Source organism: Bacillus sp. MUM 13 (assembly GCF_001866725.1).
GTDB lineage: Bacteria > Bacillota > Bacilli > Bacillales > DSM-1321 > Peribacillus.
In genome coordinates, this window is the sequence record NZ_MLYQ01000062.1 from 1 (window position 1) to 52,513 (window position 52,513).

Genomic DNA, 52,513 nt, shown 5'->3' on the forward strand with positions numbered 1-52,513 from the left:
TATTTATACTTATAGCTACCTTTAGAATCAACTGCATAAAACCTCTGTCACAAGTAGGTATCTATTAAACCTTTGGGTTGTCGAGAAGAGTGCATGTACTGCTATAGCCGGCATTCAATCCATTAGCCGGCTATGACACTGATATACGTAAAAGGGCTACGGTAAGAAATAAACATTCACAGCTTTCAATCGAAGCTTAAATTTACAGTACTGAATCATTGTTAATGCTTGCTGCTTCCCGGAGCCTTGGAAGATGGTAAGTCAAATTTACTCGTGTTATGTTTAACTTTTTTATCTCGTCCCTATTGAAATTATACAAAAAAATGGGAAGTTCATTATAACCAACTTCCCATTTAATTATACCTTATTTGATATAAGATTCGTACAACCTGTCTATACTATTTGCAGGAGGTGGCAAATAATATGGATAGCAATAAACAACCAAAAAAAGATGAATTAGAACAAAAAGAGTGGGTTGGCCGTTTTCTTAACTACCCACCTAAGTCTCAAATTGAATTCCTCTTACGTCATCAATTAGAAGAAAGCATACGTAAGAAAGTAGAAGACGAGATATTAGGTGATAACAAAAACGAACAACCCTAAGCTTAGTGGAGAAGAAGCTGGTACTTCTTCTCTTTTTATTATTGGATTCTTTTCACCTACTAATACTTCTCAGTGAAGTTGAACTTTAAATTAACACACCCTTAAATATGGTTCATTCCCTTTTATTTCAAATTTCCCTCAATTATTATTACAGAGCCAAAGAAAAAAAGAAGTTCCTCCTTTAAAGAGGAACCTCCCACGTTAATATTTTTATTTCTCCAATTTCATCAACTGTAAAAGTAAACTTCTCTTTTTTTAACCTTCTTTTTAGTCCTTTAAAGTCTTTCTCGTTTATCATCTGTCCATAGCTTTCATTAACCAGATCATTTTTGATTCTATATTTTTCTTTCTGCAATTCTGATTGGATTACTTGAGCATCTTCAATGGTTTTTAGAAATGTCTTTTTTGTAATCTTACCAAGCGCAAATTTAGATTCATTTTCCTTCAAGGAATTTTGGATTTGAATCTCTAATTGCGTATTTTTTATATCATCTTCAATATTTTCTTGGTCAGGATGTTTAAGGGATTCTAAGAAAGAAAGAAGCTTATTATCCACTTCATTTAATACAAACCTGCAACAAGCTTCCCTTCTTTCCTTCGGAACATAAGAAAAATACTGATTTTTATCTCCAGCGCTAGTAATGTTTTTACCGCAAGGACATTTCATCAAACCAGAACATAAATAAAAGGAATTTTTAATTCTTTTATGGCTTTTATCCCATTTTATTTTTGACTTATTAAATTCCTCTTCTGTTATTATTGCTTCATGAGGAACTTTTGATTTTTGAATATACTCAATATGGAATGAACCATCCTCGTGTTTTATTTCATTTTTGCTATAGATATAGCCTGTATAAGTCTTATTCTTTAAATAGTTCCATATTCGCTGCGGATACATTTCAGGCTGACCTTCATATAATGGATTTCGGTTTAACTCTGTTATAATGTGAGTTATTTTATAACCGCTATTATACATACTAAATATTTTTTGAATAACCTTTGCTTCTTCTTCAACAACTACCAGTTTTAAATCTTTATCTTTCTTGTATCCGTAAGTAGGAGTTGACGGGCATCTTCCAACTTCCACAGCTGCTTTCCTTCCATCCTTTAATCTCGTTGTCCGCTGTTCATTTTCTAGCTCTACTTTTATGGCTGTCATGGATAACTCCAAAGCACTGGTACATTCTTCAACTATTCCTTCATATAAAGCAATAAACTGCCGGCCATCCCTTACTAGCTCGCGAATAGATAAGATATACTCAAAGGAATCTCTTGCAAACCTATCCGCAAATGAAACGATTACCATATCAACATGTTCATTCTTTACAATCTTCTTCAATTTATTATATTGATCACGATTTTCTGTATACCTACCTGTTTCCGCTTCATCAATGAGAGTATATTTTAAAAAGATTTGATTCCTCTCACAGTACTTCTTGATGTCGCGAATCTGGTTTGGAATGCTGGTTTTAGGATTTACAATCCCGCTAGTACGTACATAACTAACAGCTATTTTCTTATATAGCAGAACATTATTTCCTATCAATATTGTTCTCCCCCTTTTGCTTCATATTGGCAAAATAGAAGATTGTATGTATTTGTTTCCAAATTAATTATCACTACATAGGGCAGCATGAGAAGATAAGGCTTCAAATCAGATATGATTGATTCTTGACCTAAACTTCTAATAAGTCGAATTCTAGCTTCTTCAAAGTAGAGTTGTTTCATTAGAGAGCAAGTCTCGTTTTGATTGATGCTTCTCATATTATCTAAACGCTTTTGGGGTATATATGATTCTAACTCATCGATTTCTTTGAGGATTACATTTAATCTTTCCATCTTCTGAACAATAAGATTCTTCCTCTCACTGTATCGATTTAATAAACCTTCCATTACTTCAGCTTTATTTGGATTAAAGTCGATGTTGTTTACAATATAAGTTTCTATTTCACATTGGATGTCATTTAATAAAGAAACAGAATCGCTCTGAATATTGCAGGTTAGGCACTTTACAACGTTTCCATCTAATTGGAGGATCGTTGCACAGTTTTCACACACTAAATAATGAGTTATTGATATATTTCTTTTCTTTCGTCTTCCCACTGTTCCATATTTAAGCTTTTGTTGAACTACCTCAAAAAGAAGGGGATCAACTAATACTTCGATATTGGCATCTTCAATAAAGTATTCTTTGTTACCTTCCTTAAAGTTTCCACTTAGCACACCACAATATGTTTGATTCTGCAGAACATACCGAACTGTTTTATGAGACCACTCTGCTTGATAGTATCGAGTAAGCCCAAAATGTTGATTTAATTGTTTCGCTATTTGTCTTAAACTCATACCAAACAAGTAAGCATAATAAATAAACTGAACAATTTCTAACCCCGTTCTCTCTTGTATATCCATTGTATTTTGTCTGGTAGCTGCAACTAAATGTTGTTTTGACCCTTTGGTATATCCAATTGCAAACTTTCCATTTACAAAGACACGTTCATTTATAGTTTTTGTTTGTTTACCCTTACTTGTTCGTTCTAGTAATTGCTTTTTGGTATCTTCTGCCACAGCAGTCCAAATCAAAAAATGCACCTTAAAAAACTGATTATTTGAGTCGATATTTTCGGAAAGAAAATAAATACGATCAACGTACTTTTCCATTGTTAAAAATGTATTAATATTACCTCCCAAATCCCTGCCCAGTCTATCAATGGAATAAAGGACCACTTCATCTATTGTGTTGGGATTTTCCTCAAGGTACTGTAGCATTTCTTTCAGCTCTGGCCGATTTGTATTAGAACCTGTATAGCCAACATCAGTAAATTCCTTTACAATAACGTGGTTATTTTTCTCAGCATAATTTTGAATTGAGGATGATTGATAACTTACACTTTCCTCATCACTCAACCCTTTTACAGTAATGGATTTCCTGTAATAAGGAATGATTCTACCCATACAAAATTCAACCTCCGGTTATCCTCATTATCCTTCTGATGACACTTGTCAGTTACTATACTTTCAGGCTTCAGCATTGGTTTAATTGCTAAATATCCTAGATTTGTTTTATGTCTGTTATACCTTTCTACTAGCTGTATCCTTGTTACTTATTTGTCTCAGCAACAGCAGTCCAAAGCAAAAAATACGTCTTAAAAAACTCCTGTTTTGAGTCGATATTTTCTGATAGAAAGTAGATCCGTTGAACGTTCTTTTCTACTTCTAAAAATGTCTTAATCTTACCTCCCAAATCCCTACCAAGTCTATCTATTGAATAGAAGACAACCTCATCTACTGAGTTAGGGTTATCCTGAAGGAATTTAAGCATTTCTATCAACTGCGGAACGTTTGAGTCAGAATCTGTAAAGACATCGGTAAATTGTTTTTCGATCACAAGATTATTTTGCTCAGCATAATTTTTAATTGAGGACAATTGATGACTAACACTTTCCTCACCATTAAAACTTTTCGCCTTACTAGACCCTCTTGAATAAGAAATAATTTTGCCCATACTTGATACCTCCAAATTAAAGATTGTTTTTCAAGAAACAATACTATCCAGTTGGATTCAGTTGTATACAAGTTCTATTTCTTTTTTGTTCTTCCCTTACTTTTGTTATTCCTATAACTTTTGAAATTACTTAGCCTTAAACCTTCATATCTAAATTCAATACCAACTTTTAAGATTCGAAGTCTGAAAATACAACTATGAACAACTTGTATACAACAAATTGCTACTGGACAATATTTAAGCATTGCTATTCAAATAAGGTGGTGTGATTGATTTTTATAAATTAATTCTCTACATACGCATTTTTATTTGTCTGCCTGTTGCACAGTTCTATTCAATCGCAGAGCTGATTTACAAGTAGCGTATTGAGACGTTTTCAATTGTAACTTTGGCATTTTGGTTATCCGTTTTCACGAATTAATCAGGAGAATATTTAACAAAAAAAGAAGGGTAAGTAGCAACTATGGCTATATGGAGGTGTTTTATATGGACAGAAACCATCAAATTAATAATAACTTTAAGAAGAAATATGAAGAGCTAAAAGAACTTATAGTAAAACAAGAGAGGATGCTTGAAGAATTAAAAAAAGTTTATCGTGACAAAGATCTCAATACTCTTTCTTTATACAATATAATTAGGCATCTTATTGAACATGGGATTTCAAAACAAGAAATACTTGATATAACTGGTATTTCTTCAGATCAATATGACAGCATTGTTAAAGAAAAAACAATGTTGCAGCTCCCTTACATTTATTTAATTGAAGAAGAGACGAAGGAATTTGATACACTCATGCAAAAGATACAAACTTCTAGTGATATTTATCAGCTTATTGATCCAATTAAAGAACAAGAGAGAATTGGCTTTATTCATAAGGTGTTGTTAAGACTTAAAACCGATTACGATAAAATAAAGAGAGTTGAGAATAACGATTCATATGAAGAACTTATCGATCAGTTCGTCGAGAAGGTAAACTTAAACCAACAAGCTAAAAGTGTTTATAAGGCTCTTGTCCGGATTTTTGGTAATGAACTAAAGAGGAAACGAGAAGAAGTATGGATTAAATTTTCCGACGATTAAACTAGAGCGGTTTATAAAAATTTAGAATACTCTGCGTAAAGATTGGTGAATAGAATAGAATCATTAACGGCTTTTATCAAGCAAATATTATGGAGTTACTTTAAACATGCCCAAAGGACTTAGAGGGAGGAAAAAGTTTGATGAAGTTTGTTTTTTTCCATGATACAGGGCGAATCGTTCGAATACATCCAGCCACTTTCGTTCACGGCTGTCAAGGCGAAAAGGCGGCTATTAATCCTCTAGAAGAGCGTTTGTTTCTTCTAACTCAAGGGACTTATGCTGCAATTAAGCTTTGGGATTATGGAGAAGACATTGGGTTACAATTGCTAGTATCCCCTCGTTTTGATTGAGTAAGGTGTGTAATAAGGAGCGGAAGTCATTCACCCGTTCCTTCTTCCTCCTATCCCCCTACTCTACATACATTCACATTTCTTCCGTAGGTTTTCAACAAGCCGGATGTCAACTTCAAGGACAGAAGCGATCTCTTGATCATCTCAGTCTGAATTTTTTGACCTTGTAAATAATTTCTTGCTGCATTGCCGCTTGAACATAAATAAAGGCGACTCTCTCATATAATTACCCCCGTTTATTTTCAAATTGTAACAGAAAGGCTTTTTATTTAATTTTCCTCTATCTCTATACGGCCATCTGCATACTCTCTAACGGTATTGCCTTTCTCATCCATATAAACAATATAGGTACCATGTAACCTTGCTTCTTCCCTTGCCTTTTCCCCGGTCTTTTTTATTATTTCCTTGAGGGTATCACGGTCTATATGCATCAATGTTTCCTCCACAATTGCTTTATCGTTTACTTATATTATTAAAGATAAGAAAGAAAAAGAAAAGCCCTGTAGATTTTTTGACTCTACAGAGCATTTCCTCTAAGCTATCAATCTTCGAAGTCTTCGGGGAATGACAGGCACCCATCCCTATTGACATCTTTACCTTGTCTTGAAAAATACTTAAACATATAATTTCTTGTTTTCTCTTTGCAGACAAAAGCTTTACAGTCTACTGGTTATCAATCAAATTTTAATTGCGCCGATATAATTTATGAGGTGATATGGAATGCAGATAGATTTTAGCCCTTTAAAGCCATTTATGGATGATTTATTTATTAACCTTTTATTAGTTCTTTTAGTTCCCTTTGTACTTTCAATGGTAATAGGACTCATACTTTTAAAATTCAAAATCCCTAGAACTATCGCATCTACAATTACAATATTTTTGTTCATCTATGGAGCATATAAAATTTTAATTATGATAACCGTTTAGATGCCATGTACAAGAGAATTGATAGTGCAACGTATTTGGATGGTTGACGCCATCCTTTTTAAATTTCAAGTTAGCTAATGTTATTCTTCTAATGTTCGTAACAATAGATTTTTCCTTTGAACTTTTGGTTTGATAAACAGAAATTTTTAACCTTCTTAGATACTATCTTTTCGCACATACAACACTTTTTACGTTCACTATCCTTCTCGTTTACTTGATTCTTCAGCTTAGAAAGGAAGGTGTTATGCGTTTGTCGTTCTGAAATTTCTTCTATATTTTCTCTAAACAGACTATGATATATCGTGTCGACATCTGTATCAGTCAATAGCGGTTCGGTCTGTTTTAATTTTATTACAGCAATCTTTCTATTGATGTACTCCAATAATTCGATAATTCGATATCATACATAACTAACTCATTGGAAGAAATGTGCCTTAACTCAGGATCCACCTTCAGGGTACATCTCTTTGTAAATGATACTAAAAAGATAAATAGTCCATGATACTGCTTATTGATAAGTGGCTTGATGCTTTCAATATGACCATAATTCTAAACTAGCGGATTCAACATCTTAAATTTTCCATTTATAAGCCAGCTCTTTTGTTCCTTCTTACCGTATATAGTTCCATGTTTAAAGCTTTTTGGAAACTGGGCTAGTTGAATATCCACTTTATACTCCCCAATAACTCCTTTTCTCTATGCGACTTTTTCACTTTTTTCACTTTGAGCTTTTTCCTTTTGATCCGTTTTTTTGCCTGTTGAAGCTTTATTAAAAATGTTGGTAATAAATTCCACTCGATTCTTCCCCTCATGTTTTATATCGATTAGAAGCGCCACTCTTTGATTACTTCTAATTAATAACAAAAAAACAGAGAGCTATGCAGCCCTCTGTTTTCTTTTACACCTCATAATTATGTGTATGCGTTATGAGTGTACATCAATTGTAAATTTTTATTATAGAACTAAAAAGGAAAAACTCCGCAGAGATTTCTCTCTACAGAGCTTTACTATAAATATTAACACCCCATAAGATTTTGCACGAAGGGAGTAGTGCAAATAACCGTAATAATTATGAGGTGTAAAAAATGGGAGATATCTCAACAAACGTTTACCATTTTCTACACCCCATAAGTTTTATATAGCCAGAAGCAATACACAACGCAACATTATGAAATGTACCAAATAAAACCTGATAATTATAAGAAAAAGTCTGCCTGTTATAGCAGACTTTTTCAATTTTACTTTAACACTTACTATTATTTAATTGTAACAGTGAATGTTTTAGCAGGTAGGTTGCCAACCTCAACTTTAACCTTAACAGTATCCCCAGCTTCTAGACCAGAAACAGCAGCTGAAGAAGTACCGTTATCAGAAATAGCAGCAGCATGAGTTGTATCAGCATCTACTAAGTTTGAGAATGTTAATACTACGTCACCACTTGGAGCTACGGTTTCATTTCCATATTGATCTACATAGTATAAGTTATTTTCTAATACAGATAGGTCTAATGTGTCAGTTGCTCCAGCAGCACCTGTAAGATCTACAATATTAGAATCATTTGTAGATGTTGAAGCTTCATAAGTTAACGCAGTTAGAGCAGTACCTGTAGATGCTCCATTAGAAGTAACACCTACGCTTGCATCAGCTTTGGCAGCAGCTGAAACTTTTACAACTTTAGTAAGAGTAGTAGCATTTGCATCAGCAACAACTACTTTGAAAGTAAAGTCTTTAGTTTGTGGAACATCAGTTGTAGTAGCATCATCATCAATATCTGTTAATGCATTAGTTAATGTTACAGTATTGTTGTTTGTGCCACCTTTTGTAAATCCAGTAGGTAAGACTAAGTTATAATCACTTGAATTTAATAGTGTTTTTGAGCCATTAGCTTTTACACCATATACTTTCAAGCTAAATGCACTAGCGTCTTTATTCTCAACTAGGCTAGGAGTGCTAACTTCGTAACTAGCAAATTCACTTACAGCAACTCTGCTGAATACTACATCCTTAGATGTAGAAGCAATAGTAGATGTACCTCCATTAGTAGAAAGTGCAAATGTTAATTTCTCTGTATTATTTAGGTCACCAGCTGTTTTTGCAGAAACATTGAAATTAGCAGTGCTTGCTGTAATTACTTGTGTTGCAGTATCCACAGAACCAGAAGCACTTGTAGTTACTTCAAATGGAGATTTATCTGATGAGTCTACTGAACTTTTTAGAACAATAGAGTTTCCAGCATTAGCATCTAACCATGCGTTTACATCAGCATCACTCATCACACGACCATATTGGTCTTCAATCACTAAATCAGAAGCTGTGATATCTTGAGATAGACCATTGCTAATCTCAGTTTGTACTCCCTTATCTAATCCAGTAATTACAGACGGTGCTGCTGCAGTTCTTACTGTATAGTTAGATGTTACAATTTTTTGTGTTGGTACAACAGTTACAACTGCTACGTTTGGTCCTACTGAAGGATTTGATACTTTAAGATAGACTTTTCCATCTACTTTAACTAATGTATTAACTCCAACATTTAAACCACGAGTAGGGCTATTTAGGACATCTAAATCAGTAATTTCATTGCCATTGTTGTCAAGAGCAGTAACAGGAATTAAAGCATCTTCACCAGCAGCTACAAGTTCTGGTTGACCAAGTGTTACAGTGTAAGCACGAACACCTTCTGCAACAGTAACATTAGTAGATGAAGATTTACCTGTATTTTTAGCAATTAGTGTTACAGTGGAAGAACCAGCCTTTAATCCAGCTACAGGAGTTGTAAGAGGAATCAACACTTTTCCATCAACAGTAGTTGTATCTAAAGCAGGTGTTTGAGTGGAATCATCTACATCAATAATAGTATTGTTTGATTCACTAACAAGTAAAGAGCTTGCATTTGGATTGCTAATTACTTTTCCGTATTGATCTTTAACTTCTACTTCTAAGAAGAACTTATCTTTAGAAAGGTCAGTTGTTTCATTAAGTGTTTTACCGTCCTTGTTATAAACACCCTTAATTTCAACTGAAGATTCTACAGATGAAGAAACAGCAGTAACCACAGCAGATGTGCTTACATTTGAATCTACATTGATTAATGTAAATGCTACTGTTTTATTAGTTGTAGTATTATAGCCATCTAAGAAGTTAATCACACCATGTGCCTGATCAACTGTACCAGAAGAAGTTACAACAGAAGCAGTTTTTGTGATATCTTCGCCATATTGGTTTGTAACTTTATATGGAACACTAACATCATCCGCAGTTGAACCTGCATTAAGATTTGTTAAAGGAATTTCATTTGATAGTACTTCAATTTTAGCAACCTTTTCATCTTCAGTTTTTACTGAACCAGTTAAAGTTTCATCAGTTACACCAGTAACAGAAACTGAATATTCACCTTTTGTAATTTTGCTTGTAAGTTCAATAGTAGCTGTCTTTTTATCAGCACTGAAAGAGATATTAGAAGAGTTTACTTTGAAACCATCTTTCTTCAATTCAAATGCAGCTTTTGTATCATCAACAGCTTTGCTGAATGTTACTTGTAAAGATTTTGAAGTAATCGCACTTACACTCAGTTTAACTACAGTAATGTTCATATACGGTTATTTATCGCAAAGAAAAGAAAATCATTTTGATAAATCGACTAATATTTCTTTAACAGTATTCTCTACTTACCATTCAGTTCTTATACATGTAATCATTTTCGCGAATTTCGTGAGAAAATTTCTCACAAAAAAAGCGTATTTCTTTATATAAATGTATATAATATAGTTAGGAATTTACGAAAGAAGGGATAATTTTGCTCATTACATTTAATGTAAAAAATTTCATGTCTTTTAGGGACGCTACTACATTAAGTTTAGAATCTGAACCCATTACGGAACATGAAGATACCCATACTTTTGAACATCAAGAAACCAAGCTACTTAAAACCGCAGTAATATATGGGGCTAATGCAAGTGGAAAGAGTAACTTATTAAAAGCAATGAAGGTAATGCGGGATTTAATACTTAATTCTTCAAAAGAATCAACCGCTACTGAAGGCATAAATGTAACACCCTTTCTTCTTAATACTCACTCAGCAAATGAACCAACAATATTTGAAATAGAATTTATACACAAAGACCTTATTTATCGATATGGGTTTAGTGTTGATAAGAAGAAAGTTCATGAAGAATGGTTATATTTAAAAGAATTGAAACTTTTTGACCGTAAAGGTAATAAATATGACTTACCTAAGTCATCCCCTTTTCATAATGAAGGTAAAGGATTACAGGCAAAAACTAGAGACAATGCTTTGTTTCTTTCAGTTGTAGCCAATTTTAATGGAAAAATTGCATTAGATATTCAGTCCTGGATAGAGGATTTTAAATTTATATCAGGGATGGATAATAGAAGCATGAACCAAATTGGAGATTTGCTCGATAAGCCTAGTTATAAAGAGAAGATATTAAAATTAATAAGGGCAGCAGACATTGGAATAGAGGACTTAAAAGTTGAAGAAATTGAATATACTTTCGGAGATTCTGTATTACCAAAGAATTTTAAGGGTCAAATTTTGTATAGTGTTAGAAAAACATTCAATGAGGAGGAACAAGAGGCAGGTCTACAAACTTTTGATGTAAGATTATCAGAATCTGAAGGCACTAAGAAATTTTTAGCATTAGTTGGACCAATAATTGAAATACTCGAAAACGGCGGTGTCTTGTTGGTTGATGAGTTAGATGCCAAGCTACACCCTCATTTAACCAGAAAAATTGTTGAAATGTTTAATTCTTATGATGTAAATAAGAGTAATGCACAGTTAATATACGCTACACATGATGTAACTAACCTAACTAACAAGCAATTTCGTAGAGACCAACTTTGGTTTGTAGAAAAAGATAGGATTGGTTCTTCAGAATTGTTCTCATTAGCTGATTTTCGTGATGTTGATGATAAGAAAATTCGAAAGGATGCTTCCTATGCAAAAGACTATATGTTAGGTAAGTATGGTGCTATCCCTAAATTTCACTCTTGGAAAAGGGCTTTGGAGGATAATAATGGGGAGTCATGACTTTTTTAAAAGAAAAAGGAGAACTGTTTCAAGAAAAGAACAAAGAGACACATTCCTAATTGTTTGTGAAGGAGAAAGAACGGAGCCCAACTATTTTAAAAAATTCCCTTTAAAAAAAGATGTCATTGAAGTTGACGTTGTAGGGGAAGGAAAAAATACCCATACTCTTGTTCAAGAAGCAATTAGACTACAAAGAGAAGCCGAAAAAGAAGGGACACCGTATAACCAAGTCTGGGTTGTATTTGATAGAGACAGTTTCCCAGTTGTTAACTTCCAAAAAGCAATTGAGCTATGTGACTCAAATGGAATAAAATTTGCAGTTACAAATGAGGCTTTTGAACTTTGGTATTTGTTGCATTATAACTACTACGACGCAGCAATGTCTCGTACTCAATATATTGACAAGTTAACAGAGCTAATGCAAAGAAAGTATGAAAAAAAACAACAAGACATATACGAGTTACTAAAAGACAAACAAGAACGTGCAATTAAATTTGCAAAAAAACTTCAAAAACATCACTATGATATGAAAGGTTATCACGATTTTTGCAATTCAAATCCTATTACAACAGTATATGAATTAGTCGAAGAACTAAACAATTATATTGGGGACTAGACACAACTTTCTTTTCTTTTAAAATTGTACTTTTCCAAATTATTATTTGTTTTTGTCCTGATAGTATTACTTTCTAATTAATTATCATACTCCCAAGACCCACTTGTCCGGCTCATAAAGCAGGGACATCAGTTACCAGCAGGATATTATTACCTTGTGTCAAATCTTTAGATAAAAGACGAATGATATCATGAATGATGATTGATGTTTTACAAAGCCTGTTTAATGGTAAACAACCTAACCATGAGGATTTTGAAGTAACAGAAGAAACTTGGAACGCCACAGCTTCATATCTAAAGAATGAAGGTTACATCAAAAACTAACTATCTCACGTAATACAAAGTATTTGTTTGCTGAGTTAACTGAAAAGGGCAGAAAATATGTTAAAAAAATAGCTCCACAATAAATCTGACGCTTTATTTTCCCCTTAATCTTTTTTACTTGAGTTTCTAGTTATCGGTAATAGCCCAAATTTAGCCTATTATTGATGGTAAAACCATGACACGAATGCATTAAAATGGATTTGAACAATATGAAATATATAAGTAGTTCTATCCCTAGAGACTCATTCAAGGATGTTTCCTTCCATATCCAAAGATTAATTTTTCTTCGGAATGTGGAACCAACAGCATTCTGAAAGCATTCGCGTAAAGACAACAGACGAAGGAATTGAACTACAAAACATGCCGATTATGATAAAAGGGAGCATCCATTTGGAGCTCCCTTTTAATATTTAGAAAGATATTTTATCAATCATGAACATTAAACCAGAAGTAGCAAGGTTTACTCCAGCTCCCTCAAGCATAGTCCTAATTGATTGCAACGAATTTTTTACAACTGATGGTCTAGGTTGTGCAGTAACCAATTCGGCTTGAATAGTTTCAACTTCAGTCTCAACAACGTTTTGCTGTGGTTCTGTAAGTCCAGCCTGATTAATGTTTTCTTTAATCTTTGAGATTAAATCCGTTAATTGTCCAATATCCATTGAATTGGTCATTGTTTGTGTTGAGTTTAGGGTGTTTTGTTGAAACTGCACTCCAGAAGTAGGAGCATAGAAATTTGTAATATTATAATTGTGCTTACTGGCTTCTTTCTTTTCATTATCACTGAAACTTAATCCTTCTCCCATTATACCGTCCTCCTCTAATTTCAAAGCCCATTCTAAGATTATATTCCTAACAGTCTCTATTATTTGTTGTGCTTGCGATTTACCAAAGCTCAAGTGAAATTGTGCTGGCTCCCCAAAGTAATCAGACAACATGTTTTGTACCCCTTGTGGTAATAGAATGGCTAAATCATTGCTGTCACTTTTCACTAAATTTTCTATTTCCGAAACAGGTTGAATAATCTCGTTCTTTTGAAGGATTTCCAAGATTTTTTCGTCTTGAATAATTACGGGAGACCAACCACGATAAGGGTTAAACCATTGTATTACTCCAACTACTTCACGATAATCTGGAACCTCATTTCTGTTTACTTTATATCCATTCATTTCTTGTGAAATCCATGCCTCAAATTCTCCAATTTTGAGCTTTCTAGCAACTATTAATGATTTTCTTAACAAGTCGGATATGTTTGTAGTTGAATTCATTGCTTCCCTTTGAAGCTCCAAAACGATAGACTCCAACATTGTCCCTCCCCAATTTACTATAAACCTATTATATACAAAAGTTTCCATAGTGAACCAAGAATATGGTCTAATAAACATGGTGAATTTTTTGTTTATTCTTCTATGTTACTACACAAACCGGAAAGCCCATTTGACAAAGAAATATATAAGAAATTACTAGGCAATGTGTGACGATAAAGGTCAGAAACTGGAGGAATTCTTCACTAAACTCTTTCATACCTTCCCCCGATATATGCAAATAATTTTTATTTGAACCTTCCTTACAGCTCAATAAAATAAAATTACTTTTAATTTACATTTCATATCTTTTATTCTATTTTTTAAAAATTAATAAGGCTAGTTTATATATAAGTAACGATGTGGGTATATTTTTTTCTCAAGAAGGTAAAAATGACATGATAAAGGAGGAAAGGATGTGGAAGATAAAATGAACAATCTGGTAAGCGAATGCAAAAATGTTGCTGAATTGTTTACTAGAATTCAGTCTGAACTAGCAAAAACAGATACAGAATTGGGAGATATCCTTGGAATTAGCCCAAAGTATTTACCCCAAATAAGGAAAGAAGGGGGGAAAATCCCGTCTGACACTGTCATGTTAGCATTCGCAAAACATTTCAATGTAAGATTTGAGGACTGTGTTGAATTAAGGATTAGGTCGTTACGAGAGAGGAAAGAAAAGGAGGAGCAACATCATATATCAAACACAAATGAAGAAAACGAAGCAAATTCAACTGAAAGCAGCTTAGCTCCGATTAAAACTACATCGGTGGACACCCCTTTTAACTATGATGTGCAGCAAGCAAATGTGATTCAGAAATTAAATCCTGGTTATCCAGAACAAATGGGAGAAATCAATGATGTTAACAATAAAGAAACCAACAAAAGGAAACTGCTAGAGTGTTATATAAAACATTTAGAAAGCTTTTCGTTTGAGATTTTGGAGGAGTACGTTCCAGTTGCCTATCAGAATTTAGATATCTTGATTGGTAGTAAACAAAAGCGGGTTACCCACTCAGAATTCAATAAGATGATAATCAACATAAAACACAAGTGGGATGAACTATGCAAAAAGCCCAAATATAACACTGACCCCCACGGTGAGTTTAAGGTTGATTTTAGTGGTGTTCTTGAGTTGAGTAATGAAAAAGTTCCTTTAACCTTAACAGCTGACAAACGACATATTTGTATTACAACAAGAGCTCAAGATAAGAATCATATCCAAGAATTTATCAGAACTGTACCAGGGATGTTAACAAAAGAAGATGGTTATGGGAATCTTGGTTCTATTTTTCACAACACTCCTGTATACCATGTAAGAATATTCAATGCTGGTCCATTAAAACTGGAGATTGAAGCCCAGCTCACTGCATTAAATGTTCCAATGACTAAGCTTGTTTTTGAGTCTAATCAAATTGAAAGTTTATTCAACTAATATTAAAAGGAGGACAGTGATATGTATTTTAGCCAGAACTTTAATCTGCCTTTTTACGTCACTAAATTTATTAAGTTTCTTAAACGGACCAATAAGTCAGAAGAGACCATTAAAGGGTATTCGACTGATTTAAAATTATTTAACACGTTCATCTATCAAGAGTATGAAGGAAATATTCTTTTAGAACAACTAACAAGGAATGACCTCTTGGACTATCTTGACCACTTACAGCGAGAAAGAGGATATAAATTAAACTCTGTTTCCAGGCATCTGTCTACTTTGAAATCTCTGTATAAGTTTCTAGTGGATGAAATGAACTTCAAGGACAATGTAGCTGCCCGAATCAAACACACAAAAGCCTACGTTCCACTTCCAACCATCTTAGAGCCACATGAGGTCAGCCATTTGCTTTCAGTAGCGAAGAAACACAACTATTACTATTTCATTCTGTTTTCGCTTATTTACTTTACTGGCAGTAGGATTACTCCTATTACTCAACTCGAAAAAAGCAATGTTTTTATTAATGAAAAGAAACTGTACTTCCCAGTTATAAAAGGAGGAGAGGACTTGCATTTACCTATTCACGATGAGTTGGTTCCTACCTTAAAGCAGTTCCTTTTAAATCATCCTGCTCCGTTGTCAAAGTACGTCTTCCACTCTCCAAGAAGTTACATAAAGCCGATTGACCCACAGACTGTACGTGGTCAACTAAAGGAAATCGTAAAAAAAGCTAAGATTGAAAAGAGAGTTACCCCCCACATCCTAAGACATTGTACAGCAACTCATTTAACAATATTAGGCGTAGACCAAAAGTATATTGCGAGTATACTGGGTCATAAAGACCTTCGTTCTACCGCCAGGTATCAGCAGTTGCATGTAGACAATTTACGAAGTTCCATTAACAGACTTTCTTGAGGTTAGGTGTATACCTAGCCTTTTTCTTCTTGATAATAGTATAGGTGTTTTTGGTTTTTTTTATTCAAATGTTCGATACTTTTTTTGGTTTTTGTTATTTTTTTGTTTTTTACCTTTAAGTCCATCTCCTCCCCCATTATCCCACTATTCTCAGGTATAACTCAGTTTTTTTGGTTTTTGTTTTTAATATCTAATATCGTTTAAAAACCAAATAAAAAGAAGCTTCATAGTATCTAAATTTCAGGGGAAAATATCTAAGAATATCCCAAAGGAGGTGAAACAGGAATGATATACAACCTTTTACGTTTTATATCCTTATTTATGCTGTCATCTGAAATAGACCACAATAATTATACGGATATACTCTTACTTGAGGAATATGCTATTGATTGGGAGAATCGTACGGTAACTCTAGGTTCACAAACATATACAGTATCTGAAGAAACCTTACGGTTTCTAAGGAGTTTAGCCAAGTATAAACCGAAGGAACAGTTGCATTTATTTATATATTAAGGAACTGGAGTTACTTTATTAAGAAGTCTAGTATACTAGACTTCTCAATCTTTAGGTTTTTTACATAAGTTTCTTCCTTTAAACCATACTATGAGTAAAGGAGTGAAACGCACATTGAAAAACCAAAAAGGTAACTGGAGTATTAACTTTCTAAATACTCCTCCCCAGGAACAGTTAGACTTTATATATATGCTAGCTCTTAATGATGCTTTGAGAGCTAAGTTTAAATTCGAAAATCCCTCTAGTTCTATTCAAGTACAAAAAAACCAGCAACCGTAATTTCGGCTGATGGTTTTTTGTTTGCTTATTTATCATATCGGTGTGTTATAAATATTTCGTCATCATCATTGAATGTAAAGCAAAGTTTTAATTTTTCTTCTTGCATAACTTGATTTAAATGGTCCCAGTTTTCATCTTTGATGAGCCGCTCATACGACGGATTCTTAAATAAGTAATCCTTTAACCCTTCCTGAACCTTTTTAACTTGCTGTTCAACTTGAAACCTCTTTTCTAAAAAACGGGACTTTGATATTTGACCGATTGCAAATTGCTCTTCAATCTTTTCTTCTTTTTCTCTTAGTTTCTCAATTTCTTTAGCTGCTTCTTCCTTGACAGCTTCAGGGTCAATCGTTGATTCATCTAACTGTTTGAGATAGGAGAGAAGTTTAGACTCGACTTTATCCTTCCTATGTCTGAATTTACAACTCCTATTTGAGCAATGGTAGTATGTCTTATTTCCTGATAGTGTCTTCCCACAGTTAGGGCAAGAGAGCACCTTTCTAAACATATGAAATAACTTATTCTTTCTTTTCTTTCTATTTGGGTTGATTTCTCGCAAAAGTTGATTAACTTCTTCAAATTGCTGTTCGCTTACGATGGGTTCGAAATTTACTTCTGAGATTAATGTATAAGTAAAATTACCTTCGTCGTCCCTCTCCTTTTTGTAATTTTTTCCTGTGTACTTTTTGTTCGTCAAATATTGATAGATTGTGGAAGCAGTCCAGTTTTCCTTTCCACCCATGCTTTCCTCATTAAATAATTTTGCAATCTTAGAGGTCGATTTTAAAGCCCGAAAAAGTTCAAACATTTTTTGAATTATTATTGCTTCTTCTTTAACTATTTTTAGTCTTCTATTAGTATCTTTTTTATACCCAAACGGTTCATTAAAGATATAATGCCCTTCTTTAAGAGAAGCTTTTTTCTTTTGCATAATTCTATTTGTGCGATTTAGGTTCTCTTCATATGCTGCATTTGCTTCCTTTATGATATCACTTTCATCCATTAAGGAGAGCCTTTTACCCTGAGCTATACTAATACACTCAATACCTTTCTCTTTTAGTTTTAATAAAAAGAGAGCAAGTTCGAAATTCTCTCTACCTAAACGGTCAAAATAAGGGACTAAAACACAATCGGTTAAGCCACTAAGAACTAGGTAATCTAACCTTTGAAATGCCTGTCGGTTCTGATTTAATCCAGTTTTCTTTTCATCTGCTAAAAAATCCTGTATTTCCAAAGAATGCTCTTCAGCAAATTCTCGAACCTGCATTTCCTGAACAAAAATACTATCCTTTGGATTAATATCGCCCGAGGTTCTTAAGTAAGCGTAAATCAACTTATAATTTAAAAGCTCATAGTAAGTAGTCATGAATATCTCCCTTTTCAAAGATTTTCTCGTGATATTTAACATGAACAATAAATTCTTTAAAATTGACTATTACTAAATAAGGTAGAGTTAGAAAATAATCTTGTTCTATAGGAGCTGTGTTTACTTCGTCACTAAGCAAGCTTTCCCCAAAAAGAAAACGATAATAAGACTTCTCTAAAAGCAGTTCTTCTTTCCATTTCTTTTGTTTTTCCTCATTCATAGCTAAACTTTTTTCTCTTCGTTCTGAATAATTAGGAAAATACTGCTTTATTTCTTCATGACGCTTTTCTAACTTATAAATCTCATTCTTTATCATATTAATTTTGGACTCAGCTTTATCCTTATTTTCGTCTAGAGCTTTTATGGTTCTCTTACCAAAGTCTGAAACATGAACAAGGTTCTTAAATTCATTCTTTAACAAGGATATGTAAATATCAAAGCCAATTTCAGAATTACAGTTCAGACAATAATACACCTTTCCACTTAGTCTTAATGGTTCCAAACAATAGCTACAAATAGCTAAATCAGGAATATATTTACTTAACTTAAATTTATTCCCTTTCCTCTCATTGGAATACTTCTTTTGAATATACTCAAACATTTCTAGACTTAATACAGGCTCAATAGTTTCAACAGGAGAAGAGTTAACATTCGTAGAAAATATACTTTTCAAAATCCCTGCATACACTGGATTTTGCAATATGCCCTTTATTGTATTGGGGCTCCAATTGCTTCCTCTTTTTGTTGGACCAAACTCTCTGTATATAAGCCTGCTTATCGCACCTAGACTCATATTTGATAAATAGCATAATACAATCAGTTCATATACCCTCAATTCGTTTACAGCATCTAAATTACGAGTGTTCTCTTTTGTTGACGGCACTAATTTTTCTTTATTAGGTTGAACTAAACCTAATGGTTTAAAGGTTCCACGAAAGTAGTTATAATACACCACTTTAGCTCTTCTTGCGTCCCGTAACCTTTTCTTTAACTTCTTTCTGTCTACAGCTGCTTTAGCCGCATTTTCTAGAAATTCCGTTTTAAACCTATTAGAATCCGAGGATATTCCTTCTACAATGAATTCTATCTTGTCTACATAGGAAAGAATTTCAACAACTAAAAGGATACTCGTAGCCAAATCTCTCGAAAAACGCTCTTGGTTATAGCAAACTAAAATATTAACTCTTTTTCTTTGAAGCATCTCCTTCATTTGGTTCAACTCTGGTCTTTCAGCCAAAACTCCAGAGTACCCGATATCCGAATAAATTTTAACGAGATTATACCCATGTTCTTCACAGTATTCCTTTATTGCTACCTCTTGGTGAAGAACAGCATCCCGTTCACTCATATTTTTTATTTTGATTGATTTTCTTGCATATCCTACTACGTTCACCTGAGAATTTTCCTCCCTTGGGTCGGTTAACCGAAGAAGTTTGTCCATCAATTTGTTATTCACCTAGGCTAACAGAGCCTAGACAATCAAATAGCATCTAGCCACTTAACAAAAATATTTTCACAAATAGAACTTACCTAGCCTGTTCCTCCAAACATCGCTCAGGAGTTTCTTCTCTTAGTTAACATCCACCTTTAAATTTTGTTCAAGATTTTTTCTTTAGTATTGCGTCTATTATAGTTAAACGCCCCATCTCATTTGGTATGATTTCTACAGTTGGTTAAAGAAAAAGAGGGAAACTCGAGATGATTTTTAAATTTCTAGTTTCCAAACGTTGCTGGTTGCTATTTAATATCAGTTTCTTCTAGCAAAATCACTGTAAGGTTCTTAGGTAGACTAAAGTCTTGGGTTGTTCCAGACATATATCAATGTAACCTGGAGTAACTTAGGAAAATTAAGCATCAATAGACATCTCTTTTATTTACAAGTAGCTAACCATTTCCTTTGCTCCCTGATTTGGCGGGACTAGTTCCGTTTCTGCGTCAAAGAAGCACCTAAACAAATTGATATTGTTTCTCTCACTATTTTCTTTTAGGATAACCTCTGATGTTTCTCGTTTTTTAATCGAATACTAATTGCAACCATTACTTCAACACTCCAATTTAAAGTTTCTACTTTAGTTTCTTTTTACTCGTTAACTGAGGAGAATTAACTGATAAGAAAAAACTCCAGTTTAGATACTCTAGTTTCCTTTTAAACTCAATCATTAAGGAAACTATATTTGCATTTTAGGTAAAAAGTACTTCAAAAAGGAATCCAAAGTAGGTTAATGCCTTTGATATATATCACCTCCATATAAAAAAAATGCACACCTCATTCCCACTTGACGGGAATGCGGTATGCATTTGTTGTGTCCTATTCAAATTTAACTTATTCATTTGCACACAAAGTGTATAAACTATAATTATTTGCATATATTATTATATTTGCTGAATTTTAATTATACAAAAAAACAGAGAGCTCTATACTCTCTGCTTTTTTTTACACCCCACAATTATGTGTATGCGTGAAGGGAGCACCACATATCGTTGCAATTATGGGGTGTATTTTATTCCCTAATATTTTGAAAGAGAAAGGCTTTGTAGAAAACTTTCTACAAAGCCTCTCATTTTCTATCCTTCACTATAAATCATACTGCATATCATACAGTATCTAATCAGAATTACTTAGAAACAGTTACTGTTGTAGCACCTTTTAGTTCATTTGCAAGGTTTGAAGCATCAACAATGTCATTTCCAGTTACATCTACAGTAGTTAGAGAAAGTGATTTTGCTGTATCAAGAGTCACTCCAGTTACAGAAACTTTAACTTGCTTAGCATAACCTGCTACAGAAGAAGCAGTTGCCGCAGTTACTGCTACATTTGAGTTGTTGTTCTTGATTACTAACTCATCATCTACAATTGCCGCAGTTAATGGAGCAAGAGCTTCACTGAAAGTTAAAGTTAATTCAGCTGTGTGAGCAGTTGCATCATATGAAGTCAATGCAGCTGTTTGAAGAACAGGAGCTGTATTGTCATCAATTGCAAGTGTAGTAGTGTAAGCTTTGTTAATTTTGTTAGTTAATGTTACTACGCCATTTACTGTGAAGATTGCATCAGAATCATCAGCAGTGATAGTTCCTTCAGGAAGAGTGATTGTAGCAACGTTTTGAGTTCCATCTAATACAATCCTAGTTCCTGCTGGTAGAGAACGACCATTTAGTGCGTATCTAGAAGCATCAGTTGCAGAACCTTCAACAGCTCCACCTTTTACTGCTTGACCAAAGTCAACTTTGATAACATTATTTTGACCAGCTGGAACTGTAGCATCAGTTAAGTCAAAAGTAGTAGTTGGATTTTGAGCAGCACCAAAGTCAACTGTTTGAGAGAATGCTTTGCTGTTATTTGGTGTAGCAGCCAAGTCAGTAGCTAGACCGCTAGCAACTGAGAATGCATATTTGCCAGAAAGTGCAGTTGGACCAGCTGCTAATGTAAATTCAGCAGTTTTTGCTCCATTTGAAGCTACTACTGCATCGGAAAGGAGACCTGATTGAAGAACTCCATTTTCGTTTACAACAGTAATTTTATCTGCATCAAGAGTAGCAGCAGTAATTCCTTCATTGAAGTTTACTAAAATCTTGGTTACATTTCCGTCAGCATTTTTCTTGTAAGTAATACCAGTTACTTCAGGAGCAGCTGCGTCTTTAGTAATTGAAACTGTTTTAGTAGCTGCATCAAGAGTGTTACCTAAAGAATCAACGATAACATTACCAGCGAAAACTGCTGTTAAGTTACGAACAGTTTTATTTGCATAAAGACCTGCTTCGTTAATAGGAAGAACAAACTTAGTACCAGTTGTGTCACCAGGAAGTGCATACACAGTACCTTCAGTTAAGTCACCATAAGCTTCATCTTTAAGAGCGATGTTTCCATCAACGTTAGATACAGCTTTGCTGAATGTAACTAATAAAGCAGAGTCACTGAATGGAGTAATGCTAGAAACAGCTGGAGAAACTGTATCTTTAGTTACAGAGAAAGTTTTAGATGCAACAGAAGAAACATTGTTTGCACCGTCTTTTAGGTTCACAACTTCAATAGTATGCGTTGCGTTTGCAGCTAAACTTAAACCAGTAAGTGTTTGTGTTTTACCTGCAACTACAGGTCCATAAGATACTCCATCAACTTTAATTGTTCCAGATACAACTGGCTCAGAGAAAGTGATAGTTGCAGATGTTGCTGCATCACCATTAGTTTTAGAAACTACAGAAGTAACTTCAGGTTTTACAGTATCATTGACAGTAACAGTAGTAGTGAATAATGGGAATGTTTTGTTATCATCATCTGCTAAAACTACATCTTTAACTGTTAATACTGCATTAGTAGATGTAGTAAATGGAGCATCAGTTGTTAGTAATACAGATTTTCCATCTTCTTGTACTACAGCTGAATCAACATTAATACCGCCAGATTGGGATAGTACAAAATTAGCTTCGTCAGCAGCAGTAGTTGCATCAACTGATTTATTAAATTTCACAAGTATTTGTGAAGCGTTAATCGCACTTACACTATCTACTTTTGGAGTAGCAAGTGCTTCAAGAGCAGCTTCAATTTTATCAAGTCTAACTTTTGAAAGTCTATCGAAAGCACCAGTTAGTACTTCACGAACAACTGGTCCGTAGATTTTGCCGATTCCAACATGACCTTGGTTTTTAGGATCTTTAAGTTCAGCTTGAGCTTTTTCAAGGTCTGCAACTTTGTTAGCTTTAAGAGCTGCATCTGCATTACCATAAACTTTAAAAATAGACCCTAAACCAGCAACATACGCCTTAGAACGATCTAAGTATTTTTTGTAACCGTCAAGTTTTGCTTGGTATGTTTTAGCGCTTTTTCCGCCAGATTTCTTAACTACTGCAGTTGCGTCAGCATATGCTTTTTCACCTTTAGTGATTAACGCTTGCACTGTAGCAGCTGATACAGTCTTTTTAGTGGTACCTGTTTGGTAGTATTTGTCGAATGGTGCTTTCATTGCTTTTTGAGCATTTGTTACTGTAGTAGCTACGCTTGTAGCTGCTTGAGATTGTGTAGGTGCAACTGCTGCAAATGCGGATGCTGCGATTGCGGAAGCAGCAACGACTTTGATTGCTTTCTTTTTATTCATTTGTTTGGTGTTCTCCCTTCAAAATAAAAACTAGTTCATAAGGATTATATATTTGTTTAAAATATCCAATCCTTACATTTACAAGATTTTGCAAAGCAAAATCAGGATAAAAATACTAAGATTTTGGCAATCTAGTATATTAAAACCATTTTCAAAAGCACATGGAGTTAATTCCAAATACTTCATGTATAGAAATATAATACATATTCCTACTAAAATCTAGGTGTTTTGCTAGATTTTTTTAAAAATAACCATAGTATTTTTTTCCAATTCCTAAATAACGCTACATAATTATCATAATATGTAAAATAAAATAAATTATTACAGTTACATAAATGATTCAGAATAAGGAATTATATACCATGAGACACAACTATAAGCTCAGTAACCAACAGTAAGTATTGAACTTACAATCTAATTATAATACAAATTATTGGTAATTAATAGCTTTAATTATTTATTTTTCCATTTATTTTACATTTACTTACAAAATATACATGTCTATTGATATATGAATTACTCGTTACAAAAGAACTATAAATTTAATATTCTTCTGTAGTTGGTTATAATTACACTAGGTTTCCAGACTCAGCATTTTTTTTACAAATAAAGAGAAGCAGCAGACCATCATAGTCTGCTGCTTCCCTTTATTTCTTCAAATACTTCTTCAGCACTGGCTCCATCTTATCCACAACATGATGGCTGCCGCCTTTGTTCTGAAGTCCTTCCATCATCCAGGCCATCAGCAGCTTAGGATGATCGGTGTTCATGGCAACGAACCAGCCATTCTCCGCTCCGCTTTCTCCCTGGGACATTTTAAGTTCTGCTGTCCCGGTTTTTCCTGCGAGCGGTATTTTCAGCTTGCTGGCAGCATGTGCGGTGCCGTGCGGGTTATTCACTACTTGCTTCAGCATGTTCAGCACCTGGGCTGCCTCTTGCGGCGATGCTGCGTTTTGCTTCCAGTATTTCTGGGCTGGCTGTTTTCCTTCTATAAGGTATGGTGACACGATGTTCCCCTGATTAAGGAAGGCTGTATACGCAAGAGCGACATGAAGCGAGCTCATCTGAACCTGCCCCTGTCCATAGCCGCTGTCTGCAAGGCGCCCTTCGCTGTCAATACTTCCATAGGACGAGCTCGTTATCGGATATTCAAAAGGAAGCTTGTCCTTAAAGCCGAATGACTCAAGGCCTGTGGTAAACTTCTTCGTTCCGAGATCCAGTGCCTGACGTGCAAAGTAAATATTATCCGAATAAATCAATGCATCTGTCATGTTGACCGGCTTTCCGGGATCAGAAACACGTGTGATGCTATGGTCTTTCCAGTTGGACTTCTGCCAGTGAAGGCCCTTGATATCCAACGCTTTATTTGGATTCACACCATTTTTAAGGGCAACGGAAGCTGTTATGGCTTTAATGGTAGAACCGGGTGCATAGGTGGAGCTAAAACGGTTCAACAAAGGCTTCCTTGGATCATTTTCCAGCGCCTTTTGCTCCTCGCCTGAAATGCCCAGCACATACTTATTTGGATCAAAGGACGGAGAGCTGACAAGTGCCAATGCTTCTCCTGTCATAGGCTGAATCGCTGCCGCGGATCCTGTTTCACCTTTATATTGCTTATAAATACTTTTCTGTAGTTCAGCATCAATTGTCAGTGTAATTGTTTCTCCTTCTTTGGCAGGATGATCGGCAATGACCTTTTCCTGTCCGTTGTCTCCCTTAATATACACCTTCGCTCCTGACGATCCTTTTAACCGGTCTTCAAGAATCTGTTCTAAACCTCGCTTGCCGATTGTATCGTTAGCCGTATAGCCTTTTCCTTTCAGCTTTTTCAAGTCCTCTGCTGAAACAGGGCCGATATAGCCGATTAAGTGTGCCGTTGCTTCCTTATAAGGATATACCCGTTCGTTTATTTCCTGCACAGATACAGAGGTAATGCCTGACAGCTTGGTCATCAGCGCTGTCTGATCGGCAGGGAGTTTTTTGATTGGCACAATATAATTCGGCTGTACCCATGGCTGATTCAGCTTTTTCTTGATTTCATCAGCTGTCATGTTCAAAAGGGATGCGACCTGGGGAAGTACGGTTGACTCTTTCCCTTTTAGCTGTTCAGGGACGATTCCGACTTCACCTGCTGTTCCGTTCATGGCAAGTCCCCGTTCGTTGCGGTCCACAATTTCCCCGCGGACTGCCGGGTAGGTCTGGACAGATACCTTTTCGTCATCTTTTAACTGCGGAAAGATATAGGATGCATTCCAATCCAGGTACCAGTTCGTTTTATCGTCCTTTTTCTGCTGGACAAGCTTTGCAGATTTATCAAAGCTGACCGGTCCTGCTATCGTGTCCATCTTCACAGAGATCGGCAGACTTACCTTCTTTTTGTCGCCGTGGTCTTTCGGTTCCTTTGGCTTCTTATAGGTCACCTTAAGATTCTCTGCTTCTACGCCTTTATAAATCTTCGTATAACGCTCGGTAAATTGCTTTTTGCTTACCTTTTGTTTTGTATCGTCTGAAAGGTAGCTGTACATCTGATCGAACTTCTTTTCATTCCAAAGCTTGGTGTATGCCGCCAGCCGGTCCTCCGGCTTCGGATCATTATTTGAACAGCCTGCCAAAAGCAGGATGCCTGTTAGAATGAGACTGGAAACTAATAGAAGTTTCTTCATGACTTCCTCCTATTATCTTGGATTTTATTTACTTATTCATTTTAACAAATGTTGGACGTTATGGTTAAGAAGAATGATTTTTATTCAAAACACTTGTTTTTTCTCTTTCGGAAGAAAAAAGTCCGTCTCGCAAACAAATATGTTAAAATTTGGTTACTAGTAAGAGAGGGTGAAAAGTATTTGAAAACGAATACGAATATCTTTTGGATATTGCTGATTGCTGTCATTGCTTATTTTACAGGTGAAATCGCTACGGTCATGATGCTGTTCTTAATTTTAGTTGCCCTGAACGGAATACATTCAACGATCCAGGACTTTTATGAGGATTGGAAACGCAGGATGTAGATTTTTTGGATCCGCAACAAAAAAGCCCTCCATCAATGATGAAGGACTGCAGCACGTTATATTTTCTTTCTGCGGCTTTTCCGTTCTCTCAGGTAGCTTTTTAGCGAGGCCATGCCAATGACGATGGAAATGATAATACCGCTCATTCCTACGAAAAAGGCAAGATACTCAAAGATGGTGTAATGGGCAAGCTTGCTCCATTTCACTTCACCCTTCCAGTCGCCTATTACAAGGTTCATTCCGTATATACCGGATATCACGGTATAGATGGTTAAGATCTGCAGCAGATAATTATTCCGCTTGCCGGATAACTTATCCTGATTTTGATACAGTGACGCGAGGGTTTTTTTGACATCATTATATAGTCTGTCGATTCCAAAGTTCGTCTTGAAAATCTGTGAAATCTCACGTCCGGACGTTGAGCTGTTCACTTCAGGAAAAAGGTACTTGGCGGAAAACTCCGTGATCATGACAATCAGGAGCTCTGTACTTGACTGGTCTTTTTCAATATCAAGCTTCGCATGGGCGTGGGTAAGCTTCATCAGGACGATTTTGTAGTAAAAAAACAAAAGCAGCGAATAAAAGTCCTTCCCGTACATCTGGCTGGAAATCTGGCCTTCGTATTCCTTGCCCGTCCTTGTGACACAGGCAAAATTATATTCGCTCATCACATAATACGTTTCGTCTCCCCAGCGGTCATACACATTATTAGTGTAATAGCGGTCAATATAATCTGGATTATTCGCCCCGACAAAGGGTTTTCCTTTCCGGTCGTAGCCGTTTAGCTGTCCTGCCCGGTATAAGTCTGTCTTGGTAACCCTGCTTTCAGGAGGAATGGCTATCTGGCTGATTACATACATTCTTTCATCAATGAAAAAAGGCAGACTGCCAAAGTAAGAAGAAGATTCTCCTTCATCTTCGTCAATATAATCCCTCATAATAGGAGAGAGTTCCTTAAAGATAAAGTCTTTGACCAGCTTATAGCTTTCATCCGAGCATTCAATCCGCACCGTTTCTTCATCATCATCAATGGGTTCAAGCACCCTGAATGTATCCCCGAAGAAAAGAACATCCGAATAATCCATATGGTCAGGAAGCGTCACACGAATATTAATGAGGCCGATATGAAACGGACAAAGAAAAATATCAAAGGAATCAACCGTAAATTCGGTAACAAGACGGTCTGATGTAAAAAGGCAATCGCGCTTCTGATTATTAGTAAAGCGGCGGAAACCTTCTTTATCTCTATAAGAACCAGGAAAAAGAAATCGTTCTATATTAGGCATAAAGTAGCTTTCAAGTGTGCGATGATGGATTTTCTTGCCGCCATAAAAGGCGTCCTGCTGCTTCATATCATTCAAATCAAAAAAGATAAAGTCATCTTCAAGAAGCTTTTCTGCAAAAAGCTCAACTTTATCCTCTTTTAGCATAAAAGGAAATAAAAACTGCAGGTAGGCACTTTCCGTTTTTAAGTCTTTCGTCATATCGGAATACGTTTTAGGCTCCATTCAGTTTCCTCCGGCACACAGTCTAATTCTTAATGTACCCGAAGGAGCCCAAACTAAACTGGAGGATGATGGATGAAAATTAAGAAGGCCTGAAGTTTGAAATAAAAAAATCCCGCCGGCAATAAGCCAGCGGGCCAAAGAAGAGTATGTTCGAAGTACTCTTCACTCTCGGGTACTAGAAACTAAGGGTTTCCAGGAATTCGGGCAGTTGAAATAACCTGCTGTGCTATTAATAAGGTACTATGCATAAACTGATGAGGAATATGCCTGTCACCTAAAACTAATAGCAGGAATAGTCTTATTTAAGCATTTATAACGAACCTGACAAAACGCCAAAAAACGCCCTCACAGACGTTTAAAGGCGATTTTCAGCCATTTTGTCAATATAAAACATGGTTTTCCTACTAAAATATAACTAAAAGAATATTTTTAGCAGGAAAACGTCATTTTCATTAACAATTTTATTATCCCTATCGCTTTTTACGTTTTTTAATTTATTTTCACAAAAGTGGTTTATGCGATAACTCACTGGGTATTAGGTACCATAGATAGTTAAGATAGTTATCCGCAAAGGGGCGACTTCAATGAAAATCGAAAAATTTAAATTGTGCCAGCAGCCAGCTAATAAACCCGTGTTACCGCGTGCAGGTTATAAATCATCTGCAGTAAACGAACGAAAGCAAATGAAGGAATTTTTATATAAGAGAAAAAAATCAAGTATTCTTTAACGGCCTCATAGCATCTCTGCTGTGAGGATTTTTTTATTAATTTAAAACTTCCTCTATATTGCGCTGCCTGCATTTCTTGATGCCAAGTATATTTAAGAACTGAGTAATCTTCTCCATGGAAGCACTCTGATATTCTTTTACGATAGAAAACTGCTCCACATAGGCCACTTTCTCTTTCAGTTCCCTCGAGTCAGCCTGGCAATCCTTCTTGAGGCAATCTTGCTCTTCACATGTATAAATAACCGCTTCCCCAATCTTCTTCGCTTCCTGATCGAAATAGAACGAAAATACAATGGCACATTCTTCATCAAAAAAAGAGGGCTGAACTTTCATATTAATATCCATTTATCCTTACACCTCTCTCCGATTTGTTATTTCAACTATAGCAAAATACCACAAAGGAGGAATGGCCTACTATTTTGCACCTGGGCGCAAGTACCATATAAATCATCATACTATATACACCCTTTCGAAATAAATATAACTCTAGGAATATGCCTATAAGAATATTTATGCAAAAACAATGCATGACTATAGAACTAATTTATTTAAATAATCAAAAAAATACACCACCGGAATGGCAGTGTATTTCTTGTAGGAGTATAATATTAAGTGTAGTAGTTATTAAAATAGTGATGGTAACTCAGTAACTCCAACATTTCCGTGAGTAGGCGTTGAACTTGAAGTTCCAACCAATCCAAATCCTGCAACAAGAAGAGCAGCCACCATAAATCCTAAAAATTTCTTTTTCATAGGTAATTCCTCCTTTTTTCTTTTAAAAACATTGGATTTAATAGAATTAACTTCTATAGTTATATTTAACCACAATCAAAAAAACCACATATTTGGGTTCTCATGCATTGATAATTAAAATCGGCCAGGTATCCCAATGTTTACCTGCTGTTATTCACTAAAATATAACTCTAGGAATATTTAAGGAGAGTTACTATGGATTTTTCTGCGGTCGGACAAAAGATAAAAGAACTAAGAAAACAAATGGGGCTATCTCAGGGTGAATTGGCTTCAGGAATATGTACTCAAGCACAAATCTCAAAGATAGAAAAAGGTGACGTGTACCCTTACGCCTCTACCCTTTATTTAATTTCGCAAAAGCTTGGAGTGGATGTGAACTACTTCTTCGATATCGGGATGACTCCACGTTTGGATTATGTACAAGAAGTGACGCATCAGCTAAAGCTTACAAGAAGGACCATGAATTATCCGGAAATGAAACAAATCGTGAAGACCGAGCAAAACAATCCGCTGTTTTTGCAGAATACAAGGAATTATCAGCTGCTTCTCTGGCATAAGGGGATTTATGAATATAATATTGAAAAGGATACCGAAAAGGCCCTAGGTCATCTGAAAGAAGCCCTATCTTTATCCCGGTCCACCGAAAAAGTTTATTCTGAGCGAGAAATCGAATGCCTTTTAAGCATGGGTGTTATCTACTTTGAAGAAAAACGTTATCAGGAAGCTCTTTCAACCTACCATATAGCAAAAGATCACTTGAAATTCATCCCCTACCTGACAGATAAAACAATTAAAGGACGTTTATATTATAATATCGCCCGGGTCCTGACACGGCTGAAAAATTACCATGATTCTATCGAGTATTGCGAAGATGCCATCAAATGGTGCATTGAGCAGGACCAATTATATCTGCTCGGTGAGTTGCATTATCATATAGGCTATAATCTCGAGCTCCAGGAAAATTATGCGGTCGCATTGCAATACATGAAAAAAGCCCAGTTAATCTTCGAGCTTCGCAACGACGAACGCTTTTCAGACTTCATTCTGACAAAAATAGAAAAACTCAGCGCAATCACCACCTAAAACCATTCCACACCCCGGGAATGGTTTTTTTATTGCACACCAAACCAAACTTCCACATCAAATCCAACTCCCCACTCAAAATTCCAGCCAAAATGAAGTATAATAAAAAGATGATCAAAAATCGGGAAATGGGGTCTGACCCCATTTCCCATGTGACCAACATATACAGCAACAAGGGTTTTAAGCGTTTGTGGAGTTTTGGGAAATGGGGTCTGGCCCCATCATTTTGCTTGTGACGTAGGTTTTGTAGTTTTCGGGGGTATGGAAGTAGTGAAGGATGTGCCGGGTGGTAACGTGGGGATCTGGTTTGCTTAGGGCAAAGGCCTGGTAGCTGCTCCACTTATATTGTTCTGGTTTTTCGACCATATTGGCTTTATAGGGATTTAGGTGAATATAGCGGCTTGTTGTGAGGAATTGTTCTGCGGATTCAATTAAAACGGAGTGGAATCTTCCTTGAAAGACATGGCCATCCAGTTCATGCCTTTTGTTAAAAGCGATGGCATATCTGGAGTTGAGCTTTCTCATAATGGAGCTGATGGGGTAATCCTTGGTTTCGAGGAGCAAATGTACGTGATTGCTCATTAAACAGTAGGAATGAAGCTGAAAATAATATTTTTCCTTCGTTTCTTCAAGGTAATGCAGATACCGGTATCTGTCCCTGTCATCAATAAAAATGTCACTGTGCCGGTTTCCCCGGCACGTTATATGGTATACCGCACCCGGATACCAAACCCTCGCCTTTCTTGCCATATTGAAAATCAATCCTTTCTGCTTAATTTGGTGCGGGAAATGGGGTCTGACCCCGCTGCCGCATGGTTATAAATGCTGTTATGTATACATTATAGGAAATAATTTGTTTTTGGGAAATGGGGTCTGACCCCATTTCCCATAGAGGAGGCTGTGTGATGGAGGAGCTGCTGTGGTTTGAGGAGTATTTTGGGAATATGCTTGATCCTGAGGATAGTGAGGATGTTAGGGTAGTCCAGATTGGGCAGAGGCTGTATCGCCAGGGGATGGTGTTCAGGAGTATTGAGTCTCCTGATATGATCATTGCTGAGGTGCAGGATGTGATCCGCTATAAGGTGGAACTTGACCTTGATAAGGCTGAGCGTTCGTCCTGCGATTGTGATCACGATTTTGTCTGCGAGCATATGGCAGCTGTTTTCTTTTCTGCTTATTCAAAAATCCGCAGTGTGAATGAGTGGGTTTCAGAGTGGAGGCAGGATCATTCATCAATGAATATATTTATGAAGGATCTTGGAATCATCACAGCAAAAGACTTGCTGGATACGGATTCTCCTCTTGAAAAAAGCTATTCAGCATGGAAGGATTTCGTGTCAGCGAACTTCAAAAAAAGCATTGAAAACAACTTGAACCTCGCTCCCTATATACTAGATGACCATCTGACAAAATTCTTCAGAAAAATAGAAGCAAAGGCGCCCATGGAAAGGGAATGGAGCCTTTTATATCACTTTGTCACTGATTTCGCCTCCCTTATGAATATCTTGGACCTCATAAGGAAGCATCCCGAAAAGAATCTGCATGCACGCATGTTTCATTCGGCCGCAGAAAATCTTGCAGAAGATCTGCAGGCTGCCGTCCAGCAGTTAAGCAGGCAGGCCCGCCCTTTCGCCTTTGATCCATTCATCACTGGCATTAAGGAGGATGCTGCAGAACTCCTTGAGGGCCGGGATATGCTGTCTTATGAAAAAACCGATCTGTACCGTTCCATCTGGAGTTCCCTGCTGGTGAATTCCGCCTGGCGCAAGGAAGAACAAAAGCGCGTCAGCGATGCCCTTGAAAATGCCAGGCATCCTGAGGGAAAAATGACCTATACGGTTGCGGCGATTCACCTCTCGCTTCTTTCAAGCGAGAGCGAAACGGCAGCTTCCCTGCTGAAAGGACTCAATTTTGAGGCATGTCCATATATGTTTTACTGGATCCGCTCCTTTTCAGAAAATGAAAATGAAAAACAGGCAGCGCCTTTCATTGATTTCCTTGTTGCCCATGTAAGGGAATACCTGAAGGATAAATCCGATTACTATTATTCAACCGATTTTGTCCGTACCTCTTCAGGGCCAGTCAGTAACTACTGCTATAAAACAAAGCGCATGGACCTGCTCGATAAATTTTACCGTGAATGCCTTCCGTACAGCTATTGGAATTACTCTCACTTCCTATTCGAACAAGGGTCATATAAAAAATGGGTAGAGATGCATATCTATACGGACGTGAGCATCGATTTAATCAGCGGAGATATGATTAAAGCGGTCTCTAAAGAAGATCCTTCCCTCATTCTGCCCTTGTACTATCATGCCGTTCAGCAAACGGTCAGCCAGAAAAACAGGTCTGCTTATAAACAGGCTGTGCGCTATTTGAAGAAGATGCGTACGCTTTACAAAAAAATGAAGCAAGAAGACGTGTTTAACAGGTACATCCAATATGTAGCGCAGTCCACAAAACGGCTGCGCGCATTTCAAGAAGAATTGCAAAGGGGTAAGCTGACTGATGCAAATTAGAGAAAAAATGATTGTAAAAACCGCTTCTATAGGAAATGGAAGCTTTAGTATTTCAGTATGTGATGAGCACGGTGAATACTACAATCCGCAGAAAATCAGAAAGCTGCTGTTTACCTGGGATGAATCCAGCTTTTACGGCACAAGGCTAGAATACTCTGAAATTGATGATATACCAGTTTTCATCCTGGATGCATGGGGCCTTCTGAATTTGTTTGCCAAGGAGAGCTTTAACTCATTTATTGATTGGGAATGGTCCGACCTTTCCTCTACCCTGTTATCATCTGCTCCTATTCTTCATGAAACTATCTCTTCCGGCATACCGGTTCCTGACTTTGCGAGTCTGCAGGAAGAAAAGATCGGCTGGAAGCTGCCTCAAGAGGTAAAAGAGGAATTCGGCCCGAGCTTTTGGGAAGAAAAGGTTACTCCTGTAAGTCCTGACAATGAAGAAAGTATGGAAGCCTTTATTGGCAAATGGTATAACGACGCGGCCAATACGTTTCTGAAAGACCATTCGCCTATCAGCCATAAATGGGGAGAAGCCCTTCAGGCACTGAAGGATACCCGGCTGTCGCCTGAAGAACTTCAAAGCTTTTTTAATCAAGAAAGCTGGCTGGATTGGCTTGGCCTTGAAGAAGATCCTAAGCCATTTGTCATCGGGCTGCAGCTTACAGAGCCGCTTGACGGGGAAGGACCTTGGGAGCTGACAACCGTTCTTCGTTCCAAAAAGGATGAAACTGTTGTGGAAACCTACCCGGCAAAAAAACTGCCGCGCGGCTGGAATAAATATACGAAAGAAATCGATAAAACGATCACTCGCTGGGCAAAGGTGGTTCCATGGCTCAGTGAAAACGGCACCTTAAAAGAACAGCTCTCTGAATTTGAGGCCTGGGAGTTTTTAACCGAAGCCAGTGAAAAACTGATTTTCCTTGGTGCTGAAATTATGCTTCCTTCCTGGTGGGTAGCACTCAAGGAATCCAATCTTAAGGTCAAGGCGAGAGTGAAGACCCAGTCAACCCGCGGCCCTTCTTATGTCGGCCTTCAGGCTTTAATGGACTTTGACTGGCGTTTTTCTCTGAACGGAGAAGAATTGTCAGAAGCGGAATTCCAGAACCTTGTGGATGAAAAAAGAAGGCTTGTTTATATCCGCGGCCAATGGGTGAAGTTAGATCCTGCTTTCATCAGGCAAATTCAGACACTGATGGAAACCGCAAACGAAAAAGGCCTGCAGCTTAATGACCTTCTTCAGCAGGAGCTTTTGAGCGAATTAGGCGAAGAAAATGGTGAAGAAGATGAAGAAGGAGAAGATATGCTCCGGATTCAGTTTGAGCTGAATAAGGACCTGAAAAAACTGGTGAACCGTCTCAGGGAATCTAAGAATATTCCGGCTGTCCCATCACCTGAAGCCCTTCAAGGAGATCTCAGGCCGTATCAGCAGCAGGGCATGAGCTGGCTCCTTTTCCTCCGCGAAAACGGCTTTGGCGCCTGCCTCGCTGATGATATGGGACTTGGGAAAACGGTTCAGATGATTGCTTATCTTCTGCATGTGAAAGAAAAGGAAAGCCTTGCTGCTCCAGCTCTTGAGGTGCAGCCGGAAAACCACCATGCTGCCATCATCGAAAGCGCAGAGGAAAGCAGCGATTTCGCGGAAACAGATTCAGAAGTCTCAGAAACTGAAAGTGATATCAGCCTTAAGCCGTCTGTTTCTGCATCTCTCATTGTCTGCCCGACCTCCGTACTCGGGAACTGGCAGCGTGAACTTGAACGCTTCTCGCCTGATCTGAAGGTTCATCTGCATTACGGATCCAGCCGGACAAAAGGCGAAGATTTCGCTTCTATAATGGCGAAATATGATGTGGTGCTCACTTCATACGGCCTTACACACCAGGATACCGAGGAGCTGACTTCCCTTCACTGGAACAGCATTATCCTTGATGAGGCGCAGAACATCAAAAACTCGCAAACGAAACAATCGCGGGCTGTCCGCAAGCTTAAGGGGCGGCATCACGTAGCCCTGAGCGGAACTCCAATGGAAAACAGGCTGAGCGAGCTATGGGCCATCTTTGATTTTATTAATAAAGGCTATCTCGGCTCCCTTGCCCAGTTTCAGGAAAAGTATGTTTCCACCATTGAACGCGAAGAGCAAAAAGGAAAAATTAAAGAGCTGCAAAGCCTGATTCAGCCCTTCTTATTGCGAAGGACGAAAAAGGATAAAGATGTGGCGCTTAACCTTCCGGACAAACAGGAACAAAAAGAGTTTGTACCGCTGACAAAAGAACAGGCTTCACTGTATGAACAGCTGATCAAGGATACCTTTGCAAATATTGAAAACCTATCGGCCTTTGAAAAGAAAGGCATCATCCTTGCCATGCTGAATAAGCTGAAGCAGCTTTGCAACCACCCTGCCCTTTATTTAAAGGAAGAAGCAAAAGAAGATCTTGTGCAGGCTTCCAAGCGTTCAGGCAAGCTTGAAAAACTGACAGAGCTCGTTGACGCAGTCAGGGAACAAAATGAAAGCTGCCTGATTTTCACCCAATATATCGGTATGGGGAATATGATGCAGGATCTGCTTTCCAAGCGCTACGGAATCGACATCCCTTTCCTGAACGGAAGCGCCAATAAAAAACAGCGTGATGCTATGATTGCAAAATTCCAGAACGGGGAATTTCCGATCTTCATTCTTTCACTGAAGGCAGGCGGAACAGGGTTGAACCTGACAGAAGCCAACCATGTAATCCACTATGACCGCTGGTGGAATCCGGCTGTTGAAAACCAGGCTACTGACCGTGCATACCGTATCGGCCAGAAACGCTTTGTACATGTCCATAAAATGATCTGCACAGGTACACTGGAAGAAAAAATTGATGCCATGCTTGATAAAAAGCAAGCGCTGAATGACGAAATCATCTCAAGCGACAACTGGATCACCGAGCTCTCAACTGATGAGATCAAAGAACTGGTTGCCCTTCATTAGATTAACGAAAAATCCTCAGCCCTGGGAGCTGAGGATTTTTCTATGTATCGATAGTCATACCTTTTGCTTTTGGCAACTTCCTTTGTTCTTCTCCTCTTCAACACGCACCTTTAAGTGATCGGGTACCACCGTTAAAAAGGCATAGCTGCTTTCTCTTTTGAACATCATATGCTGAAGCGCTTCAAAAGCCGCTGATGCATTGCCGCTTTTTTCCGCGATCATTATTTTATCTTTTTTCTTTTCTACCGTGATATGCCTTACATCCTGTGAGCCTGGCACCATAAAGGTAAGTTTCAATGGTTTACGAAGGGAATATTCCTGGTAGCCGTCCTGGCACTGGGGTTTTTTCTTGAAGGGCGGAACCGTATGCTGTATGCTATCAAAAAATGTCATCCTTGAAAGTAAGGGCTGCTTTCCTCCCTGTACGGTTTTTTTCAGTATCACTCTAACGCTTTTGCTTCCTCTGCTGCTATTGCAGAGATCTTCGTTTTCCATGCTAAAATTCATACACTCCTCCTGTCAAAAACTAGTAATTTATCCCTATTAATATTTGACTTATTTTTACAATATCCCTTCTTTTTCAACAAAATAAATTTTCCTGCCCCAAATGAATAATCCTTTGGTAAATGGGGGGTTCTTTGCCCGCTCCCCTTTGTTCTATTTTCGAACAATAACTTTTGTTCCGAATTAGAACATCCACTCTTTTTTCCCTCGGCACGTTGTACTTTTAAGAAAAGCAGAAAAACGGAGAAGAAACTATGTCCTTACCCTCTAAATTAAAAGAGCTGCGCCAAAGCAAGAATTGGAACCAGGATTATGTTGCCAATAAGCTGAATATCAGCAGATCTGCCGTTTCAAAATATGAAACTGGCCGGCAGGCTCCTACTGTGGATGTATTAATGCGATATGCCGACCTTTTCGGAGTAAGCCAAAACCTGCTGTTGTCCGAACTTACCGGAATCGGCAAGGAAAACGGAACCTCCTATTATGCAAAAACCGGAGATTCAGAACTTCTCATTCTGCAAAAACTATTTGCAAGCAATCCAAAGTTAAAGAAAATTCTCCTCGAAATGGATCAGCAGCCATTTAAAAACCAGCAGCAAATCACAGAGTTTCTGGAAATAATGATTAAGGGCATGAAAAAACGATAAAGGCAGCTTCCTCTAAATGGAAAGCTGCCTTTATCGTTATTTTCGCTTTGTTTCCTTTGTCAGTTTGACTGTTTGAGAAGTTGTATGCCCTGCAAGATCGGTTACCTCGAAAATAAAGGTATTTTTACCTGCAGCAAGCGGCAATTCAAGGTTTTTGACTGTATGCTTGATGCTTCGCATTGCATAAGGCTCTTTGAATGAATGATGGTACACTTCACTGCCGTTAATAGTTAAACGGATCTCATCAAAATTATCCGCTACAGTCACGTTCACTTTAGGGTTCTTTTCTTTTGCACCAACTGTATTCTTCTTAGGCAATCCTGAGATTGATAGAATTGGATCTTTTCCGTCCACAAGGATTTGGCGCTTGAAGGAAATCGTGTTTCCGGCATTGTCGGTTGCTTTGGTCACAAAAGACTGAACGCCGTCCGCAAATTTCTTTGTCATTGTGAACGAATAGCGTTTCTTTTGCTGGTCATATGTCAATGGAACAGATTTTCCGTCAATGGTGAATTCCTTCAATCCTGACGGCTCTTCGATATAACCGGCAATGTTCACATTGTTTTTATCAGAAACGCTTAACGCTTCGGGAGTTAAGATATAAACAGAAGGAATTTTTGTATCTGCTGTTGTATCTTCATCAAGATTTCCTTCTGCCTGTGTTTCATTTCCTGCATAATCGACGGCAATGACCTCATACTTTTCTCCTTTTGTATCCGGAAGCTTGAATTCCTTCGCTGATGAAGATAAAGGTGTTTTTAGGATTGATTTTCCGTCAATTTCAATATCGTAATAAGCAATTCCTGAACCGCCCCCATTGTCGGATGCTCCAAGTTCCAGAACATTTCCATGCTTGGATACGGCAACGCTTGGTGCAACAGTGTCGACTTTTACAGGGATTTTGAAAGTCTGCCATGCAGCATTTTTATAATTGATGACCGCTTTAATCTGGTAATAATACTGGCCATCCTTAACAACACGGTTATTCACTTTTCCATCCCATTTTCGTACAGGATCCAGTGTATAAGCTGTGCCTTTACCGCTGTCATAATAATCTTTTGTAACGTTCTCTTCAGTCCGCAGCACTTTTAGTACTTTGCCTGAAGAATCTGTAATGCTGTATTCTACTTTTGAAGCATTTCTCAAGAACGAAGTAACCGGGATGATATCATCCTGGAGGCCGTCGCTGTTTGGCGAGAATGCTACATTAAGAGAATTATAGGTGTCAGCAGCCGGATCATAGCCAAGATATCCAAAGTCATCTCCGGCGGCGGATACAGCGCCGGCAGTGCCATAGTACGAGCTTATGTCATATACCGTGCCGTCCAGGATCGGCGCCTTATTCCAGTCCCCTTTAAAGCCTACATACGGGACATGCAATTCAGGATTCTGATCTTTTGGATCATTTAACGTTACATACCCTTCCACAAAATAGCCATTCGGGAAGACCTTATCAATGCTGACTGGTGTTTTCTTATCATCACCGACAACCTTAGCCTTTGAAAGATCCACACTCACTGTGAAAGTGACGGATTTTTTTGCAGGAACCTTGATTGAGCCAGTGTCCCCTCCATTGATTTGGATCGTGGAATCAAGGATTTTCTGTGCTTCCAGTTCATTTGCTGAGGATCCCAGCTTTCCTTTTAGAGCCAAGTCAGTCTGGATATTTCCTTTTACATCATAAGCAGCATCTTTATCACTTACGTTTTGAGCTTTAAGTGTAAATGAAAATTTAGATCCCACTTCTTTAAGCGCAACTTTAGCTTCATTTTTAGTAGCATCTGTTACGATGACCGGTGTGCTTAGCGCTGAATGAAGCTGCATGACGCCTGCACCCTGGCGGCGTGGAGAGTAAGGGATCCCCCATTGCTGTTCTGTATTGACGGTGCCTTTATCGATCAAAGGCTGTGAGGTATTCATTAAGATGTTCTTAGCCATGTATACACGGTCAAGGCCCTTTAATTTAAAATCTTTATTGACTCTTTCAAGAACGAGTGCAGATCCTCCTGAAACATGAGGTGCTGCCATGGATGTACCGCTCATCATTCCATACGTATTATTATTTAATGTTGAATAAATCTGTCCTCCAGGAGCAGTGATTTCCGGTTTAAGCTCCAGATTTGGCGACAAACCCCACGAAGAGAACGTGCTCATTTTTCCTGCTTCCGGGTTTGCGGTTTTGATTTTCCCGTTAGTAAAGGTGATTGATACTGGCTTGCCTGAGCTGAGCGCATTTTGAAGCTTGTCACCGTCTGATTTCAGCATAAATAGCTGAGGAATGACGATGCTTGGATCTGTGGCCATGGAGATAAAGCCATCTGCGTTATTATAGATGATAACGCCCGCCGCTCCAGCTTCCTGGGCGTTTTTTGTTTTGTCCACAAAACTGATCGTGCCGCGTTTGATCAGAGCAAATTTCCCTTTTACATCAGCCTTCGCAAGCTCATCCTTGCTTCCAAGGCCGGCGTATACCAGGTCATAGGATTTCTGCTGAAGGTTTTTAGGGTGTACATTTCCTGCTGACATGTAAGGGAAGTCCCCTTTTTCGCCGCCTGCATCATAGGCCACATCATCAAGATCAAGGAAATTATTTTCTACTGAAGCGACCTGAAGGGAATCATACGCTACCCCAGGTGAACCTGAAACACCGATATCCGGATTGGAAGCTAATGGATTGCTTGAAAATCCGTCTCCGAAGTGTCCGGAGTTGCCTGCTGAAATGGACATTAAAATACCATTTTGCACGGCACGTGATACAGCTTGCTGTTCTGGCTCATCAGGAGCAACAAAACCTGCTGTCGATCCTAAGCTCATGTTCAATACATCCGCACCAAGGACAATTGCGTCGTCAATGGCTTTCACATAAATATCTGCATAAGTCGAAGGCATATTCGGGTCATTTCCGAATACCTTAAGTGCAAGAAGCTGGGTTTCAGGAGCAATCCCCTTGATTCCTCCATTTGATTCATCGCCATTTGCACCTACAGTACCGGCCACATGCATGCCGTGCATAGTTGCATCTGGACCTAAATCAAGAATCTGGTCATTTTCATCGGCATAGTTATAGCCGTAAGGAACCTTACTTGTATAAAATTTTCCCGGAAGATTATGAGCTGCCTTTAAAGCATTAACCTTATCCTGAGTCAAGGCAGGCTTTGTATCTTTGCTCAATACCATATCGCGGTGGGAAGAGTCGATTCCAGTATCAATGATTCCGACTACCATTCCTTGGCCTTTGTAGCCGTAGTCGCGCCATGCTTCCTGAGCCTGGACGATTTCCTTGCTGTAAAGCATATCAGGTTTTTCTGCAGGGCGTTTGTATTCATTCACAATATGTACAGCGCCTACTTCTGGTATCGCTTCAAGCTTTTTAATATCGCCAAAAGGGACTGTCGTACTGAAGCCGTTGACAACCGTAGTAAAGTTCTCAAGTTCTTTGATGTTTACATCCTTCTTTTTGGCCTCTGCTTTTACCTTTTTGTGGCCGGCTAGCTTTTCTGCCTTCAATTCTTTTTTCTTTTTGCTCGGCAGATCTTTAAAGCGTGTATGCATTTTTTGGGCATACACGATTGAAGGGGCTTCCTTCATTTCTACTAAAATACGGACTTTATCACTGGCTTTATATTTCTTTTCCAGCTTTGCCTTTTTCAATGAGGCTGAATCCTTAGTGTTTGACCCTTCCTGTGATACACTGTTCTGTTTTTGAAGCGGTGCCGCCGAGACGGCTGCCGTGAATGATAGCAGGAAGATACATAGAATGGCAAAGCTTCTTTTCATTAACAAAATGTCTTTCCTCCTTATAATAAGTCAAAATTTTCTTACTAAAATAAACATAACATACCTAATATTGTTATTTTAAGGTAAATAAGTCTTTGTTGCACTATAATATTACCAGTCTATTTGGCCTATTTTTACTATTTTAAAATGATATAAAACCCAATCTGCTAGACACAGAATGGGTTTTATAGATTCTTTATTTACTTCTTCATCCGCGGATCCAGTGCATCCCGCAGGCCATCGCCCATCAGGTTAAAGCCAAGAACGGTCAGCATGATGGACAGCCCTGGAAAGATAACCGTCCACGGAGCTTCCATGATGAAATCCTTGGAATCTGCCAGCATCTTGCCCCATTCCGGAGCAGGGGCCTGGGCTCCCATTCCAAGGAATCCAAGAGCAGCTGCTTCAATGATGGCCGTAGCAATAGCCAGTGTGCCCTGGACAATTATCGGCGCTAAGCTATTTGGCAGGATATGATGGAGTAAAATCCGGCCATCTTTCATCCCGATAGCTTTGGCAGCCGTGATATATTCCTCTTCCTTCACAGATAGCACTCTTGAGCGCAAAAGCCTCCCGAAAGTAGGCACATTGATTATGGCAATGGCAATTAAAGCGTTTCTAAGCGACGGCCCCAATACAGACACAACCGCTATTGCCAGAAGGATGCTTGGAAAGGCAAGCAGGATATCAAAAAACCTGGAGATGATGGTGTCGATCCACTTTCCGTAATAGCCTGCAATGATGCCCAAGAAGGAGCCTGCCACAACGGAACCTGCGACAGATAAGAAGCCTACGCCAAGAGACAGGCGCGCTCCAAAAATAATTCTGCTTAAGATGTCCCGCCCGAATTCATCGGTTCCGAACCAATGCGCTGCCGATGGAGACAGATGCTTATCGGACAGCTGCTGCTTATCAAAAGGATGCGGCGCAATTACATTCGCAAAGATTGCAAGCAAGATAAAAAATATAACAATGCCTAAGCCAATAACGGCTGCTTTATTTTTCTTAAAGCTCTTCCACCCTTCCTTCCAGGGGGAAACAGCCAGTTCTTCTGCCGCCTGCGACGGCGACGGCATAAGCGGAGGCGTGCTGTTAACCAATTCTGCCATATGTATCCCTCCTATTTATACTTGATTCTCGGATCAATTGCTGCATACAGCAGATCAACAATCAAGTTGATCATGACAAATATAAAAGCGATCACAAGTATTCCAGATTGAATAACCGGATAATCCCTAGAGCCAATTGCATCATATATGTAGTTTCCAATGCCCGGCCAGCCGAATATCGTTTCTGTTAAAATTGCCCCTCCAAGAAGGAGCCCTGTCTGAAGCCCGATCACGGTAACAACAGGAATCAAGGCATTTTTCAAGGAGTGCTTGTACACCACCCAAAACATCTTCATCCCCTTCGCACGCGCTGTCCGGATAAAATCAGACCTCATTACTTCAAGCATGGAAGACCGCGTCATTCTTGCGATGATAGCCATCGGAATTGTCGCGAGCGCCGCTCCGGGAAGAATCAAATGCTTGATCACTTCAATAAACTGATCGAATCTGCCATCCAGCAGGGAATCAATCAAGTACAGATTGGTAATGGCCGCTACCGGATCCCTTATGTTGTCGCGCCCTGTTGTCGGCAGCAAGTCCCAGTGAATCGCGATTACATACTGTTCCATTAAGCCCAGCCAGAAGATCGGCATCGAGACGCCTACAAGCGCAACGATCATCGCTAAATAATCAAACCAGGAATTCTGGAACCAGGCAGAAATGATTCCTGCATTCACGCCAATAACAACGGCGATCAGCATAGCCACAAGAGCAAGCTCAAGAGTAGCAGCCAAATATGGCCAGATCTCATGGGCAATCGGCTCCTTGGTCCTGATGGAAACCCCAAGATCACCCTTAAATAACCCTCCCAGATAGCCAAAAAACTGAGTATGCCACGGCTTATTCAAGCCAAGCTCTTCAGTCAGCGCAGCAACAGCCGTCTTCGTAGCCTGCTGCCCCAAAATAATCTGGGCCGGATTCCCCGGAATCGCTCTAATCATCATAAAAACAATAAACGTCATCCCTAACAAAACCGGCACAAGCGCCCCTAAACGCCGAATAGCATAAGAAAACATAACATCACCTCTCTAATGAAAAGCGGAAGCGCCTTGACCGGCTCCCGAAGCAAATAGGCACTTGGCCGCAGAAGGCGCTCTTTGCCTTCTCGGGCAAGGGATCTTTTGCACAGGGAGCCAGGCGCTGCAGCTAGACACCATTCTTGTTGGTTTACAAAACTTGTCCTACACGCGTCCTGGTCAGCTTGCGAAGCAGAAAGGGATTGCTCCAAAAGGCGCTCTTTGCCTTATGGAGCAATCATCTTCTGCACAGCAAGCTGGACGCTGAAGTTAGACACCGTTACTTTTTGTATAAGCCTACCCTTTTTTCACTTAAGCGCAAGCGCCTTGACCGGCTCCCGAAGCAAATAGGCACTTGACCGCAGAAGGCGCTCTTTGCCTTCTCGGGCAAGGGATCTTTTGCACAGGGAGCCAGGCGCTGCAGCTAGACACCATTCTTGTTGGTTTGCAAAACTTGTCCCACACGCGTCCTGGTCAGCTTGCGAAGCAGAAAGGGATTGAACCAAAAGGCGCTTTTTGCCTTATGGGTCAATCATCTTCTGCACAGCAAGCTGGACGCTGAAGTTAGACACCGTTACTTTTTGTATAAGCCTACCTTTTTTCACTTAAGCGGAAGCGCCTTGACCGGCTCCCGAAGCAAATAGGCACTTGACCGCAGAAGGCGCTCTTTGCCTTCTCGGGCAAGGGATCTTTTGCACAGGGAGCCAGGCGCTGCAGCTAGACACCATTCTTGTTGGTAAAAAGAATTGCTATCGCTTATTCTCCTAAACTTTCAGTCTGCGAAACAAAAGGGAAGCATGCAGGATCCATACTTCCCTTTTGTACGGCTGATATTATTTCATAGAAGTATCGATAAAGGATTGAGATCCTGTTGGATGCGGAACAAATCCTTTGATTGTGCTGCTGCCTGCAAGCTGTGGCTTAGAGTGTACAAGCGGTACCCACGGTGCGTCCTCGTGGATAATTTCCTGGGCTTTTTTGTAAAGCTCATTGCGTTTTCCTTCATCGGCAGTAGACTGTGCTTCTACTAATAATTTATGAACATCGTTATTTGCATAGCGGGCATAGTTATTGGAACCGATCGTGTCTTTATCAAGCAATGTGTAAAGGAAGTTATCGGCATCCCCGTTATCGCCTGTCCAGCCCATCATGAATACTGGTGCTTCGCCAGCTTGAAGTTTTTCAAGATATGTTGCCCACTCAAATGTCACGATCTTAGCATCAATATTTACTTGTTTTAAGCTTGCTTGAATGGCTTCTGCCACCTTTTGTCCGTTAGGCATATACGGACGAGGCACCGGCATGGCCCAAAGATCCATTTTGAAGCCTTTTTCATATCCTGCTTTTTTCAGTAATTCTTTAGCTTTTTCTACGTTATAGTCATAATCCTGGATATCATCATCATATCCGCCTACAGAAGGAGGCATTGGGTTTTTCGCTGGTTCAGCCGTTCCTTCATAGAAGTTTTTAATGATATCTTCTTTATTGATTAAGTGGCTGATCGCCTGGCGCACTTCTTTTTTATTAAAAGGCGCTTTTTGGTTGTTGAATCCGATATAGCCCACATTCATAGAAGGGCGTTCGAACAATTGCAATTTGCTGTTAGACTTAACCTTGCTCATATCACTTGGATTCAAGCCATCCATCAAGTCAATTTCACCTTTGACAAGAGCATTCAAACGTGCAGAATTGTCTTTGATTACCTTGAATTTAACGCCTCCAAGCTTAGGAAGTCCTTTTTGCCAATATTTATCGTTTTTAGTAACCTCGATTGTATCTCCTGGTTTCCATGACACAAATTTAAATGGTCCTGTTCCTACAGGATGCTTCCCGAAATCATCCTTCGCAAAAGCTGTAGGGCTTGCTATCGCAAATGGGCTCATTGCCAGGTTTTTAAGGAATGGAGCTTGAGGCCTGTTCAAAGTGAATTGAACAGTTTTCGCGTCGACTGCCTTAACCTCTTTGATTACATGGCCCTTATCTCCTTCAAATCCTCCAAACATGGAAGGATAGTAGGCAAATTTGGCAGGGTCTTTGCTTTGTGCCCAGCGCTGGAAGTTTTTAACGACAGCGTCGGCGTTGAAATCTGTTCCATCTTGGAACTTGATGCCTTCACGCAGATGGAAGGTATAAGTTAATGCATCCGGAGAGATGTCCCACTTTTCAGCAAGCCCCGGTTCAATATTTGTATTGTCTTTTCCGTATTTCACAAGGGTTTCAAAAATTTGCTGTGTAACGATAAAGGATTCCCCGTCTGTTACAACGGCAGGGTCAAGGGAAACTGCATCTCCTCCCTTTCCGTAAATCATTACATCTCCGCCTTTTGCACTGGAATTGCTCTTTTTCGACGATGAACAGCCGGATAATGCCATTGATAAGGCAAGTACACTAATTAAAAATAGCCAAAATGCTTTTTTCATGCGTTTTCCCCCAATTATCTAATTTTATATGCCTTTTTATATCTACGCTTTGTCATTGATATAAATGACAAGCAGCGTAATGGCCTGTTTCAATTTCCTGCATGACGGGCTTGGCCGTTGAACATACCTCCATTGCATTAGGGCATCTGGTATGGAACGGGCAGCCTTTTGGCGGGTTAGATGGACTTGGCACATCACCCTGCAGCAAGACTCTCTCTTTCTTATAATCCACATCAGGAATCGGCACAGCAGAAAGCAGGGCCTGTGTATATGGGTGAAGCGGATTGCGGTACAGCATTTCACTGTCAGCAAGTTCCACAATATGCCCGAGGTACATGACGCCGACACGGTCGCTGATATGCCTGACGACTCCGAGGTCATGTGCAATGAATAAATATGTTAAATCAAATTCCTTCTGAAGATCCTGAAGAAGATTCAGCACTTGTGACTGAATGGACACATCGAGTGCAGAGACCGGTTCATCGGCAATGATCAGCTTCGGATTTACGGCAAGTGCCCTTGCAATTCCTATCCGCTGGCGCTGTCCTCCCGAGAATTGGTGCGGATAGCGCTTGGCATGGTAGCTGCTTAAGCCCACAATTTCAAGCAGCTCCTTTACCCTGCGTTTCCGTTCCTTCTTATCCGCTGTTCCATGGACAATTAAAGGCTCCTCCAGAATTTTTTCCACGGTGTGCCTTGGATTGAGCGAGGCGAACGGGTCCTGGAAAACCATCTGCATTTCCCGCCTCATTTTCCTCATTTCTCCTTGTGAGAGGGTGGTAATGTCTCTTCCTTCAAAATAAATTTTCCCCTCGCTCGGCTCAAGAAGCCTGAGCAGCATCCGGCCCGTTGTTGACTTTCCGCATCCGCTTTCGCCTACCAGCCCGAGCGTTTCTCCTTTTTTTATGAAAAAGGACACCCCGTCAACAGCTTTGACTTCGCCGACATTCTTCCCGAGCAGCCCGCCTTTGATTGGAAAATGTTTTTTCAGGTTTTCTACCTTAACTAATGGCTGTGACATGGATTTTATCTCCTTTCCCGTCTTCATGAAGCCAGCATCTGACCTGCTGCCCATTTTCAAAGGCATGAAGCGGCGGAGTCTCACTCAGGCATCTGTCCATGGCGTGTGCACATCTCGGCGCGAACTGGCAGCCAAGCTGGGCACCTCCAGGTTTAGGAACATTGCCAGGTATAGAGTAAAGCCTATCCTTTTTCTCTCTCATATCTGGCACAGATTCTATCAGGCCAATCGTGTACGGATGCTTTGGACTTTTAAAAATAGACCTGACATCCCCTTCCTCCACAATTCGCCCTGCATACATAACGGCTACACGCTGGCACATTTCTGCTACAACACCCAAATCATGTGTGATCATCATTATGGCCGTGTCTGTTTCTCTATTCAGCTTCTTCATCAGTTCAAGAATTTGCGCCTGAATGGTCACATCCAGGGCCGTTGTCGGCTCGTCCGCTATCAGAAGTTCAGGCTCGCAGATCATGGCCATCGCAATCATGACACGCTGCCTCATGCCTCCTGAAAGCTGGTGAGGATACTCATTCAGCAGTTCCTCCGCCCGCGCAAGGCCAACAAGCTTCAGCATGTCAGCTGCACGTTCCCTTGCCTTTTGCTTATTCCACCTTCTATGTATCCGGAGCGACTCTGTTAATTGCTCCCCAATGGTAAATACAGGATTTAAACTTGTCATCGGCTCCTGAAAGATCATAGCAATTTCATTTCCGCGTATTTTCCTCATTTTCGCTTCAGAAGCATCTGCCAGGTTATTGCCTTTAAAAAGAATTTCCCCTTCTACCTTCCCTGCAGACGAATCAACCAGTCCCATTATGGAAAGTGAGGTTACACTTTTTCCGCATCCTGATTCGCCTACAATCCCTAAGACCTCTCCCGGGTTAATATGAAAGTCGATCGAATTTACCACCGGAATTTCTCCGTCATCTGTTATAAAGCTTGTTTTCAAGCCTTTTACTTCCACAATCGGATTGACCATAGATCACCCTCCCTTATCTGGATGTTTTGAAACTAGATAAATAGTCTTACTGAATTATGTCATTATTCTAAATATTTGACAATAATTATTTTTTGAATATTTTATTTTAACAGATAATTATGCACACTCATAATATCTGAAGCTAGTAACCGCAGCATAATCTGCTTTCATTTGGACTTTACCATGAAGTGTTTAGTACGACGAAAAAAAGGGCTGCGGGGAGCAGCCACTGTGCAAGGAGTCTATTTTGTATTTTGTAGGGGAAATACGCGCAGAATTTCGGGGGTTTTGCGGAGTAATCATTCTTTGGGCCGAAGAAGGATTATATCAGTCATTTTTGGATAATGGAGGGGCAAAGACTAAAGAAGTGTGTGCTGTGAGCGGAAGTGCAGCGATCCTCCTTCCTTGAAGAATGACTGTTTTCTTCTGATTGTTTGAGGAATGGCTGCCTGTTCAAGCTCAGAAAGCCTTTGGAGAAGTGATTCATTTTGGGCCCGCAAAGCTTTCGATTCGCTTTCAACCCTGGCAAGTATAATTTCCAGCTGAACCATTTGATATTCGCTGTTGGATACCTTCACATGCGTTTTGGCAATATAGCGGATCAGGTCACCGATAAGCTGATCTGTCCTCTCTGCCTTTTGTTGGATATTCAGCCGTTCGAGAGCCGGAAACTCCCCTTTTTCTTCTTCAAAAAATCTGCAGCTTTCCTGACGTTCTTTTTCTCCCATCATCTTCACCTCTATTTAGTTTAACTAAAACTTGATTGCTTCATATTCCTGCTTTGGATTCTCAGCTTGCTTAGTACCGACAAAACGTACGGTTTCTGCTACAACATCTGTAATGTAGACTTTTTTTCCATCCTGATTTTCATAGCTGCGCGTTTGGATTCTCCCGACGATTCCGACTATAGAACCTTTCCGGCAGTACTGGACCGTGTTTTCTGCTGTTTTTTTCCATAGCGTACATTGTACAAAATCTGCTGTATACTCACCATCTCCATTCCGGAAATTCCGGTTCACAGCAAGTGTCACATTAGATACAGCTGTACCTTCGGGTGTATATCTAAGCTCGGGGTCACGTGTCAGCCTTCCTACCAGCGTAACTTGATTAATCAATAAATCAGCTCCTTTCTGTGTGAGTGCCTTTATCATACTGAATTCAAAGACCTCCGTAAAACCAGCAAAAGAACCCTGCAAAACCCTTTTGTAGCTTTAATCCTGTATTTTTTCCTGAAGAAAAAGGGCGATTTAGTTGAGGGTTTGGATATAAAACTTGATTTTGATCATTTTCAAACTTTTTTTCGTGTTCCATTTTTCTCTAAATCTTTTGCTTTTATTACTGAATGGTAATCGGGTATGCTAGAGAAAGATGAACAAGAGAAAGGGAGGGAATGTATGAAAACGTTTAAATTAATCTCTTTGCAGATAGCGGACGAAAACCAGGAATTAATCGAAGCAGAGCTTACGGATGGGCTGATCATCAATAAAGAAGATGACCAGAGCACATGGCTGCTGGAGGCCTTGATTGAGAACGAACACTTCAAGAAAATCCAGGACGCTCTCCCGCCAGTGAACGGAGAGGTGAACATCCAGGCTGTCATTACAAAAAAAGAAAACGATCCGGCTTCCTTTAATACCATTCTGCGGATCATCAAAGATTTAGAAGGCCATAAAAGCATCATGTTTGAAGGCCATCTGCAGCGATCCCGAAGCAAATATGCCGAATTGCTTCTTGAAGATCTAATCCAGCAAGGAATTACCGGAGAAGCACTTGTGGAACAATTCAAAGAGAAAATCCGCTCCCGTCCAAAACTGACTTCCAACAAATAACCGTAGCAGCATCTCTGCAAAAAAGCTGATTCCGAAAGAGCAGAATCAGCTTTTTTGGCGATGGCGCATCTTTCCTTCAGAATAAAAAAAATGGCCGGACACATGTGCCCGGCCTCCATAGGGAGAAAATAAAGATTGGTTTACCAAACCAAAAAATTCAAATGAATTAATGAACAAAAATCCTATGCAATACTGCATAGAAAACTGCTTCCACTTATATCATTGCACATTTTCACATAAAATAAACCTTCTCTAAGAAAAACAGTCCTATATCACCAAGTATTCTTCTGAATTTTACGTGATATACAAAAGAAGATGTGCGCATATAGACACACATCCGGATTGTTTATGTATTTATTTTTTATCTCCAAAGGCAAACATGATTTCTGCTTCACAGGCAATTTCGCCGTCCACAGTGGCAACTGCTTTGCCTTTGCCGACTGACCCTCTTAGCCTTGTCAGTTCAACTTCCAGTCTTAACTGATCACCGGGCTTTACCTGCCTTTTGAAACGGCAGCTGTCAATCCCCGCAAAAAATCCAAGACGTCCTCTATATTCTTCTTGAATTAAAACTGCTACAGATCCCACCTGTGCCAGAGCCTCTACTATTAAAACGCCAGGCATTACCGGATATTCAGGAAAGTGGCCATTAAAAAATTCTTCATTTGCCGTAACGTTCTTGATGCCTACCGCTCTTTTTCCATTTTCGATTTCAACGATTTTATCAATAAGCAGGAAAGGATATCGGTGCGGAATAATTTCTTTAATTTGTGTAATATCTAACAAAGCATTCACTCCTTCATAAGGTTTCCTTTACTAGAATAACACGAATATAAGGAAACATTCTAGCGCACAAGCAGGCAAAAGAAAATCCCGGACTGCTTTAGCCGGGATTTGTATCTTTATTTACGATATCTGTAATATGTGTCCATGTTGATTTGTGGAAAACATCCATTGCATTGCCGCCGCCTATTACACTATAGCCGACAATGGCGCCAGAAATGGTGCATACCGCTATTAAACCAGCCACAATAAGGAGCCTCAGCCAGATCGGCAAAAGCCGAATGCGGATCCTTTTATTCTTGTTTTTTTCTTTACCGGCCTTTTGTTTATATTCTTCTCTGGTTAAGTTATTCTCTGGCATACTAATGACTGAAAGCTCCTTTTAGCCCGACATGTTCCTCAATTAACGGATTCCGTTGATTAAACCCATCATTTGGTCAGCCACTGTAACCGCTTTTGACTGAAATTGATATTGGCGCTGCACACCCATAAGATCTGTCATTTCCTTGGAGAGATCCACATTGGACGTTTCGAGCGCGCCCTGCTGCATGGATATATTGGAGCGGAGGCCGCCAGTTAAGGAGGTCATGATATCCGAGGGTGCAGCTCCAAGTCGATTCAGATTAGCAGGCATGCCTAATAAGTTTTCACCGATTTGTTCCATGAATTGAGGTTTTTTAAGAGAAACGACTCCTAGATCAAAGTTTTGAACCGTTCCATTATTCTTCTCCGCCGCTATCTGGCCATTTTCTGATATGGTCAGATTTTTCACATCACCGGTAATGACAATGGGCTGATCTGCTGAATCCAAAACGGGATAACCGCTTCCGTTTACAAGCTGTACAGCATTCCCTCCGGCTGGTGTCAGATAGAAAGCGCCATCTCTAGTATACCGTATATTTTGCCCTTTTTCGTCAGAAACCCGCACTTTAAAGAACAAATCTTCCTTTTTTAGTGCTATATCCAGGTTGCGATCTGTGTTCTTGATGGCTCCCTGTGTCAAAACAAGCTGGGACTGGCTCAGCTTGGCCCCATTTCCCTGCCGGATACCAAGTGGTGTCAGCCTGCCTATTTCTTTAGATTTGTTGGTCTGGTTATCAACCTGCTGAACAAGCAAGTCATTAAAATAGGTTTCTTTTCGTTTATAGCCGTTTGTCTGGATATTGGACATGTTATTTGAAATAATGTCCATTTTCTGCTGAAGCTGGTTCATTGTATTTGTAGAGGTGATCATTGTCCGATTCATTGCTATTCCCCTTTTGCTGGCTATGCCGGATTTCTCTGGGCTTCATTGACATAAGAATTCAGGGACTTTTCTTTATCCCAGTTTCCCGACTTCATTTACTGCTTTATCCATGCTGCGGTCATATGCCTGCAGGATCTTTTGATTGGCTTCAAAGGATCTGTAAGCAGACATCATATCTGTCATGGTGCGTGATTGATCTACATTCGAGCTTTCAATAAAGCCTTGCTTCATAGTAAAGTTTACGTTCGGGCTGCTGTAAGCGCTGTTCAGCACCGTGCCTGCAGGAGCCTTAAACAAGCCGTCCCCCTCTTTGACAAGCTGATAGGGATTATCAGAAAAGGCAATCCCCAGACGGGCAACAGGCTGACCGTTTTCCTCAATGTATCCTGTTTCACTTACCGTAAAATTTTCGCTGTTCAGCTTTATGCGTTTTTTATTATCATCCTGCACATAATCACCTGCAGAGGTTGTTAAATAACCCTGTCCATCAAGAGCGAAGTTTCCGTTGCGGGTATAACGGGACTGGCCGTCTGCGTTTTCAACCGTAAAAAAGATGCTGCCTTTCTTGCCGTTAGCGGCATTAACAGGCATGTCTCCATCTACAAGGGCAACGTCTGTATTTCGTTGCGTTTCTTTTGTATCTCCCTGTGAAAAAAGCGGAGTGGCTTCCTGCATATAGATACCCGTTGAAAGGTTTCCAACCGTACTGCTGACGGGAAGACTCAGGCCATTCCCAGCAGGTACGGCATTTCGGTCGATCCGTTCAAGAAGCATCTCGGGAAATGACCGCAGGCTTGACTGATCAGTTTTAAATCCTGGAGTATCAGCATTCGATAAGTTATTCGTCAGCATTTCTGTTTTTCTTTGCTGGGCGATCATGCCCGAAGCAGCTGTATAAAAACCTCTTAACATACCTGCACCTCACCTAAAAAATATAAAAGCCCAGTCATCCTTAAGGGCAATAAAAGCAAAATCCGGATTCATTTCGATAATATATTAAATATCGGAAGGAAAATCAGCATCTTTAGCGAAATACAATAAAAAGCGCAAACGCCTGTTCAGCTCGCGAAGCAAATAGGGTTTTGGCCTTGAAAGGCGCTCTTTGCCTTCTGAGGACAAAACATCTTTTGCACAGCGAGCTAGGCGCTGGAGCTGGATTACAATAAAAAGCGCAAGCGAGAAAAGCAGAACAAAGACTGGGAACGCCGCGTCCTGCGGCAACGTCTTTGTGACCCCCATCCAGGGGGCCT

The 52,513-nt window shown here is 39.1% G+C and carries 42 protein-coding genes; 14 read left to right on the plus strand and 28 right to left on the minus strand.

Features of this window, described 5'->3' with window-relative positions; all coding sequences use genetic code 11:
- The first annotated feature begins 423 nt into the window (after positions 1 to 423).
- A complete protein-coding gene (locus tag BIV59_RS15100; RefSeq protein WP_071352279.1) occupies positions 424 to 603 on the plus strand; it encodes a hypothetical protein in 180 nt (59 codons plus the stop codon).
- Between the two features lie 181 nt (positions 604 to 784).
- Here BIV59_RS15100 and BIV59_RS15105 read toward each other — a convergent pair whose 3' ends face one another.
- The 3 genes from BIV59_RS15105 to BIV59_RS15115 form a co-directional block, all read right to left on the minus strand.
- A complete protein-coding gene (locus BIV59_RS15105) occupies positions 785 to 2,149 on the minus strand; it encodes a recombinase family protein (protein WP_071352280.1) in 1,365 nt (454 codons plus the stop codon).
- Complete coding sequence (locus BIV59_RS15110; RefSeq protein WP_071352281.1) at positions 2,146 to 3,555, minus strand: recombinase family protein; 1,410 nt, start codon at positions 3,553 to 3,555, stop codon at positions 2,146 to 2,148. Before BIV59_RS15110 ends, BIV59_RS15105 begins: the two co-directional genes overlap by 4 nt.
- Positions 3,556 to 3,700: 145 nt before the next feature.
- A complete protein-coding gene (locus BIV59_RS15115; RefSeq protein WP_071352282.1) occupies positions 3,701 to 4,105 on the minus strand; it encodes a recombinase family protein in 405 nt (134 codons plus the stop codon).
- A gap of 486 nt (positions 4,106 to 4,591) precedes the next feature.
- Here BIV59_RS15115 and BIV59_RS15120 point away from each other — a divergent pair, with 486 nt between their 5' ends.
- Both BIV59_RS15120 and BIV59_RS15125 read left to right on the plus strand, forming a co-directional pair.
- Positions 4,592 to 5,185 (plus strand): hypothetical protein, encoded by a 594-nt coding sequence (locus BIV59_RS15120; RefSeq protein ID WP_071352283.1) that lies wholly within the window; start codon positions 4,592 to 4,594, stop codon positions 5,183 to 5,185.
- Positions 5,186 to 5,322: 137 nt separating this feature from the next.
- Positions 5,323 to 5,535, plus strand: coding sequence for a hypothetical protein (locus BIV59_RS15125; protein WP_481747438.1), 213 nt, complete (start codon positions 5,323 to 5,325; stop codon positions 5,533 to 5,535).
- A gap of 269 nt (positions 5,536 to 5,804) precedes the next feature.
- On the opposite strand, the gene BIV59_RS23710 is transcribed toward BIV59_RS15125, so the two are convergent.
- Both BIV59_RS23710 and BIV59_RS15135 read right to left on the minus strand, forming a co-directional pair.
- Positions 5,805 to 5,966, minus strand: a complete 162-nt coding sequence (locus BIV59_RS23710; RefSeq protein WP_170846166.1) for a hypothetical protein — start codon at positions 5,964 to 5,966, stop codon at positions 5,805 to 5,807.
- 1,752 nt (positions 5,967 to 7,718) lie between these two features.
- Positions 7,719 to 10,055: a hypothetical protein gene (locus tag BIV59_RS15135; RefSeq protein ID WP_071352286.1), complete on the minus strand. Its 2,337-nt coding sequence runs from the start codon at positions 10,053 to 10,055 to the stop codon at positions 7,719 to 7,721.
- Between the two features lie 203 nt (positions 10,056 to 10,258).
- Between BIV59_RS15135 and BIV59_RS15140 the strand changes: the two genes are divergently transcribed.
- Together BIV59_RS15140 and BIV59_RS15145 are read left to right on the plus strand one after the other, a co-directional pair.
- Positions 10,259 to 11,515 (plus strand): AAA family ATPase, encoded by a 1,257-nt coding sequence (locus tag BIV59_RS15140; protein WP_071352287.1) that lies wholly within the window; start codon positions 10,259 to 10,261, stop codon positions 11,513 to 11,515.
- Entirely contained in the window at positions 11,502 to 12,131 is a 630-nt protein-coding gene (locus BIV59_RS15145; protein ID WP_071352288.1) for an RloB family protein, read from the plus strand. Before BIV59_RS15140 ends, BIV59_RS15145 begins: the two co-directional genes overlap by 14 nt.
- A 733-nt stretch (positions 12,132 to 12,864) precedes the next feature.
- On the opposite strand, the gene BIV59_RS15150 is transcribed toward BIV59_RS15145, so the two are convergent.
- Entirely contained in the window at positions 12,865 to 13,758 is an 894-nt protein-coding gene (locus BIV59_RS15150; protein WP_071352289.1) for an AbiTii domain-containing protein, read from the minus strand.
- A gap of 418 nt (positions 13,759 to 14,176) precedes the next feature.
- Between BIV59_RS15150 and BIV59_RS15155 the strand changes: the two genes are divergently transcribed.
- Both BIV59_RS15155 and BIV59_RS15160 read left to right on the plus strand, forming a co-directional pair.
- Positions 14,177 to 15,193, plus strand: coding sequence for a hypothetical protein (locus BIV59_RS15155; RefSeq protein ID WP_071352290.1), 1,017 nt, complete (start codon positions 14,177 to 14,179; stop codon positions 15,191 to 15,193).
- 21 nt (positions 15,194 to 15,214) lie between these two features.
- On the plus strand, positions 15,215 to 16,108 hold the full coding sequence (locus BIV59_RS15160) for a tyrosine-type recombinase/integrase (protein ID WP_071352291.1): 894 nt from the start codon (positions 15,215 to 15,217) through the stop codon (positions 16,106 to 16,108).
- A gap of 817 nt (positions 16,109 to 16,925) precedes the next feature.
- Here BIV59_RS15160 and BIV59_RS15170 read toward each other — a convergent pair.
- The 4 genes from BIV59_RS15170 to BIV59_RS15185 all read right to left on the minus strand — a co-directional run bounded on the left by BIV59_RS15170 (position 16,926) and on the right by BIV59_RS15185 (position 26,019).
- Complete coding sequence (locus BIV59_RS15170) at positions 16,926 to 18,266, minus strand: recombinase family protein (protein WP_071352293.1); 1,341 nt, start codon at positions 18,264 to 18,266, stop codon at positions 16,926 to 16,928.
- A complete protein-coding gene (locus BIV59_RS15175) occupies positions 18,250 to 19,659 on the minus strand; it encodes a recombinase family protein (RefSeq protein ID WP_170846167.1) in 1,410 nt (469 codons plus the stop codon). The genes BIV59_RS15170 and BIV59_RS15175 overlap by 17 nt, the downstream gene beginning before the upstream one ends.
- 1,222 nt (positions 19,660 to 20,881) lie before the next feature.
- Positions 20,882 to 23,356, minus strand: coding sequence for a hypothetical protein (locus BIV59_RS15180; RefSeq protein WP_071352295.1), 2,475 nt, complete (start codon positions 23,354 to 23,356; stop codon positions 20,882 to 20,884).
- 647 nt (positions 23,357 to 24,003) lie between these two features.
- On the minus strand, positions 24,004 to 26,019 hold the full coding sequence (locus tag BIV59_RS15185; protein WP_071352296.1) for a penicillin-binding transpeptidase domain-containing protein: 2,016 nt from the start codon (positions 26,017 to 26,019) through the stop codon (positions 24,004 to 24,006).
- Between the two features lie 180 nt (positions 26,020 to 26,199).
- Here BIV59_RS15185 and BIV59_RS23715 point away from each other — a divergent pair, with 180 nt between their 5' ends.
- Entirely contained in the window at positions 26,200 to 26,364 is a 165-nt protein-coding gene (locus BIV59_RS23715) for a hypothetical protein (protein WP_170846168.1), read from the plus strand.
- A 56-nt stretch (positions 26,365 to 26,420) separates the two neighbouring features.
- Here the strand turns inward: BIV59_RS23715 and BIV59_RS15190 are convergent, their stop codons facing one another.
- Positions 26,421 to 27,872 carry a hypothetical protein gene (locus BIV59_RS15190; RefSeq protein WP_083392202.1) on the minus strand — a complete coding sequence of 484 codons (1,452 nt, stop codon included), beginning with the start codon at positions 27,870 to 27,872 and terminating at the stop codon, positions 26,421 to 26,423.
- 584 nt (positions 27,873 to 28,456) lie between these two features.
- Here BIV59_RS15190 and BIV59_RS23720 point away from each other — a divergent pair.
- Entirely contained in the window at positions 28,457 to 28,600 is a 144-nt protein-coding gene (locus tag BIV59_RS23720) for a hypothetical protein (protein ID WP_170846169.1), read from the plus strand.
- Between the two features lie 36 nt (positions 28,601 to 28,636).
- Here the strand turns inward: BIV59_RS23720 and BIV59_RS15195 are convergent, their stop codons facing one another.
- Together BIV59_RS15195 and BIV59_RS24260 are read right to left on the minus strand one after the other, a co-directional pair.
- Positions 28,637 to 28,945 (minus strand): hypothetical protein, encoded by a 309-nt coding sequence (locus BIV59_RS15195; RefSeq protein ID WP_071352297.1) that lies wholly within the window; start codon positions 28,943 to 28,945, stop codon positions 28,637 to 28,639.
- A 279-nt stretch (positions 28,946 to 29,224) separates the two neighbouring features.
- Positions 29,225 to 29,353 (minus strand): hypothetical protein, encoded by a 129-nt coding sequence (locus tag BIV59_RS24260; RefSeq protein WP_256212990.1) that lies wholly within the window; start codon positions 29,351 to 29,353, stop codon positions 29,225 to 29,227.
- Between the two features lie 195 nt (positions 29,354 to 29,548).
- Here BIV59_RS24260 and BIV59_RS15200 point away from each other — a divergent pair, with 195 nt between their 5' ends.
- Entirely contained in the window at positions 29,549 to 30,436 is an 888-nt protein-coding gene (locus BIV59_RS15200; RefSeq protein WP_071352298.1) for a tetratricopeptide repeat protein, read from the plus strand.
- A 180-nt stretch (positions 30,437 to 30,616) separates the two neighbouring features.
- Here BIV59_RS15200 and BIV59_RS15205 read toward each other — a convergent pair whose 3' ends face one another.
- Entirely contained in the window at positions 30,617 to 31,186 is a 570-nt protein-coding gene (locus BIV59_RS15205) for an REP-associated tyrosine transposase (protein WP_071352318.1), read from the minus strand.
- Between the two features lie 155 nt (positions 31,187 to 31,341).
- Here BIV59_RS15205 and BIV59_RS15210 point away from each other — a divergent pair, with 155 nt between their 5' ends.
- Together BIV59_RS15210 and BIV59_RS15215 are read left to right on the plus strand one after the other, a co-directional pair.
- On the plus strand, positions 31,342 to 32,955 hold the full coding sequence (locus BIV59_RS15210; RefSeq protein ID WP_071352299.1) for an SWIM zinc finger family protein: 1,614 nt from the start codon (positions 31,342 to 31,344) through the stop codon (positions 32,953 to 32,955).
- Complete coding sequence (locus tag BIV59_RS15215) at positions 32,945 to 35,926, plus strand: DEAD/DEAH box helicase (RefSeq protein WP_071352300.1); 2,982 nt, start codon at positions 32,945 to 32,947, stop codon at positions 35,924 to 35,926. Before BIV59_RS15210 ends, BIV59_RS15215 begins: the two co-directional genes overlap by 11 nt.
- A gap of 54 nt (positions 35,927 to 35,980) precedes the next feature.
- On the opposite strand, the gene BIV59_RS15220 is transcribed toward BIV59_RS15215, so the two are convergent.
- Positions 35,981 to 36,433, minus strand: coding sequence for a hypothetical protein (locus BIV59_RS15220; protein WP_071352301.1), 453 nt, complete (start codon positions 36,431 to 36,433; stop codon positions 35,981 to 35,983).
- Positions 36,434 to 36,684: 251 nt separating this feature from the next.
- Here BIV59_RS15220 and BIV59_RS15225 point away from each other — a divergent pair, with 251 nt between their 5' ends.
- Complete coding sequence (locus tag BIV59_RS15225) at positions 36,685 to 37,077, plus strand: helix-turn-helix domain-containing protein (protein ID WP_071352302.1); 393 nt, start codon at positions 36,685 to 36,687, stop codon at positions 37,075 to 37,077.
- Between the two features lie 36 nt (positions 37,078 to 37,113).
- Here the strand turns inward: BIV59_RS15225 and BIV59_RS15230 are convergent, their stop codons facing one another.
- The 8 genes from BIV59_RS15230 to BIV59_RS15275 all read right to left on the minus strand — a co-directional run bounded on the left by BIV59_RS15230 (position 37,114) and on the right by BIV59_RS15275 (position 48,520).
- A complete protein-coding gene (locus BIV59_RS15230) occupies positions 37,114 to 40,854 on the minus strand; it encodes a S8 family serine peptidase (protein WP_071352319.1) in 3,741 nt (1,246 codons plus the stop codon).
- A 200-nt stretch (positions 40,855 to 41,054) separates the two neighbouring features.
- Positions 41,055 to 41,963, minus strand: a complete 909-nt coding sequence (locus BIV59_RS15235) for an ABC transporter permease (RefSeq protein WP_071352303.1) — start codon at positions 41,961 to 41,963, stop codon at positions 41,055 to 41,057.
- An 11-nt stretch (positions 41,964 to 41,974) separates the two neighbouring features.
- Positions 41,975 to 42,979, minus strand: coding sequence for an ABC transporter permease (locus tag BIV59_RS15240; protein WP_071352304.1), 1,005 nt, complete (start codon positions 42,977 to 42,979; stop codon positions 41,975 to 41,977).
- 833 nt (positions 42,980 to 43,812) lie between these two features.
- The gene (locus tag BIV59_RS15255; RefSeq protein WP_071352307.1) at positions 43,813 to 45,399 is read right to left on the minus strand and encodes an ABC transporter substrate-binding protein; all 1,587 of its coding nucleotides are present in this window, start codon (positions 45,397 to 45,399) and stop codon (positions 43,813 to 43,815) included.
- A 52-nt stretch (positions 45,400 to 45,451) separates the two neighbouring features.
- Positions 45,452 to 46,420: an ABC transporter ATP-binding protein gene (locus BIV59_RS15260; protein ID WP_071352308.1), complete on the minus strand. Its 969-nt coding sequence runs from the start codon at positions 46,418 to 46,420 to the stop codon at positions 45,452 to 45,454.
- Positions 46,401 to 47,405, minus strand: coding sequence for an ABC transporter ATP-binding protein (locus BIV59_RS15265; RefSeq protein ID WP_071352309.1), 1,005 nt, complete (start codon positions 47,403 to 47,405; stop codon positions 46,401 to 46,403). Before BIV59_RS15265 ends, BIV59_RS15260 begins: the two co-directional genes overlap by 20 nt.
- A gap of 359 nt (positions 47,406 to 47,764) precedes the next feature.
- The gene (locus BIV59_RS15270; protein WP_139194386.1) at positions 47,765 to 48,136 is read right to left on the minus strand and encodes a V-type ATPase 116kDa subunit family protein; all 372 of its coding nucleotides are present in this window, start codon (positions 48,134 to 48,136) and stop codon (positions 47,765 to 47,767) included.
- Between the two features lie 21 nt (positions 48,137 to 48,157).
- Entirely contained in the window at positions 48,158 to 48,520 is a 363-nt protein-coding gene (locus BIV59_RS15275; protein WP_071352320.1) for a single-stranded DNA-binding protein, read from the minus strand.
- A gap of 279 nt (positions 48,521 to 48,799) precedes the next feature.
- On the opposite strand from BIV59_RS15275, the gene BIV59_RS15280 reads away from it, so the two are divergent.
- Positions 48,800 to 49,234, plus strand: a complete 435-nt coding sequence (locus BIV59_RS15280) for a YwpF family protein (protein WP_071352311.1) — start codon at positions 48,800 to 48,802, stop codon at positions 49,232 to 49,234.
- Positions 49,235 to 49,588: 354 nt separating this feature from the next.
- On the opposite strand, the gene fabZ is transcribed toward BIV59_RS15280, so the two are convergent.
- The 5 genes from fabZ to BIV59_RS23725 form a co-directional block, all read right to left on the minus strand.
- Complete coding sequence (fabZ, locus tag BIV59_RS15285) at positions 49,589 to 50,020, minus strand: 3-hydroxyacyl-ACP dehydratase FabZ (RefSeq protein WP_071352312.1); 432 nt, start codon at positions 50,018 to 50,020, stop codon at positions 49,589 to 49,591.
- Positions 50,021 to 50,117: 97 nt separating this feature from the next.
- The gene (locus BIV59_RS15290) at positions 50,118 to 50,378 is read right to left on the minus strand and encodes a DNA-directed RNA polymerase subunit beta (RefSeq protein ID WP_071352313.1); all 261 of its coding nucleotides are present in this window, start codon (positions 50,376 to 50,378) and stop codon (positions 50,118 to 50,120) included.
- Positions 50,379 to 50,420: 42 nt separating this feature from the next.
- Positions 50,421 to 51,263 carry a flagellar hook-basal body protein gene (locus BIV59_RS15295; protein ID WP_071352314.1) on the minus strand — a complete coding sequence of 281 codons (843 nt, stop codon included), beginning with the start codon at positions 51,261 to 51,263 and terminating at the stop codon, positions 50,421 to 50,423.
- A gap of 72 nt (positions 51,264 to 51,335) precedes the next feature.
- A complete protein-coding gene (locus BIV59_RS15300; protein WP_071352315.1) occupies positions 51,336 to 52,175 on the minus strand; it encodes a flagellar hook-basal body protein in 840 nt (279 codons plus the stop codon).
- Between the two features lie 84 nt (positions 52,176 to 52,259).
- Positions 52,260 to 52,513, minus strand: a 254-nt coding sequence (locus BIV59_RS23725) for a hypothetical protein (protein ID WP_170846170.1), incomplete at its 5' end; no start/stop codon positions are given.

Coding starts and splice junctions, on each gene's coding strand:
- BIV59_RS15100 (WP_071352279.1), top strand. CDS start 424: ATGGATAGCAATAAACAACCAAAAAAAGATGAATTAGAACAAAAAGAG.
- BIV59_RS15110 (WP_071352281.1), bottom strand. CDS start 3,555: ATGGGTAGAATCATTCCTTATTACAGGAAATCCATTACTGTAAAAGGG.
- BIV59_RS15115 (WP_071352282.1), bottom strand. CDS start 4,105: ATGGGCAAAATTATTTCTTATTCAAGAGGGTCTAGTAAGGCGAAAAGT.
- BIV59_RS15120 (WP_071352283.1), top strand. CDS start 4,592: ATGGACAGAAACCATCAAATTAATAATAACTTTAAGAAGAAATATGAA.
- BIV59_RS23710 (WP_170846166.1), bottom strand. CDS start 5,966: ATGCATATAGACCGTGATACCCTCAAGGAAATAATAAAAAAGACCGGG.
- BIV59_RS15135 (WP_071352286.1), bottom strand. CDS start 10,055: ATGAACATTACTGTAGTTAAACTGAGTGTAAGTGCGATTACTTCAAAA.
- BIV59_RS15145 (WP_071352288.1), top strand. CDS start 11,502: ATGGGGAGTCATGACTTTTTTAAAAGAAAAAGGAGAACTGTTTCAAGA.
- BIV59_RS15160 (WP_071352291.1), top strand. CDS start 15,215: ATGTATTTTAGCCAGAACTTTAATCTGCCTTTTTACGTCACTAAATTT.
- BIV59_RS15170 (WP_071352293.1), bottom strand. CDS start 18,266: ATGACTACTTACTATGAGCTTTTAAATTATAAGTTGATTTACGCTTAC.
- BIV59_RS15180 (WP_071352295.1), bottom strand. CDS start 23,356: ATGAATAAAAAGAAAGCAATCAAAGTCGTTGCTGCTTCCGCAATCGCA.
- BIV59_RS15185 (WP_071352296.1), bottom strand. CDS start 26,019: ATGAAGAAACTTCTATTAGTTTCCAGTCTCATTCTAACAGGCATCCTG.
- BIV59_RS15190 (WP_083392202.1), bottom strand. CDS start 27,872: ATGGAGCCTAAAACGTATTCCGATATGACGAAAGACTTAAAAACGGAA.
- BIV59_RS23720 (WP_170846169.1), top strand. CDS start 28,457: ATGAAAATCGAAAAATTTAAATTGTGCCAGCAGCCAGCTAATAAACCC.
- BIV59_RS15195 (WP_071352297.1), bottom strand. CDS start 28,945: ATGGATATTAATATGAAAGTTCAGCCCTCTTTTTTTGATGAAGAATGT.
- BIV59_RS24260 (WP_256212990.1), bottom strand. CDS start 29,353: ATGAAAAAGAAATTTTTAGGATTTATGGTGGCTGCTCTTCTTGTTGCA.
- BIV59_RS15200 (WP_071352298.1), top strand. CDS start 29,549: ATGGATTTTTCTGCGGTCGGACAAAAGATAAAAGAACTAAGAAAACAA.
- BIV59_RS15205 (WP_071352318.1), bottom strand. CDS start 31,186: ATGGCAAGAAAGGCGAGGGTTTGGTATCCGGGTGCGGTATACCATATA.
- BIV59_RS15210 (WP_071352299.1), top strand. CDS start 31,342: ATGGAGGAGCTGCTGTGGTTTGAGGAGTATTTTGGGAATATGCTTGAT.
- BIV59_RS15215 (WP_071352300.1), top strand. CDS start 32,945: ATGCAAATTAGAGAAAAAATGATTGTAAAAACCGCTTCTATAGGAAAT.
- BIV59_RS15220 (WP_071352301.1), bottom strand. CDS start 36,433: ATGAATTTTAGCATGGAAAACGAAGATCTCTGCAATAGCAGCAGAGGA.
- BIV59_RS15225 (WP_071352302.1), top strand. CDS start 36,685: ATGTCCTTACCCTCTAAATTAAAAGAGCTGCGCCAAAGCAAGAATTGG.
- BIV59_RS15230 (WP_071352319.1), bottom strand. CDS start 40,854: ATGAAAAGAAGCTTTGCCATTCTATGTATCTTCCTGCTATCATTCACG.
- BIV59_RS15235 (WP_071352303.1), bottom strand. CDS start 41,963: ATGGCAGAATTGGTTAACAGCACGCCTCCGCTTATGCCGTCGCCGTCG.
- BIV59_RS15240 (WP_071352304.1), bottom strand. CDS start 42,979: ATGTTTTCTTATGCTATTCGGCGTTTAGGGGCGCTTGTGCCGGTTTTG.
- BIV59_RS15255 (WP_071352307.1), bottom strand. CDS start 45,399: ATGAAAAAAGCATTTTGGCTATTTTTAATTAGTGTACTTGCCTTATCA.
- BIV59_RS15260 (WP_071352308.1), bottom strand. CDS start 46,420: ATGTCACAGCCATTAGTTAAGGTAGAAAACCTGAAAAAACATTTTCCA.
- BIV59_RS15265 (WP_071352309.1), bottom strand. CDS start 47,405: ATGGTCAATCCGATTGTGGAAGTAAAAGGCTTGAAAACAAGCTTTATA.
- BIV59_RS15270 (WP_139194386.1), bottom strand. CDS start 48,136: ATGATGGGAGAAAAAGAACGTCAGGAAAGCTGCAGATTTTTTGAAGAA.
- BIV59_RS15280 (WP_071352311.1), top strand. CDS start 48,800: ATGAAAACGTTTAAATTAATCTCTTTGCAGATAGCGGACGAAAACCAG.
- BIV59_RS15290 (WP_071352313.1), bottom strand. CDS start 50,378: ATGCCAGAGAATAACTTAACCAGAGAAGAATATAAACAAAAGGCCGGT.
- BIV59_RS15295 (WP_071352314.1), bottom strand. CDS start 51,263: ATGAATCGGACAATGATCACCTCTACAAATACAATGAACCAGCTTCAG.
- BIV59_RS15300 (WP_071352315.1), bottom strand. CDS start 52,175: ATGTTAAGAGGTTTTTATACAGCTGCTTCGGGCATGATCGCCCAGCAA.